At 67.4% G+C, this 55,192-nt stretch carries 57 protein-coding genes and 1 pseudogene (1 of these 58 cut by a window edge); 24 read left to right on the top strand and 34 right to left on the bottom strand.

All coding sequences use genetic code 11. From position 1 onward, the window contains the following. The 5 genes from NA3_RS37170 to NA3_RS28170 form a co-directional block, all read right to left on the bottom strand. A protein-coding gene (locus NA3_RS37170) for a hypothetical protein (RefSeq protein WP_157126602.1) crosses the window boundary here: on the bottom strand, positions 1-139 show its 5' portion. The gene continues 2 nt to the left of window position 1, outside the view; only the first 139 of its 141 coding nucleotides appear in the window; the start codon lies at positions 137-139; its stop codon straddles the left edge of the window (only 1 of its three bases is visible, at position 1). A gap of 147 nt (positions 140-286) precedes the next feature. Continuing rightward, positions 287-913 (bottom strand): nitroreductase family protein, encoded by a 627-nt coding sequence (locus NA3_RS28180; protein ID WP_062966687.1) that lies wholly within the window; start codon positions 911-913, stop codon positions 287-289. 162 nt (positions 914-1,075) lie between these two features. Further along, positions 1,076-1,231, bottom strand: coding sequence for a hypothetical protein (locus NA3_RS37810; RefSeq protein ID WP_086007330.1), 156 nt, complete (start codon positions 1,229-1,231; stop codon positions 1,076-1,078). A gap of 123 nt (positions 1,232-1,354) precedes the next feature. Next, complete coding sequence (locus tag NA3_RS28175) at positions 1,355-1,735, bottom strand: hypothetical protein (protein WP_174561115.1); 381 nt, start codon at positions 1,733-1,735, stop codon at positions 1,355-1,357. Positions 1,736-1,792: 57 nt separating this feature from the next. After that, positions 1,793-2,329, bottom strand: coding sequence for a helix-turn-helix domain-containing protein (locus NA3_RS28170; RefSeq protein WP_062966686.1), 537 nt, complete (start codon positions 2,327-2,329; stop codon positions 1,793-1,795). A 62-nt stretch (positions 2,330-2,391) separates the two neighbouring features. Here NA3_RS28170 and NA3_RS28165 point away from each other — a divergent pair, with 62 nt between their 5' ends. Further along, the gene (locus NA3_RS28165; protein WP_062966685.1) at positions 2,392-3,243 is read left to right on the top strand and encodes an alpha/beta fold hydrolase; all 852 of its coding nucleotides are present in this window, start codon (positions 2,392-2,394) and stop codon (positions 3,241-3,243) included. 10 nt (positions 3,244-3,253) lie between these two features. Here NA3_RS28165 and NA3_RS28160 read toward each other — a convergent pair whose 3' ends face one another. Then, on the bottom strand, positions 3,254-4,180 hold the full coding sequence (locus tag NA3_RS28160) for an HAD family hydrolase (RefSeq protein ID WP_227995270.1): 927 nt from the start codon (positions 4,178-4,180) through the stop codon (positions 3,254-3,256). Between the two features lie 267 nt (positions 4,181-4,447). Between NA3_RS28160 and NA3_RS28155 the strand changes: the two genes are divergently transcribed. After that, the gene (locus NA3_RS28155; RefSeq protein WP_062966684.1) at positions 4,448-5,575 is read left to right on the top strand and encodes an XdhC family protein; all 1,128 of its coding nucleotides are present in this window, start codon (positions 4,448-4,450) and stop codon (positions 5,573-5,575) included. 19 nt (positions 5,576-5,594) lie between these two features. Here NA3_RS28155 and NA3_RS28150 read toward each other — a convergent pair whose 3' ends face one another. From NA3_RS28150 to NA3_RS28130, 5 genes are read right to left on the bottom strand one after another with little or no spacing between them, the layout of a single operon-like run. Further along, complete coding sequence (locus NA3_RS28150; RefSeq protein WP_227995269.1) at positions 5,595-6,125, bottom strand: nucleoside deaminase; 531 nt, start codon at positions 6,123-6,125, stop codon at positions 5,595-5,597. Next, positions 6,095-7,174, bottom strand: a complete 1,080-nt coding sequence (locus tag NA3_RS28145; protein WP_062966683.1) for a hypothetical protein — start codon at positions 7,172-7,174, stop codon at positions 6,095-6,097. The genes NA3_RS28150 and NA3_RS28145 overlap by 31 nt, the downstream gene beginning before the upstream one ends. A gap of 35 nt (positions 7,175-7,209) precedes the next feature. Next, the gene (locus NA3_RS28140; protein ID WP_062966758.1) at positions 7,210-8,178 is read right to left on the bottom strand and encodes an antibiotic biosynthesis monooxygenase; all 969 of its coding nucleotides are present in this window, start codon (positions 8,176-8,178) and stop codon (positions 7,210-7,212) included. Between the two features lie 14 nt (positions 8,179-8,192). Then, positions 8,193-10,907, bottom strand: a complete 2,715-nt coding sequence (locus tag NA3_RS28135; protein WP_062966682.1) for a molybdopterin-dependent oxidoreductase — start codon at positions 10,905-10,907, stop codon at positions 8,193-8,195. Continuing rightward, complete coding sequence (locus tag NA3_RS28130) at positions 10,904-11,725, bottom strand: FAD binding domain-containing protein (RefSeq protein ID WP_062966681.1); 822 nt, start codon at positions 11,723-11,725, stop codon at positions 10,904-10,906. The genes NA3_RS28135 and NA3_RS28130 overlap by 4 nt, the downstream gene beginning before the upstream one ends. 362 nt (positions 11,726-12,087) lie before the next feature. Here NA3_RS28130 and NA3_RS28125 point away from each other — a divergent pair, with 362 nt between their 5' ends. Next, positions 12,088-12,516: a hypothetical protein gene (locus tag NA3_RS28125; protein ID WP_062966680.1), complete on the top strand. Its 429-nt coding sequence runs from the start codon at positions 12,088-12,090 to the stop codon at positions 12,514-12,516. 153 nt (positions 12,517-12,669) lie between these two features. Here NA3_RS28125 and NA3_RS28120 read toward each other — a convergent pair whose 3' ends face one another. Next, positions 12,670-13,335 carry a maleylpyruvate isomerase family mycothiol-dependent enzyme gene (locus NA3_RS28120; protein WP_062966679.1) on the bottom strand — a complete coding sequence of 222 codons (666 nt, stop codon included), beginning with the start codon at positions 13,333-13,335 and terminating at the stop codon, positions 12,670-12,672. A gap of 165 nt (positions 13,336-13,500) precedes the next feature. Then, positions 13,501-13,668 (bottom strand): hypothetical protein, encoded by a 168-nt coding sequence (locus NA3_RS37805; protein WP_167355055.1) that lies wholly within the window; start codon positions 13,666-13,668, stop codon positions 13,501-13,503. 527 nt (positions 13,669-14,195) lie between these two features. Between NA3_RS37805 and NA3_RS28115 the strand changes: the two genes are divergently transcribed. The 10 genes from NA3_RS28115 (at position 14,196) to NA3_RS28070 (ending at position 22,246) form a co-directional block, all read left to right on the top strand. After that, on the top strand, positions 14,196-14,921 hold the full coding sequence (locus NA3_RS28115; RefSeq protein WP_062966678.1) for a hypothetical protein: 726 nt from the start codon (positions 14,196-14,198) through the stop codon (positions 14,919-14,921). A 112-nt stretch (positions 14,922-15,033) separates the two neighbouring features. Next, the gene (locus tag NA3_RS28110; RefSeq protein WP_308189525.1) at positions 15,034-15,468 is read left to right on the top strand and encodes a zinc-binding dehydrogenase; all 435 of its coding nucleotides are present in this window, start codon (positions 15,034-15,036) and stop codon (positions 15,466-15,468) included. 54 nt (positions 15,469-15,522) lie between these two features. Continuing rightward, complete coding sequence (locus NA3_RS28105; protein ID WP_062966677.1) at positions 15,523-15,867, top strand: hypothetical protein; 345 nt, start codon at positions 15,523-15,525, stop codon at positions 15,865-15,867. Between the two features lie 37 nt (positions 15,868-15,904). After that, positions 15,905-16,531: a TetR/AcrR family transcriptional regulator gene (locus NA3_RS28100; RefSeq protein WP_062966676.1), complete on the top strand. Its 627-nt coding sequence runs from the start codon at positions 15,905-15,907 to the stop codon at positions 16,529-16,531. Beyond that, positions 16,528-16,794 carry a hypothetical protein gene (locus tag NA3_RS28095; RefSeq protein WP_062966675.1) on the top strand — a complete coding sequence of 89 codons (267 nt, stop codon included), beginning with the start codon at positions 16,528-16,530 and terminating at the stop codon, positions 16,792-16,794. The genes NA3_RS28100 and NA3_RS28095 overlap by 4 nt, the downstream gene beginning before the upstream one ends. Positions 16,795-16,986: 192 nt before the next feature. Further along, a complete protein-coding gene (locus NA3_RS28090; RefSeq protein WP_062966674.1) occupies positions 16,987-18,171 on the top strand; it encodes an acyl-CoA dehydrogenase family protein in 1,185 nt (394 codons plus the stop codon). Positions 18,172-18,215: 44 nt separating this feature from the next. Next, positions 18,216-19,121 carry a VOC family protein gene (locus NA3_RS28085; RefSeq protein ID WP_062966673.1) on the top strand — a complete coding sequence of 302 codons (906 nt, stop codon included), beginning with the start codon at positions 18,216-18,218 and terminating at the stop codon, positions 19,119-19,121. A gap of 14 nt (positions 19,122-19,135) precedes the next feature. Next, positions 19,136-20,863, top strand: coding sequence for a 3-ketosteroid-delta-1-dehydrogenase (locus tag NA3_RS28080; RefSeq protein WP_062966672.1), 1,728 nt, complete (start codon positions 19,136-19,138; stop codon positions 20,861-20,863). Continuing rightward, positions 20,847-21,983 (top strand): 3-ketosteroid-9-alpha-monooxygenase, oxygenase component, encoded by a 1,137-nt coding sequence (locus NA3_RS28075; RefSeq protein WP_062966756.1) that lies wholly within the window; start codon positions 20,847-20,849, stop codon positions 21,981-21,983. The genes NA3_RS28080 and NA3_RS28075 overlap by 17 nt, the downstream gene beginning before the upstream one ends. Before the next feature lie 32 nt (positions 21,984-22,015). Next, positions 22,016-22,246 carry a hypothetical protein gene (locus NA3_RS28070; RefSeq protein WP_062966754.1) on the top strand — a complete coding sequence of 77 codons (231 nt, stop codon included), beginning with the start codon at positions 22,016-22,018 and terminating at the stop codon, positions 22,244-22,246. A gap of 395 nt (positions 22,247-22,641) precedes the next feature. Here the strand turns inward: NA3_RS28070 and NA3_RS28065 are convergent, their stop codons facing one another. Continuing rightward, complete coding sequence (locus NA3_RS28065) at positions 22,642-23,424, bottom strand: IclR family transcriptional regulator (RefSeq protein ID WP_062966671.1); 783 nt, start codon at positions 23,422-23,424, stop codon at positions 22,642-22,644. A 194-nt stretch (positions 23,425-23,618) separates the two neighbouring features. Between NA3_RS28065 and NA3_RS28060 the strand changes: the two genes are divergently transcribed. Beyond that, on the top strand, positions 23,619-24,254 hold the full coding sequence (locus tag NA3_RS28060; RefSeq protein ID WP_084491934.1) for a TetR/AcrR family transcriptional regulator: 636 nt from the start codon (positions 23,619-23,621) through the stop codon (positions 24,252-24,254). A 40-nt stretch (positions 24,255-24,294) separates the two neighbouring features. Here the strand turns inward: NA3_RS28060 and NA3_RS28055 are convergent, their stop codons facing one another. Then, positions 24,295-25,161: an alpha/beta fold hydrolase gene (locus NA3_RS28055; RefSeq protein WP_062966670.1), complete on the bottom strand. Its 867-nt coding sequence runs from the start codon at positions 25,159-25,161 to the stop codon at positions 24,295-24,297. 177 nt (positions 25,162-25,338) lie between these two features. Here NA3_RS28055 and NA3_RS28050 point away from each other — a divergent pair, with 177 nt between their 5' ends. The 3 genes from NA3_RS28050 to mhpA (NA3_RS28040) are packed head-to-tail and all read left to right on the top strand — an operon-like array spanning position 25,339 to position 28,975. Further along, positions 25,339-26,199, top strand: a complete 861-nt coding sequence (locus NA3_RS28050) for an alpha/beta fold hydrolase (RefSeq protein ID WP_084491940.1) — start codon at positions 25,339-25,341, stop codon at positions 26,197-26,199. Continuing rightward, complete coding sequence (locus tag NA3_RS28045) at positions 26,196-27,224, top strand: VOC family protein (protein WP_062966668.1); 1,029 nt, start codon at positions 26,196-26,198, stop codon at positions 27,222-27,224. Before NA3_RS28050 ends, NA3_RS28045 begins: the two co-directional genes overlap by 4 nt. Continuing rightward, positions 27,221-28,975 carry a bifunctional 3-(3-hydroxy-phenyl)propionate/3-hydroxycinnamic acid hydroxylase MhpA gene (gene mhpA / locus NA3_RS28040; protein ID WP_062966667.1) on the top strand — a complete coding sequence of 585 codons (1,755 nt, stop codon included), beginning with the start codon at positions 27,221-27,223 and terminating at the stop codon, positions 28,973-28,975. Before NA3_RS28045 ends, mhpA (NA3_RS28040) begins: the two co-directional genes overlap by 4 nt. On the opposite strand, the gene NA3_RS28035 is transcribed toward mhpA (NA3_RS28040), so the two are convergent. Continuing rightward, positions 28,946-29,626 carry a TetR/AcrR family transcriptional regulator gene (locus tag NA3_RS28035; RefSeq protein ID WP_062966666.1) on the bottom strand — a complete coding sequence of 227 codons (681 nt, stop codon included), beginning with the start codon at positions 29,624-29,626 and terminating at the stop codon, positions 28,946-28,948. The two genes, mhpA (NA3_RS28040) and NA3_RS28035, sit on opposite strands and share 30 nt — an antisense overlap. Positions 29,627-29,761: 135 nt before the next feature. Here NA3_RS28035 and NA3_RS28030 point away from each other — a divergent pair, with 135 nt between their 5' ends. The 4 genes from NA3_RS28030 to mhpA (NA3_RS28015) all read left to right on the top strand — a co-directional run bounded on the left by NA3_RS28030 (position 29,762) and on the right by mhpA (NA3_RS28015) (position 35,340). Continuing rightward, complete coding sequence (locus NA3_RS28030) at positions 29,762-30,895, top strand: VOC family protein (protein WP_062966750.1); 1,134 nt, start codon at positions 29,762-29,764, stop codon at positions 30,893-30,895. Then, positions 30,892-31,830 (top strand): fumarylacetoacetate hydrolase family protein, encoded by a 939-nt coding sequence (locus tag NA3_RS28025; protein ID WP_062966665.1) that lies wholly within the window; start codon positions 30,892-30,894, stop codon positions 31,828-31,830. Before NA3_RS28030 ends, NA3_RS28025 begins: the two co-directional genes overlap by 4 nt. After that, positions 31,827-33,743, top strand: a complete 1,917-nt coding sequence (locus NA3_RS28020; protein WP_062966664.1) for an acyl-CoA synthetase — start codon at positions 31,827-31,829, stop codon at positions 33,741-33,743. Before NA3_RS28025 ends, NA3_RS28020 begins: the two co-directional genes overlap by 4 nt. A 73-nt stretch (positions 33,744-33,816) precedes the next feature. After that, positions 33,817-35,340, top strand: coding sequence for a bifunctional 3-(3-hydroxy-phenyl)propionate/3-hydroxycinnamic acid hydroxylase MhpA (gene mhpA / locus NA3_RS28015; RefSeq protein ID WP_062966663.1), 1,524 nt, complete (start codon positions 33,817-33,819; stop codon positions 35,338-35,340). A gap of 23 nt (positions 35,341-35,363) precedes the next feature. On the opposite strand, the gene NA3_RS28010 is transcribed toward mhpA (NA3_RS28015), so the two are convergent. The 13 genes and pseudogenes from NA3_RS28010 to NA3_RS27950 form a co-directional block, all read right to left on the bottom strand. Further along, on the bottom strand, positions 35,364-36,002 hold the full coding sequence (locus tag NA3_RS28010; RefSeq protein ID WP_062966662.1) for a TetR/AcrR family transcriptional regulator: 639 nt from the start codon (positions 36,000-36,002) through the stop codon (positions 35,364-35,366). Positions 36,003-36,119: 117 nt separating this feature from the next. Continuing rightward, a pseudogene (locus NA3_RS28005) lies at positions 36,120-36,449 on the bottom strand (PPOX class F420-dependent oxidoreductase); the annotation flags it as partial. A gap of 36 nt (positions 36,450-36,485) precedes the next feature. Beyond that, a complete protein-coding gene (locus tag NA3_RS28000; protein ID WP_062966748.1) occupies positions 36,486-38,234 on the bottom strand; it encodes a sensor histidine kinase in 1,749 nt (582 codons plus the stop codon). Between the two features lie 361 nt (positions 38,235-38,595). Continuing rightward, positions 38,596-39,363, bottom strand: a complete 768-nt coding sequence (locus NA3_RS27995) for an alpha/beta fold hydrolase (RefSeq protein ID WP_227995265.1) — start codon at positions 39,361-39,363, stop codon at positions 38,596-38,598. A 241-nt stretch (positions 39,364-39,604) separates the two neighbouring features. Then, on the bottom strand, positions 39,605-40,216 hold the full coding sequence (locus NA3_RS27990; protein ID WP_062966661.1) for a V-type ATP synthase subunit D: 612 nt from the start codon (positions 40,214-40,216) through the stop codon (positions 39,605-39,607). Next, the gene (locus tag NA3_RS27985) at positions 40,216-41,646 is read right to left on the bottom strand and encodes a V-type ATP synthase subunit B (RefSeq protein ID WP_084491931.1); all 1,431 of its coding nucleotides are present in this window, start codon (positions 41,644-41,646) and stop codon (positions 40,216-40,218) included. Before NA3_RS27985 ends, NA3_RS27990 begins: the two co-directional genes overlap by 1 nt. Next, positions 41,643-43,352, bottom strand: coding sequence for a V-type ATP synthase subunit A (locus tag NA3_RS27980; RefSeq protein WP_062966660.1), 1,710 nt, complete (start codon positions 43,350-43,352; stop codon positions 41,643-41,645). The genes NA3_RS27985 and NA3_RS27980 overlap by 4 nt, the downstream gene beginning before the upstream one ends. After that, complete coding sequence (locus tag NA3_RS27975; protein WP_062966659.1) at positions 43,349-43,873, bottom strand: hypothetical protein; 525 nt, start codon at positions 43,871-43,873, stop codon at positions 43,349-43,351. Before NA3_RS27975 ends, NA3_RS27980 begins: the two co-directional genes overlap by 4 nt. After that, a complete protein-coding gene (locus NA3_RS27970) occupies positions 43,870-44,088 on the bottom strand; it encodes a V-type proton ATPase subunit F family protein (protein ID WP_062966658.1) in 219 nt (72 codons plus the stop codon). The genes NA3_RS27975 and NA3_RS27970 overlap by 4 nt, the downstream gene beginning before the upstream one ends. A 1-nt stretch (position 44,089) precedes the next feature. After that, the gene (locus NA3_RS27965; RefSeq protein ID WP_062966657.1) at positions 44,090-44,509 is read right to left on the bottom strand and encodes an ATP synthase subunit C; all 420 of its coding nucleotides are present in this window, start codon (positions 44,507-44,509) and stop codon (positions 44,090-44,092) included. After that, entirely contained in the window at positions 44,503-45,873 is a 1,371-nt protein-coding gene (locus NA3_RS27960) for a V-type ATPase 116kDa subunit family protein (protein ID WP_062966656.1), read from the bottom strand. Before NA3_RS27960 ends, NA3_RS27965 begins: the two co-directional genes overlap by 7 nt. Beyond that, on the bottom strand, positions 45,860-46,780 hold the full coding sequence (locus NA3_RS27955; protein WP_062966655.1) for a hypothetical protein: 921 nt from the start codon (positions 46,778-46,780) through the stop codon (positions 45,860-45,862). Before NA3_RS27955 ends, NA3_RS27960 begins: the two co-directional genes overlap by 14 nt. Next, positions 46,777-47,226: a hypothetical protein gene (locus NA3_RS27950; RefSeq protein ID WP_062966654.1), complete on the bottom strand. Its 450-nt coding sequence runs from the start codon at positions 47,224-47,226 to the stop codon at positions 46,777-46,779. Before NA3_RS27950 ends, NA3_RS27955 begins: the two co-directional genes overlap by 4 nt. 243 nt (positions 47,227-47,469) lie before the next feature. Between NA3_RS27950 and NA3_RS27945 the strand changes: the two genes are divergently transcribed. From NA3_RS27945 to NA3_RS27935, 3 genes are all read left to right on the top strand, one after another. Continuing rightward, positions 47,470-48,030 (top strand): archease, encoded by a 561-nt coding sequence (locus tag NA3_RS27945; RefSeq protein WP_062966653.1) that lies wholly within the window; start codon positions 47,470-47,472, stop codon positions 48,028-48,030. Positions 48,031-48,208: 178 nt separating this feature from the next. Beyond that, positions 48,209-49,450, top strand: coding sequence for a cytochrome P450 (locus tag NA3_RS27940; protein ID WP_062966652.1), 1,242 nt, complete (start codon positions 48,209-48,211; stop codon positions 49,448-49,450). A 91-nt stretch (positions 49,451-49,541) separates the two neighbouring features. Then, positions 49,542-50,075 carry a dihydrofolate reductase family protein gene (locus NA3_RS27935; protein WP_062966744.1) on the top strand — a complete coding sequence of 178 codons (534 nt, stop codon included), beginning with the start codon at positions 49,542-49,544 and terminating at the stop codon, positions 50,073-50,075. A gap of 13 nt (positions 50,076-50,088) precedes the next feature. Here the strand turns inward: NA3_RS27935 and NA3_RS27930 are convergent, their stop codons facing one another. From NA3_RS27930 to NA3_RS27910, 5 genes are all read right to left on the bottom strand, one after another. Further along, positions 50,089-51,375 (bottom strand): sensor domain-containing diguanylate cyclase, encoded by a 1,287-nt coding sequence (locus tag NA3_RS27930; protein WP_062966651.1) that lies wholly within the window; start codon positions 51,373-51,375, stop codon positions 50,089-50,091. 135 nt (positions 51,376-51,510) lie between these two features. Next, positions 51,511-52,599 carry a terpene synthase family protein gene (locus NA3_RS27925; protein ID WP_157126603.1) on the bottom strand — a complete coding sequence of 363 codons (1,089 nt, stop codon included), beginning with the start codon at positions 52,597-52,599 and terminating at the stop codon, positions 51,511-51,513. Positions 52,600-52,812: 213 nt separating this feature from the next. Next, positions 52,813-54,054, bottom strand: coding sequence for a DUF6301 family protein (locus NA3_RS27920; RefSeq protein ID WP_128145199.1), 1,242 nt, complete (start codon positions 54,052-54,054; stop codon positions 52,813-52,815). A gap of 4 nt (positions 54,055-54,058) precedes the next feature. Continuing rightward, positions 54,059-54,508, bottom strand: a complete 450-nt coding sequence (locus NA3_RS27915; protein WP_062966649.1) for a TY-Chap domain-containing protein — start codon at positions 54,506-54,508, stop codon at positions 54,059-54,061. Next, a complete protein-coding gene (locus tag NA3_RS27910; protein WP_062966648.1) occupies positions 54,505-55,005 on the bottom strand; it encodes a DUF6301 family protein in 501 nt (166 codons plus the stop codon). Before NA3_RS27910 ends, NA3_RS27915 begins: the two co-directional genes overlap by 4 nt. Between the last annotated feature and the right edge of the window lie 187 nt (positions 55,006-55,192).

Here is a 55,192-nt window from a genome sequence, read left to right as displayed (position 1 = left end):
AGAGCGAGATGAGGAGTACGCCGGCCGCGACGATCAATGCGGCCCAGACCATCAGGACGAGGACGGCGGACCGGGGGTCCTCGGTGTCGTTCGGCGTGGCCCGGCGGCGACGGTGGGAAGCGGTGATCGAAACGTTCACGAGCTCTCTCCTTCCGCGATCGGTCGGTACTCCAGACCTACCCCGAACCCCAAGCGCCACAACATATCTCGCAGAAGCGGCGTATGGGTTGTGTCACAACATCCGCGAACCCGACGGCTACGAACGTCGTCCGGCCGGGCAGCCCTCTCACCAGCCGTTGATGTGCAGTACCGAGTCCAGATCCACACGCGGGCCGGGCCGGAAGTCGGTGCCCTTGGTGTAGGCGACCGGGAGTAGCACCCCCTGGCGGACGTCGTCGGGAATGCCGAGAATCTTCGCGACCTCGCGCTCGTACTGCAAATGCAGTGTGGTCCAGGTGGTTCCGAGGCCCCGCGCGCGCAATGCCAGCGCCAGGCTCCACGCCGCCGGAAGCAGCGAACCCCACAGTCCCGCCTGGTTGTCGGGCAGTGCCCCACTGGTGCCCGTGCTGATCGCACCGATCACCAGCACCGGGACCTCCGCCATCACCTCACGCAGATAATCCGAACTGGTGGCGATGCGTGCGGCGCTCTCGTCGGCGGGTTCGCCCCCGGCCTCCCGGTAGGCCAGATGGGAGCGCCGGTAATGCTCCGCGACCTGCGCCTTGACCGCCGGATCGGTGAGCACGATCCAGTGCCAATGCTGCCGATTACCTCCGGACGGCGCCTGCAGGGCCACCTCCAGCGCCTCGCGGATCACCTCCAGCGGCACGGGCCGCGTCAGATCCAGACGGCGGCGCACGGCACGCGTGGTGGTCAGCAGTTCATCCGGGGTGAGCGGAAGCAGTTCGGTCACTACGGGTCTCCTTCTGGGTCGGCGTATACCGTCCAAGGATGCCCGACCCGGGTTTTGTTCCCGGATGCGCCGAAGCGATGCGGTATGCACCCACGAATGGCGAAGCGCGCACTCCCGCCACTTGGTGGGAGTACGCGCTCCGGAGAAAGGAATTCGCCGTCGCTAGAAATAATGTGCGCGGCCGGCGACCGGACGTCCGAACGCTCCGAGCAGGGCCAGGATCGCGCCGATGACGACGGCGATGATGCCCAGGGTCCAGAGGATCGGGATGCTGAAAACGAACCCGAGAACGAGGAGGATGACTCCCAGAATAATCATGTGAAACTCTCCCTTTGCCTTTTGTTATCCAGGCGCTGCCGCGTTCGGCCGTACGTCGGTAACAAATCGCAGATACCCGGCCTCGACGGGCGTAAACAGAACGTCTCGGGAGAGAAAGCGGCGTCAGGGCGCGCGGGCCAGCCACCGCCAGCGCGGCAGTTCGGTACCGACGGTCGCGACCGCCAGCACGGTGACGAGCACGGCGACCCAGGCCGGCCAGGCGAACCAGGCGCCCAGCACCGCCGCGGCGATCAGCACCAGCATCATCGTGATGGTGGCCCAGCCGGGGACGGCGACGAGCACCTGCTTCTTGTCGCCGCGGGTGGCGAAGATCGCCGGTACACCGATCAGGACGACCACCGCGATCACCGCCGCCGGCACGGACCACGAGGCGAGCGCCCACGGCGCCGCGACCCAGGCGATCAGTTCGGTCGCGACTCGCGCGATGGCCGGGCCGCGGCCCTGTTCGGTGAGATTCGGTGAGACATCCGCACGTTCGGACATGTCGCCCAGCCTCGCACGTCCGTATCCCGCACGCACGACGAACGCGATGTGACTGCCTCAGCCGGGTGTGCGCGCACCGGGAAACATGACCGGACTGATCAGATAGGGGCGGCGATCCGGGCCGGGACCGTTCCCGCTGACGGAGGCGAGGACGCGGCGAAATCCGTCGAGCATGGCATTGCGTTCGTCGGGTGAAAGCCACAGTGTGCCTTGGCGATAGCCGACGGCGTCCGCGACCGGATCGGCGCCGGGCTCGTCGAGGTAGGCGTCGAATTCGGCGATCAGGACGGCCATGGCGGTGGCGAATCCACGACGGTGGTCGTCGAGTGTCATGGCCGCGGCCGCGTCGGCGTCGATCGCGGGGCGGTCGGCGCGCAGCCGATAGGACCGCTCGACCGCACCGCGAATCCGCCGCTCACCGGCGACCTCCAGGATGCCGCCCTCCACCAGCAGTCCCAGGTGCCGGTAGATCGTCGTCCGGGGCACATCGCGCAGGCGGTCGCACAACTCACCGGCGTTTCGCGGCGCGCCCCCGGACAGGGCGTGCACGATGCGCAGCCGCACCGGATGCAGAAGGAGATCGGCAGGATCCATATCTCAACTATCCCATTATTGGTATCATTTCCAAAGTTGGTATTGTTCGAGAGGGGATCCGGATGCGCAACGTGCCAGGCGAACGAATGACGGTGCGCGGCATCGAGTTATATGTGGAGCGGGCCGGTGCGGGGGAGACCTGTGTGCTCTTCGAATCCGGTGCCGGCGCCGGGCGCACGCTGTGGGATCCGGTGGTGTCCCGGCTCGGCGATGCCGTACGGACCGTCACCTACGACCGTGCCGGTCGCGGCCGCAGCGCTCGGGTGCAGCCGCCACAGAGCATCGAGGAGATGGCGGCCACGCTGGCCGCGTTGATCGAGGCACTGGCACCGCGCCGGCTGATTCTGGTGGGGCACAGCATGGGTGGGCTGATCGTGCGCCGCGCGGCGGAACATCTCGTGCCGCAGCCGATCGGTGTGGTGCTGGTCGATCCGACTCCGGAAGCGGCTCCGTTCTACGCGGACTGGGCGGCGACCGCGGCGAAGACGGATCGTATTCTCGCGGTGCAACAGTCGCTCGCGCGCTGGCGTCCGGTGATGCGGGTGCTGACGGGGTCCTACGGCCGGATGTTTCCCGCCGACACCTACGAGACCATGCTGCGGGAGGATTTCACCCCCGCCGGGATAGCCTGCACACGAAGCGAATTCGATGCCTTCGCCACGGGCATCGGCGCATTCCGCGACAATCCACCGCAGCCACCGCGCGGCGAGGTCGTGGTCATCTCCGCGCTGCGCGCCAACCGATTGCACGCCCGCCACCACGACACCATCCGCGAGTACCAACGCCGATTCGCCGATCGGGTGAACGGCCGGTTCGAGGACGCCGACTCCGAGCACATCGTGCCGGCCGAGTGCCCGGATCAAGTGGCCGCCGCGGTGCTCCGGATGGCCGGCGCACCCGAGCGCGCGGTGTGACGGGCAGTGCTCAGGAGTCGAACATTCGCGACAACACCGTCACGACGCCGTCCGCGTCGTTGGCGGGAGCGAGGTAGCGGGCGCGGGCCCGAACCTCGGGGTGGGCGTTGGCCATCGCGAACGACCACCGCGCGGCATCGAGCATCTCGAGATCGTTGAGGTAGTCGCCGAACACCGCGGTGCGGGTGGGCGGGATCCCGAGCGCCTCCTGCAGCGACCGCACCGCGCGACCCTTGTCCGCGTCACGGCTCATGATGTCGATCCAGTGTTTGCCGGACACCACGACCTGCTCGCGTGCGGCGATCGATCCGAACACCCGCTCGGCCGTCCGCTCGGCATCGGCGAAGTCGTAGATCGCCAGCTTCAGCACCTTGTCGGTCACCGCGGTGAGATCGTCGACGTGGTCGAGGCGGGCGTAGTACTTCGCCGCCTCGGCGACGAACGCCGTATCCGTGCGCTCGATATAGGCGCTGTCCAGGCCGCACACCACCAGTCCGAGTCCGGCCGCGCCGGGCGCTTCCCGAGTCGCCCGCACGACCTCTCGCACGGTATCGAACTCCAGGCAGGCCGTGGACACGACGACGCCGGAATGCACGACGAGACAACCGTTCTCGGCGATGTACGACACGCCCTCCGGCGCCCGCTCGAACAGTGCGGCCAGCGTCGCGTACTGCCGCCCGCTGGCCGGCACGAAGGTCACTCCCCGCGAACGCATCACCTCGAGCAGCGGCCAGAACGTGTCGGGCACGACACCGGAATCGGTGAGCAGGGTGCCGTCCATATCGCAGACGACCAGTCGCACATCGTGGTCGCCGGGCGGGATCGAGGACCAGGACGGCGGTGCCGGGACCGTCGAACGGCCCAGGGAGCCCCTGTTTTCCGGTATGTCGCCATCCACCGATCCGCTGCGCACCTGCCCACTTTCGTCGTCGCCCACACCGCCGCACGGGACGCGCCACAGCGGGGCGCACCGCCGGCACGGTCGGTCCTCGTGTCTGCTGTGTCGTGGCCAGTATGTACGGCAGCGGACGCGGCGATGCGATGCCCCCGGCTGAGCGGCGACGAGCGGGGACGAGCTGACCGGCTCCTGCGGAGATCATTCGCCACGACTGCCCATTGTTGCCGCGCGATTGCCCGGGGGCGCGCATCATTCAAAGATGCGGTTACAGCAGTCGGACACTGCGACCGAAGGGTGCGTACGGCAGTGCGCGACGTCCTGGCGGCACTGACGCCCATCTGGCGATCCGGTGGCACCGCCGGTGTCGCCACGGTCGTACGCACCAGGGGATCGTCACCGCGCCCGGCGGGTGCGGCGATGATCGTGGCTCCCGACGGCAGCGTCGCCGGATCGGTCTCCGGGGGCTGCGTGGACGCGGCCGTCTACGAACTGGCCACCGAGGTGGTGCGGATCGGCCGGCCTCGGCTACAGAGCTACGGGGTCGACACCGATGAGCTGTTCGGTATCGGGCTCACCTGCGGCGGCGAGATCGACGTCTTCGCCGAGCCGATATCGCGGCAGACGTTCCGGCACCTGCCGAGGGTGCGCGCCGACATCGCCGCCGACCGCCCGACCGCGATCGCCACGGTCGTCGCAGCCTCGGAAGGCGCGCGGCTGGGCCGGCGGCTGATCGTCACTCCGGATTCGATCCACGGATCGCTCGGCTCCGGACGAGCCGACGCCGCCGTGGCCGCGTGTGCGCGCGAGCTGCTCGCGGCCGACCGTGCCGGTGTGATCAACTGCGGGCCGGACGGCCATCCCTTCGAGGCGGGCATGGATGTCTTCGTGAACACCTTCGCGCCCCGGCCACGGATGCTGATCTTCGGCGCGATCGACTTCGCCGCAGCGCTGGCACAGCAGGGCGCTCTGCTCGGCTACCGGGTGACGGTCTGCGACGCCCGCCCGAGGTTCGCGACCGTGGACCGATTTCCGGCCGCCGACGAGGTCGTCGTGGACCGGCCGGATCGCTACCTCACCGCGCAGGCGCAGCGGAACACCCTCGACGGCCGGACCGTCGTGTGCGTGCTCACCCACGACCCGAAATTCGATGTTCCGCTCCTGCGGGTGGCGTTGCGGCTCCCCGCCTTCGGCTACGTCGGCGCGATGGGATCGCGGCGCACGCACGACGATCGGCTGCGCCGCCTGCGCGCGGCGGGACTCACCGACGCCGAACTGCGCCGCCTCGCCGGCCCCGTAGGCCTGGATCTGGGCGCTCGCACCCCGCAGGAAACGGCGGTGTCGATCGTCGCGGAGATCATCATGCGCACCCGGGGCGGCGCCGGTCACCCGTTGACCGAACTCGCCGGACCGATCCACCACGACCACACCCCGTGACGTGGCCGATACCGTTGTGTCACAACGATTCACCGTCGTGCCGCTGCGCGAACTGCTCGTACACCGCCACGGCATCGGCGCGCGGCAGATAGCGCATCGGCAACCGCCGCTCCTCCCAGGGTTTGGCGAACTCGGCGTAGAAGGTGCCGGGCTCGAAGTACTTGTCCTTCCCGCCCCTCAGGTACGGCGCGCAATCCTCGCGCGTGGCCAGGAAGACGACCTCGTCGGGCGCGCAGTGGTACAACGCCGCCAGGCACATCGGGCACGGGTGCGCGATGGCGTACACCGTGCAGCCGGTCAGATACTCGGTGCCCAACCTCCGGCATGCCGCGCGGATGGCGCGAATCTCCGCATGGTCGGTCGGGTCGTGAGTGGTGCCGACACAATTGCTGCCCTCGGCGAGGATCGCGCCGTCCTTGACGATCACGGTCCCGAACGGCAGTCCGCCCGCGGCGACGCTGGCGCGAGCGATGTCGACGGCGCGCTGCGTGAAATCCGCGGAACTCGGCTTCTCCGGCATCAGCCGACCGGTTCCGGCCGGATGGGGCATCCGACGTCCTCCAGTCGTGCCGGGCCGGTTCCCTTGGTGGGGTCGGTCTTCCACGGCCACTCGTAGGAACGGAACGGCGCCAGGGGCGGCAGCACCGCTTCCCGTCCGCGCGCGGCCATTTCGCGTTCGATGGCCGCGCGCCCGCCGCCACCGAGCAGTTCGGCGTCCATGAGGTAGTAGTCGCGGAAGAACACCATGCCCAGCGAGCGGTCGGCGACGATGCGGCCGAGTACGTCGAGCAACTTCTCCGGCGTGGTCTCGAATTCCGTCGTCTCGACCAGCAGCAACCGGTCGCCCATCGTCTCGGTGCCCATGAATTGGACGAGAACGCTGTAGAGGATGTTGTTCTGCCGCGCGACGTAGAGCGAGTTGCTCACCGCGTAGGTGCGCTCCCAGTCCTCGCCGAGGCTCGCCTTCCATTCGTCGAGAACCGCCATCCAGTGGCCGACCTGGGCCCCCGAGCCGATGCCGATCGACCGGGCCGAACAGGGCTCGGTGTCGCGGATGTATTTTTCGACGTCGTCGTAGCGGTAACCGCCCCGGGTGAGGCATTCGTCCATGAAGGTCAGATTGCGCCGCAGGATCTCATGGAACACCGCGCGGTCCTCGTCCGAGATGTCCAGCGCGCCGAGGCTGTCGAACGCCGTGCGGTGCTGGGCCCGGTACATCTCCAGCGGCGGACGCCACAGCTGATTGGCGTACGCGTTGGAAATGTACGGTGCGACGATCTCGTAGATCGCCATGGTGCTGTGGCCCACCGACTTCGCCAGCTGGTAGACGATCGGCACGGGCGGCGCTACTTCCGGTTCCCGCCCGGGCCGGTACAGGATCATCTGCCCGCCCGCGCCGGTGAACAGCGCCAGGATGATCGGCACCTGGTCGAGCATGTTCTGTTTGAATTTCTCCAGCGATGTGTCGTACAGCTGCAACATGGCGGCGTTCAGCGCCAGCACCGACTGTTCGGCGACGGTGCGGGCGCCGGCCGGCGGCTCGTCGGCGATCACCGGGCGCATGAAGGCCGGGACCGCGCTGCCGTTCGATTCGGTCATTGTCGTCACTTCTCCTTCTCGGTTGTGGGCCGGTGTCACGGCAGATGCCAGAACACGGTGGTCACCAGCCAGAACAGCACCGTCCAGAACGCCATCACCGCGGTGATGAGCACGGCGCCGCGAATCTCGATCGCCTTGCGCGCCGGACCGGGTGCCGGGTGCAGCCAGCGTTCGAGCAGCGGGTTCACATAGCGCGGCATCGTCACGAACGTCATGACGAAGCTGGACAACAGGTTTCCGATCAGCATGCCCAGCCACAGCGGCAGCCCTGCGGGCGCCATCGCCAGCGAGAGCAGCACGACCGTCGGGTACAAACCGACCCACACCGCGATCGACGTCTTCGTCTGCGACGGTGTGTGCGCGGGGCCGCCGTCCGCGAAGGCGAACCAGCTGCCGAACGAGTTGTCGATCGTGCGTAAGTGGAAGTCGCTGAAGCGTTTTCCCTCGTCGAGTAGTCGCTGCCGCTCGGTGGAGGTCAGCCAGCGGTCCAGGTCGGCGGCGCTGTCGTAGCGGTAGAGCATCGTCCACTCGTCCTGCACGCCCTCGATCGGCCGGAAGATCTCCGATCCGCGGAATCCGGGAAACCTGTTCTCCGCGCAGCGAAGCCGGTCCTGCCACTCCAGGAATTCGTCGATCTGCTCGGGAGGGACTCGATGGGTCACCACCGCGGTGACGAGGGTGTCCGGTGGTGCGGCCGCGCCGGTGACGATCTGCTGGGTGGGTGGACCGTCGAGATAGCGCCGCCCCTCGGCGAGGCTGTCCTGACGGGTGGCGCTGTTGATCCACGCGCGCAGATTCGGAATCGAGTCGAAGCGGTAGATCAGCGACCAGTGCGCCTGTGGGTGTGCGGGCGGATCGATTTCCGCGGCGATGAATCCCGGATACTGCGACGCCATGCTGTTGAGCCCGTGCTGCCAGGCCAGGAACGCCTCCTCGCAACCTGGACGGACCTTCTCACCGATGATGACGGTGGCGGCATGACCGGCGGGCGTCTCGCGGGGCATCATGGTCTCCCGGCTCAGCCGGTCGAGCTCAGCCGGGATTCCCGCAGCGCCGAAAAGATCCGGTCGGGCGTCAGCGGTAGCTCGCGGTAGCGGACACCGGTCGCGTCGTACACGGCATTCGCCAGGGCGGGCGCCACGGGATTGACGCAGGATTCGGCGATGCCCTTGGCCCGCAGCGGCCCCGCCGAATCGGTCGAGCCGACGAGGATCACCTCGGTGCGCGGAGCGTCGGCGTAGGCGGGGATGCGGTAGTTGCGCAGCGTCGGATTGGTCACCACGCCGTTGTTCATCTGATGGTGTTCGGTCAGGACGAAACCGACGCCCTGGACCACACCGCCTTCGATCTGTCCGCGGACCTGCTCCGGGTTGATCACCACCCCGGCGTCGATCGCCTGCACGCTGTAGAGGATCCGGATCTCGCCGGTGACGCGGTGTACCGCGATCCGGAATCCGTGGGCGTTGCAGGACAGGCTGCGCGGTGAGCCGTACGCCTTGCGCGATTCGGTCAGTCGCGCGCCCCGGCTCCGGGCGCTCACGGCGAGGTCGGCGAGCGGAACGCGGGTGTCACCGCAGCGCACGGCGTCGTCGTCCATGGCGCACGATCCCAGGTCGACACCGGTATAGGCGGAGGCGAAACGCAGGATCCGGTCGCGCAGCGCCGCCGCGGATCGCGCAACGGCGTTGCCGGCCACGAAGAGTCCCGCGCTGGCGAAGGCGCCGGTGTCGAAACCGGTTCTGTCGGTGTCGGATTGGACGAGCCGGATCCGTGCCGGGGTGGTTCCCAGCTCGGCGGCCGCGATCTGGACGTGGGCGGTCGAGGTTCCCTCACCGAATTCGACCGTGCCCACGGCGATCTCGTAGATGCCGTCGTCACCGAGGGTGGCCAGCCCGACCGAGATGTGTTCGGTCGGGGGCGCGGTTTCGTGGATCGAGCCGGCGGTGCCGGTGCCGATCGACCAGTCCGCGCCCAGTGCCTGGCCGTCCGGATGCGCGCGCAGTGCGGCGTCGACGCGGTCGATACACGCGCCCAGGCCGTCCTCGGTGAAGGCGACGTCGTCGGCCTCGTCGTGGATCGACAGCAGCGCGTCACCCGGGCGAACGATATTGCGGCGCCGCAATTCCAGGGGATCCATGCCGAGCGCGACGGCCAGTTCGTGCATCGCCGATTCCATCGCGAAGACCGGCTGGGTCATGCCGTAGCCGCGCAAGCCGCCACTGGGCAGGGTGTTGGTGTAGACCACGTAGCCGTCGAACTTCTTGTTGGGACAGCGGTAGGCGGCGACGGCCGAGCCCCCGGCGAACAGCGTCTCGCCGCCGTGGTTGCCGTACGCGCCGGTATTGGAGACGTTGCGGAAGTGGATCGCGGTCAGCGTGCCGTCGGCGCGCGCCCCGAGCTTCACCGTGATCTTCATCGGATGCCGGGTCGGGGCGCTGGTGAACTCCTCCTCACGGGTGTACTCCAGGCAGGTCGGGCGGCCGGTGTCCAAGGTTGCCAGGGCCACCAGATCTTCGCTGAGCACCTCCTGTTTGCCGCCGAAACCTCCGCCGACGCGTTCGCAGAAGACCCGGATCTGGTCGGGGCGCAGGTCGAACAGGTGGGCCAGTTTGCCCTTGGCGACCCACGGAGATTGCGAACTGGTCCGCACGTGCAGCCGGCCCGCGTCCATCCAGGCGATCGATCCGTGCGTCTCCAGATGTACGTGCTGCACCCGTGGTGAGAAGTACGTGCCTTCGTGCACGACGTCGGCCTCGGCGAAACCCGATGCGGTATCACCGATTTCGCCGTGCAGTTCGACGAGAATGTTGCGGGTCGGGTCGTGGACGAACGGATCGTCGGAGCCGTGCAGTTGCGGTGCGCCGAAGGCCATCGCCTGCTCGGGATCGAATACCGCGGGCAGTACCTCGTACTCGACGACGACTCGGCGGCAGCCCTCTTCCGCGGCGGCGATCGAGTCGGCGAGGACCGCGACGACCCGCTGTCCGACGAAACGCACGACGTTGTCCAGGATGTAGGTGTCGTCGGGGTCCACGAGGTGGTCGGTGTGGACGGCGGTGGTGAACAGCTTGCGCGGCACGTCTTCCCAGGTGTACACGCGTTGTACACCCGGTACGGCCAGCGCCGCGGACTTGTCGACGGAGACGATGCGCGCGTGGGCGTGGGGGGAGTGCAGCACCTTCAGATGGAGCATGCCCTCGGGTGCGGTATCCATCGTGTACTCGGCGCGGCCCGTCACCACGCCGGTGGCGGCCGGTGCGGCGACACTGGTGCCGATCACCGCCCCCGGTTCGGCCACCTCGATCGAGGACACGCCGTTGATCGCGTCCTCGACGGCCCGATAGCCGGTGCAGCGGCACAGGTTTCCCTTCAGCGCGTGCGGCAGGTCCTGCTTCTGTTCGTCGGTCAGCGCCGCCGCGGTCATGATCATGCCGGCGGTGCAGAAGCCGCACTGGAAGCCGGGGGCGTCGCGGAACTGCCGCTGCATCGGATGCGGGTTCTCGGGTGTCCCGAGCCCTTCGATCGTCGTCACCTCGTGTCCGTCGGCGCGGAATGCCGGTGTGACGCAACTGTGCACGGGACGACCGTCCAGCCACACGGTGCACGCGCCGCAATCGCCGGCATCGCAGCCCTTCTTCACCCCGAACCAGCCCAGATGCCGCAGGAAGGTCCGCAGGCACTGCCCGGACCGTGGCTGCTGGGAGAACGTCTTGCCGTTGACGACGAAGCTCATCTCGCGCCTCCGAGTTCGGCCCGGAGTTCCTCGGCGTAGTGCCGGGCGAGGTGTCTGCGGTGCTCCGGTGTGCCGTTGGGGTCGGCGAACCATACCTCCGCCGGGATCGCATCGATGTGGTCCCGCACTGTTTCGGCCTCGGGAGCGGAATCGAAATGCAGGACAATCGGATACGCGGTCGCCGCTGTGATGCACAGGAGCATGTCGTCGGCGCCCGGCGTGCGGGTGGCGACCATGAATATCGTGGACCGGCCCAGCTTGGTCAGGCTGAATCTCCGGTGCGCGTACGCTTTTCGTAACGCATAGGCGGGAATGTGGATACTTCGCAGTATTTCTCCCGGGCCCAGCGCGTTCAGATGATTGCCGCCCACGAAATTCTCGGCCGCGACCGTTCGCTCCGTCCCGTCCGTCGCCCACAACCGATAGCACGCCTCGAGTGCCACGCTCATGGTGATCATCGGACCGGCCGGCAGCGACATGCAGATGTTGCCGCCCACGGTCGCGGCGTTCCAGATCTTGAACGACGCCAGGAACGCCTCGCAGCTGGTGCGCAGCAGACCGCCGGCGGACCAGTCCTGGGGCGGCGCGAACTCGTGCAGCTCCCTGATCGTGCACGTCGCGCCGATTTCCAGGCCCTGGGCGGTGGGCACCAGGCTGGGCCAGTCGAGCGACGTGAGGTCGACGAGCCGGCGCAGGGTGGGCTGCGGTTCGGAGAACAACCACGTTCCCCCGGCCAGCCACGCGTCACCGGGGCGCCAATCCGGGCCCGGACGAGTCGAGGGCCGGCGAATGACGTCCTCGACGGTGTTCAGATCCATACGAGCCTCCAAGTCTGGCGACCGGCTCTGCAGGACATATCGACTGTAGGATTTTATGTCGATGTGCGAGGTGTTTCGCGATATTTCGTATTTACCGATGAATTGCTCGAGATTTTCTCGTGTAGTCGATCGGCGGGATATTTGTGGCGGAGTGCCGGAAAAGGTCGGGTCGGGCGTGGCGGCAGGGGCGCCGTGGCATGCACGGGTCGAGTCCTCGTTCGAAAGGGTTGGGCGGGACCGGTTCCGGAGGTGGGGGCGAAGTGTGTATCCGAAGAGCCTTGCCGAGAACCCTGTTTGACGATCCGGAAGCCGGTTATTTCCGTACTACACCAGTCCATCGATGTTGAGAATCGGTAGTAGCCATGATCGTATTCATCGGGTTGATCATTCTGTTCGCCGCGCTGGTCGTCGGAATCGCCGCAGCGTTGGCCAATTCCGGCGACACGCACGTGCTGGCGAGCGAATTCACCGTCTTCGGAGCCCATTTCACTCCTACGCAGAACGAACTGTTCGCCGCCGGTGCCGCGGTCGGCGCGGTCGGTATGCTCGGCCTGGGCATCGTCCTGAGCGGGGCGTTCTCCTCCGCGCGGCGGCATGCGGAGATCCGCCGCGAACTGCGGCACTCGCGCCGCGAAATGTCCGCCACCCGCAAGGATCTCGCGAAGACCCCGCCGGCGCAGCCGGTCGTCGCGGAGACCGCGCGGCCGGCGGCCACGCCGAAACCGCGCCTGCGCAATCCCTTCACCCGGCGCGGCACCGGAATGTCGGGCACCGCACAGCCGCAACCCTGATCGTCGTACCGCCGGTCGCTGAGACAGCCCGGATGTATTCGTGGTCCGGGTGGGCCTTGTCGGACGAGCGGTGCTGCGAGCATTGCCCGAGTATGCGTGGAGCCTGGAATATGCTGTGCTACAGCATATTCCAGGCTCCGTCCGTGTCCGGGATCAGGCGGTGGCCGTGCCGGTCGGTGTGCCCAGGCGATCGCGCAGGATGGTCGCCCCGGGGCCGGAGAGGTCGTCGCAGTAGGTGATTCGGCCGGCCATCGCCATGGTCAGCGCGATGGTGCTTCCGGCGACCAGCGGACCGGTCCCGGTCGCGAAGGGGCCGTCGGTCGCCTCCACTCGCAATCCCTCGATCCTGCTGCGGCTGGACACGGTGAAATTGCGCCCGGCGTAGAAGCGGGCGACCGTGGTGGCGGCTTCCACGGACGGCGTGCCGGACAGCCCGAGGGGCCGGCGGACGTCCTGCGCGTGGACGACCACCTCACCGAGCCAGGCCGCGGTATGTCCCGACGGCGCGACCGTGCTGGTGACGACGGCGCGAAACCGTTCCAGGGTTTCCGCGGGGCTCGCGCCACGATGCGCGGCGAGTTGCCGTTCGTTGTGCTCGTCGAAGTCGAACCGGGCGCCGAGCACGCTCCGGAGCCAGCGAAACCGGCCGGTCGTGGCCGCCGCGGTGAGGTGGGCGACAACATCCGACACCGTCCACTCCCCGCACAACGTCGGCCGGTCCCATTGCCGCTCGGTCAAGCCGGCGAGATCGTCGGCCAACGCCGCCCGTTCGGCATGCACCATCGCCCACATGTCCTCGCGAGCAACAGTATTCGTCATTGATGCCTCCAGTTGTCGGGTGTCCGGACGCGCCACTGATCGCCCGACACCGTGCGGGGCCGGGCAGGCGACGTCCGCGGACGGCGGATGTTCCACAATGCCGACGAGATGACCGGCGTGAATTCATCGGTGCGGCGGTCCTCGTCTCCGATGCCGCCCGGTGCGTCACGAACGCTGCGCGAACCTGAGATAGAACGCGGCGAACACCAGCACGATCCCGACGTTCACCAGTAGCCGCGCCCAGACATGGTGCCTGAAGAACAGCACATCGACACAGACCGCGACGGCCACCAGCGCGAGCACGTAGACAACGACGGTCGCCGGCCTTCCCATGGTCTCTTTCTACGCCGCGAAGCCGCCGCGGAAGGTGAATTCGAGTAAGGCGGCCCCCGAACCGACCCTGTCTGCTCGGTGGCCGGCCTTCTGCTCGGGTTGTGGTCGTGGCCCGTCGTGGTGACATCTGCCGGCGGTCGTCGGCAGCCGGACAGCAAACCAGCGGCCTGCCAGGCGAAGCTGGTCTCGGACCGCGCGGAAGCATCGCGGTTGGTTCTCCGATCGGCCCCTGCTGTGAATTTGCCAGAAATTCGTAGTCGACTCCGACATAAGCGGGGATTCCCCGAGTCGGGGGACGAAATCGTCACTCGATCGACGCACGTGAATTCGCCGTTTCTTCCCTGTCCGGTCCCAGTTGGAGCTTAAACTACCTCAGCCGCAACGTGCACCACCATGCGAGAGGGTCGGGACAAACTCGAAGATATACACCCGGGAGGTGTGAAATGCCGGAGACTGATCATCGGCGCATGTCACGTCCACTGTTGATTGCGAGCATGTTGCCGCTTGCGGTCTTTTTAGGCACGGGAGTGGCCACAGCGTCTCCCGGCGATCTCGTTCTCACCCCGGCCGACGCCGCGCAGGCACCCGCCGTGCCGCCGCTGGCAGTGGACTGGCAAACGGTGGCGCACGACGTGCAGGGGTTACTTCCCTTCCCGCTGCCGTTGCCGCCCGCCGAGGGGCCTGTCGTTCAGGACAATTCGGCTGTCGCCCCGCAGAACGCGCTCGTGGAGGCCGGTTCGGCCCCGGCGGTGACGGCGGACGCCCCGTCTGTCGTCACCACGGCCGCCGCCACCTCGGACCCGGTGCCCGTCGACCCGGCGGCCGCCTCGCCTGCCCCGATCGCGGACGTACTGCCCGTCGAGGATCGGCATCCGGTCGAGACGTTCTGTGACCAGGTTCCCGCCGATCCCGATCGATGCGCCGCCACGGTCGTCGACGCCGGGGTCGGTGCGGCCATCGGCGCCGGCATCGGTGCGGCGGCGTCCGCGCCGCTCGCGATCCCCGCCGCTGCGCTCGGCGCGGCGGCCGGATTTGTCGTCGGTATCCCGTTCCTGCCGACCGGTCTGGTGGCCGGCCCGCTGATCGGCGCGGCCGTCGGTGCGGCGATCGTCGCCGCACCCGCTGCCGCGCTCGGTGCGGCGCTCGGCGCGGCGGTCGGCACGATCGTCGGGATCACCGCACCCGTCCCGCCGAAAGCCGCGCCCACCGATGCGCCCGACCCCGCCGCCGCATCCGGTCCCGCGGAGACATAGCGCACGGTCACCACGTCGTCCGCCACCGCCCCGAAAACCACCGGCGGCACAGTCAATTCCGACGTGCTCGCGCATTTCGTCCCGGGGTTCCGGCCCCGACGACGATCTCGCCGTGCAACTCGCGCGCGAGGTGGGCGCGCACGTGATCGGCACCGGCCGCGCCGGCGACCGTGACCTCGTCCTCGGACTCGGCGCACGGGCCTTTCTCGACCTGGACAGCGACGACGTACGGGACGCCGGTGGGGTGGACGTGGTATTCGACGTCATCGGCGGCGCAATCCTCGAGCGCTCGATCGAATTGGTCCGTCCCGGTGGCACTCTCGTCACCATCTCCATGCCGCCCACCACGCAGCCCAAGGGCGGGCGAGCCGTCTTCTTCGTCGTCGAACCCGACCGCGCGCGGTTGGCCGATCTCGCCCAGCGGGTTCGCTCGGGGCGGCTCGCGCCCGTCGTCGGCTCCGTGCGACCGCTCGCCGAAACAGCGGCCGCCTTCGCGCGTCGCCACCGCACACCGGGCCGGACGATCATTCAGGTCGCCGACGAGTAGCGCGGCCAAGGGTGGTATTGACGTATTGACTGGCCGGTCATTAATGTTGACTGCATGGTCAATAAGTCGTCCACCGCGTCGATCGAGCTGGAGCGTCTCGGCGTGCTGGTGCGGGTCTATCTCGGGATAGCTCTCGCAACCGTTGTCGCCCTGGCGGTTCTGTCCGCGGCCGCCCCGCACGAGGCGCCGCGCGAAGCATGGGGTCACGCGGTGATCGTGGCGGTGTTCGCGGTGCTGCTACCGCTGCGTTTGCGGTCGGCGCGTCGCGGCAGTGTCGCCGCGCTGCGCGCCGTGGGCCTGATCGCGGCCGCGCTGTTCCTGGTGAACGTCGTCGAAGCGCTGCTGCCGCATTCCTCCCCGGGTGGATGCGGGTGGAGATGCTGGGCATCGCGGTGCTGATGGCGCTGATGATCCTGCTGGTCGTCCGCGAGCGGATATGACAGCCCCGAATCAGCGCGCCCGGCAACGGCTCAGCGCCGAGGCCCGCCGCCTGCAATTGGAGACCGCGGCCATCGAGATCGTCGGGCGCGACGGGCTGGCCGCTGCGACCGCCGACGAGATCGCACGCGCCGCCGGGGTGTCGAAGGGCTTGCTCTGGCACTACTTCACCGACTTCGACGATTTGATGGCACACGCCGCCCGGCGCGCGTTCACCTCACTCGAAGCGGTCGTCGCGGCCGACATCGACCTCGAGGCCGACGTCGATGATCTACTGCGCGCGGCGATCCGGCGCGCGGCGCAGCTGCCCGCGACGCACGGCGCCGAGCTGCGGACGATCCGTCAGATCGTGCTGAATCTGGGCGCATTCGGCGGCGGTGCCGCCCTTCGCGACCGGGAATACAACGCCTTGTACGCCCGGCAAGCCGCACTGCTGCGGCGCGGTCAGGACCAGGGACAGCTGCGGCCGGACCTCGATCCGCACCTGCTGGCGGTGACCTATCAGGGGATGGTGGACAGCATGCTCGAGTATCTCGACACGAATCCGGACGTCGACCCCCTGACCTACGCCGACCACGTCGCCGATGTCCTCCTCGCCGGAATCACGCCGCCGGGGAAACGATGAGTCGTGACGGCGCGGACAGCTGCGGATTTCACATCGCGGATGTACTGCCGATCACGACCACGTTCCGGGATGTCACCACCGCCGACCGGGTGCTCGGCTTCGAAAGAGTCACCGACCGCGCCGTCGACGCCGGATATCTGACCCGAGACGCGGCCGAAAGGTGGCTGACACACCTCGCCACCGAACCGTTCTTCGCGGCGGCGACACAGTTCATCATCGTCGCTGTGCCGAGTGCGGGCACGCATCGGACCCAGGGCGGATAAGGCCGCCGGGCGGCTCGCCTCGACGTGAAGGCAATGCGCTCAGCGTGGGCCCGCCCGCGGGTGCTCCGCACGAGTAGTCCGCTACCGCAATCGATGGCGCGGCTCAGGGACCGGTCCCGGACGGTGATCCGGTGTTCCGATGAGTAGGAGACTCAGGTCACAGACGCGGGTCGAGCCGCCAAGCTGAGCCGTATGTCCAACACAGTGATCGGCGCCATCGACAGCATCGCCGAGGAGATTCGCAACGGAGCCGACGAGGGTGACTCGCTCGGCCGGCTGCCCGACGACATGGCCAAGGGGCTGAAGGACGCGGGCGTCATCCGGATGTTGCAGCGCAAGAAGTACAACGGCTACGAGGCGCATCCGCGCGAGTTCGCCGAGACGGTGATGAAGACCGCGAGCCTCTACGGTTCGGCGGGGTGGGTGGCCGGCATCGTCGGCGTGCACCCGTGGCAGCTGGCTTTCGCCGATCCCAAGGTGCAGGAGGAGGTTCTCGGCGAGGACACCGACACCTGGATGGCCTCGCCGTATATGCCCGGCGGTGTGGCGGTGCCGGCCGACGGCGGATACGTCATGAGCGGGCGCTGGCAGTTCTCCTCCGGCACCGATCACTGTGACTGGATCTTCCTGGGCGCCTTGGTCGGTCACGCGGACGGCACACCGGTCATGCCGCCGCAGCCGCTGCATGTGATCCTGCCCCGTTCGGACTACGAGATCGTGGCGGACTCCTGGGATGTGGTCGGGCTGCGCGGCACCGGCAGCAAGGACATCGTGGTGAAGAACGCGTTCATCCCCGAGTACCGGGTGATGGACCAGGGCAAGGTCATCGACGGGAGTGCGGCCGCGGAATACGGCGTCACCGAGACCCTGTACAAGATGCCGTGGTCGACCATGTTCCCGTTGGGCATCACCTCGGCGACGATCGGCATCTGTGAGGGTGTGCTGGCCGCGGGTATCGACTATCAGCGAAACCGGGTGGGGGCCACCGGAACTCTCGTCAAGGACGACCCCTACGTCCTGCATGCGCTCGGCGAATCCGCGTCGGAGATCGATGCCGCGCGCCAGCAGCTGCTCGCCAACGTCGACCGCATCTGGGACCTGGTCGACGCGGGTAAGGACATCGATTTCGAGATGCGCGCCACAGTTCGCCGGGATCAGATCCGGTCGGCATGGCGGGCGGTCCGGGCCGCCGACGACATCTTCGATCGCGCCGGCGGCAATGCGCTGCGGATGGACAATGCGCTGCAACGGTTCTGGCGCGATGCCCACGCGGGGCTGCACCACGCCATTCATGTCTCCAGCACCACCTATCACGCCGCGGCCATGGCCTCGCTGGGCGTGGAAGTACCGCAGGGCCCCCTGCGCGTGATGATCTGACCGGCCTCGAAGCGAATTTTCTTCACGAGTGAAAGCGATTATCCATGAGTGAAATCAAAGGGCTCGGCTATGTTCGGGTTCTCGCCACCGATATGGATCGCTGGCGCGAATTGGGCTTCGATGTGCTGGGATTCGCGCCGGGATTCGGGGACGAGAAGGACGCGCTGCATTTCCGCATGGACGAGCGCCCGTCACGGATCACCGTCGAACGTGCCGATGTCGACCGGGTGAGCGCGGTCGGCTGGGAATTGCGGGACGGACCGGCGCTGCGCCGGCTGGAAGCGATTCTGCGCGACGCCGGATACGAATACACGCCCATGTCACAGGAATTGGCCGACCGCCGCAAGGTCGAAGCCGGTATCTGCATGACCGATCCCGGTGGCACGCCGCTGGAGTTCTTCCACGGGCCGGTACTCGAGCACAGTCCGGTAATCACCAAATACGCGCAGCGATTCGTCACCGGCGCACAGGGACTCGGTCACGTGGTGATGCCGACCGCCAACTTCGAGGCGTCCTACACCTTCTACACCGAGACGCTGGGCTTCCTGTCACGGGGCGCGTTCCGGATGCCCTCACCTCCCGGCGCGGGACCGGTGCGGATCAGGTTCCTCGGGGTGAATCAGCGCCATCACAGCCTCGCGATCATGCCGGCGCTGGAAGGGCGCGATCCCGGGTTGATTCACGTGATGGTCGAGGTCGATTCGCTCGATGCCGTCGGGCAGGCGCTCGACCAGGTGATGGCACGGAATTTCCCGGTGTCGTCGACGCTGGGCCGCCACACCAACGACAAGATGGTGTCCTTCTACGTCGGCGTGCCCGGCGGCTGGGATATCGAATACGGGACCGCGGGCGAACTGGTCGACGAGTCCTATTACACCGCCGAGGAGATCACCGCCGACAGCTATTGGGGTCATGAATGGCTGTGGGCCAAGCAGGCGAAACAAGCGTGAAGGGCCGGTCGGCGATGACATCCAGCGACACCATCACAGCAAAGCACGAGGTCGATCTGCTGGTCGTGGGATCGGGCACCGGTCTGGCGGCCGCGCTCACCGCCGCCGAGGCGGGATTGTCGGTTCTGGTCGTGGAGAAGTCGGAATATGTCGGCGGTTCTACGGCCCGCTCCGGCGGGGCGTTCTGGGTGCCTGGCAATTTCCTGCTGTGCGAACAGCAGCCCGCCGACGATGCCGACGCCGCCTCGGCGTATGTCGAAGCGGTGGTGGGAGATTCGGCTCCGCACGATCGCGGCGCGGCATTTATCGAACACGGGCCCGCCGCCGTCGAGATGCTCGCGCGAACCACACCGATGAGGTTCATGTGGGCCGAGGGCTATTCCGACTATCACCCCGAATTGCCGGGCGGATCGGCGGCGGGACGCACCTGCGAGTGCAAGCCGTTCGACGCTTCCCAGCTCGGTGCGCATCGGTCGCGGCTGCGTCCCGGGGTGATGGAGGCCTCCGGGCTGCCGATGCCGGTGACCGGTGCGGATTACAAATGGCTCAACCTGATCGCGCGGACTCCGCGCAAGGCGCTGTGGCGCGGGATGAAGGCCATGGCGATCGGGGTGGGCGGGCTCGCCCGGGGACGCGAGTACATCGCGGGCGGGCAGGCGCTGGCGGCAGGACTGTTCGCGGGCGCGATCCGCGCCGGAATTCCGATCTGGACCGACACCTCGCTGACGCGACTGCTGGTGGGGGAGGACGGCGCGGTCACCGGAGCGGTCGTCGACCGCGACGGTGCGCGCACCGAGGTCACCGCCCGGCGCGGAGTGGTGCTCGCCGCCGGCGGGTTCGACCACAACCCCCGGATGCGGCGAAAGTTCCAGTCGGACAGGCTGGTCGAGCATGCGAGCCTCGGCTGCGAAACCAACACCGGCGATGCCATCACGGTGGCGCAGGAGGCCGGTGCGGCGATCGGACTGATGGATCAGGCGTGGTGGTTTCCGGCCGTGGCCGCGCCGCCCGGCGGGCAGCCGGCGGTGCTACTGGCCGAGCGCGCGCTGCCCGGCTCGTTCATCGTCGACCAGAGTGGGCGGCGCTTCGTCAACGAGGCGACCGACTACATGTCCTTCGGTCAGCGGGTGCTCGAGCGTGAGCGCGCCGGTGATCCGGTGGAGGAGATGTGGCTCGTCTTCGATCAGCGCTACCGCAACAGCTACATCTTCGCCGCGGGCCTGTTCCCGCGGCAGCCGTTGCCACAGTCCTGGTACGACGACGGCATCGCGGTGACGGCCACCGATCCGGCGGGCCTCGCGCGGGCGATGGATGTTCCCGCGGACGCGTTCGCCGCGACCTTCGACACCTTCAACGCCTCCGCGGAGCTGGGTGTCGATCATCAATTCGCCAGGGGCGCAAGCGCATACGACCGCTACTACGGCGACCCCACGATCGGCCCGAACCCGAATCTGCGGCCGCTCGGCAGGAAGGGGTCCTTGTACGCGGTGAAGCTGGTGCTGTCCGACCTCGGAACGTGCGGTGGGGTGCGCGCGGACGGTTCGGCTCGCGTACTGCGCGAGGACGGCAGCGTCATCGAGGGCCTGTACGCGATCGGCAATACGGCGGCCAATGCCTTCGGGACCACGTACCCGGGTGCGGGCGCGACGATCGGGCAAGGACTGGTTTTCGGCTATATCGCAGCGAAAACGGCTGCGGGACATTCTGTTTCCAAGGACGGTGGACATGACAACGACGCATGACGAGGTTCGCCAGATCGAGGCCGGGACGGTGCCGACGCGATTCGCACGCGGCTGGCATTGTCTCGGGCTGATCCGAGACTTCGCCGACGGACGGCCGCATTCGGTCCGGGCCTTCGGCACCAAGCTGGTGGTCTTCCGCGGTGAGGACGGCCGGATCAACGTGCTCGACGCGTTCTGCCGGCATATGGGCGGCGACCTGTCCGACGGCGAGGTCAAGGGCAACGAGATCGCCTGCCCCTTCCACGACTGGCGCTGGGGCGGCAACGGGCGCTGCAAGCAGATTCCGTACGCCCGTCGGGTACCGCCACTGGCGCGCACCAGGGCATGGACCACGCTCGAGCAGGACGGCATGCTGTTCGTCTGGAACGATCCGGAGGGCAATCCGCCGCCGGAGGACGTCACCATCCCGCGGATCGCTGGTGCGGGCGCCGACAACTGGACCGATTGGCACTGGTACACCACGGTCGTCGACACCAATTGCCGGGAGATCATCGACAACGTCGTGGATATGGCGCACTTCTTCTACATCCACGGCTCCCTGCCGACCTTCTTCAAGAACGTTTTCGAGGGACCGGTGGCGACCCAGTACTTCGAAAGCGGTGCCCGCGCGGACCTGCCCGGGCCGGTGGGCCAGCCGCAACTGCTGGGCACCTCGTCGGTCGCCTCGTACTATGGGCCGTCGTTCATGATCGACGACCTCGTCTATCACTACGAACACGGTGATTACAAAACCGTGTTGCTCAACTGCCACTATCCGATCGACGAGAATTCGTTCGTCCTCCAGTACGGCATCATCGTCGAGAAATCCGACACGCTGCCCGAGGATCAGGCGATGGCCACCGCCGTCGCGCTCGGCGACTGGGTCAAGCTCGGGTTCGAGCAGGACGTCGCGATCTGGAAGCGCAAGGCGCGCATCGACAATCCGCTGCTCTGCGAGGAGGACGGCCCGGTCTATCAGCTGCGCCGCTGGTATCAGCAGTTCTACGTCGACGTCGCCGACATCGCCCCCGAAATGGTCGACCGGTTCGAATTCGAACTCGACACCACGCGACCGCTGGCCGCCTGGCAGGAGGAGGTCCGCGAGAACGTCGCCCGCAAAGCCGCGGAGGCGAGCTCGTGACGTCGATCGACGAACGCATCCGGGAGGTGCCGATGGCGCCGGTCGAGTGCCGGCAGTGCGGTGCGCGCGTGCTCGCTCGCAAGAGCAGTTGGGCGCAGACGAGCATTCAATGGGACGCGCAGTCGAGTGCGGCGTGCGTGGAACGTCATGCCGCCGAAGTACTCTCGGATGCGGCGATGCAACACTGCTCGCAGCTACGTGAATCGATATGGGCCGCTGCGGAATCCGGAGAACTGCGGGTACTCGGCAGCGCGGCGCGCTGAGCGGTATCGAGACAACGGGCCCCTGTCGTCATTCGACGGCAGGGGCCCGTGCGATATCTCCTCGATCCGTTCATCGGACCGATTCGGTGTGCATCGCCTGTGGTCGGCTTTGCCGAGAACCTCCGCTTGCACGCCACGACCCGCGGCATCGGGGTCACGGTCGTGAACCCCGGCATGATCGACACCGCGTTCTGGCACGGACAGGTTCCGCTCATCGCGATGAGCCCGGATTCGGTGGCCGAGGCGATCGGTTTTGCGCTCGACCAGCCGGCGGGCGTCGGACCTCAACATGGTGACGATCCGTCCGATCGGCCAGCCTGCCTGACTCCAGGAGAGCAAGTGAGCATCGGTGCTCTCGCCTGCGAAAGTTCCTGTGCTGCAACCTTACTCGTGACTCATACGTGGACGGGCTGCGGACCTCTCCGCGGCGCCGCCAGCGCCACGCGCCGAATCTCGTTCGCCGCCAGCCGCACCTCCGAGACGACTGCGCTGATTTTGATCGAGCGCGTCGGACCGCACAGGGAGACCGCCACCCGACCGCGGTCGACGTCGATGTCGAGCGCGGCCGCCACTACCGTGACTCCCAGCGCGCAGCCCTGCGCGTCGACCGCGACCCCGCTGCGGTCGCGGACTTTCTCGAGTTCGCGTTCCAGTTGCCGGCGAGTCCGCACGCTGTAGCAGGTGGGTGCGCTGGCGAACGGCAGGTCGGGCCACTGCTCCGGTTCCATCGCCGCGAGCAACGCGTGTCCGGCCGCGGTGAGCTCGACCGGCTGCCGAGCGCCGACGGCCCATTGGCGGCCCGGCGTGGGCCAGGCGCCCACCCGGTTCAGATGCAGGATCTCCGCGCCGGACAGCAGGCTCAGATGCGCGGTCAGCCCCGTGCGCCGGTGCAGTGCGGTCATGACGGCCATCGCCACGTCGTTGAGGCTGCGCTGACGCACCACCTGCGATCCGAGCTCGAACATCCTTATGCCCAAGGCGTATTCGAAGCCGTGGCGTTCCACCCAGCCGAGTTCCACGAGCCGCTGCAGGATTCGATGTGCCGACGAGCGAGGCAGATGTGACCGCCGCGCGATATCGGCCAGCGTCATGGGCCGCTGCCCGACGAAGGCCTCCAGCAGGGACGCGACGCGATCGATCATCGCGTTGGGGGTTTGTTCGAGCTGCACCGTTGCCACTTGTTGCCTCCAACCGCCAGACATGTGCAGAATGTGACTACATGTCAGATTCTGACAGGTTTGAGTTTAAGGAGGGCGCAGATGGATGTAAAGCAGATCACACCGATCCGCTCGAACAGCTCGCCGGACGCGAACTCCGCGAAGCGTTTTCCCGGCCGCGTTACTGTGGACTGCGATCGAGGAGGACACGGGTCGTGAGCAAGTCGTCCAGGCCGACGCTGACCGAACGCCGCGCGGAGGAACTGCGCCTGGCCATCGCGAATACCGCGCGCGATATGTTCGTCGCCGACGGTGACACCTCCGCGACCGTCGAGCGCATCTGTGAGACGGTCGGGATCGCGCCGAGGACCTTCCATCGCCACTTCCCGGTGAAGGAAGACGTCATGGGGCCGTTGTTCCGGCGCAGCCAGGCGATCATCATCGACTTCCTGAAGAACGCGCCGGCCGACGCCGACGTCGCCGAAACCCTGGCGCGCGCGTTCACCACCGAGGTGTACAAGCGCCGGACCCCCGAGTCCGACCGCAAGTTCATGACATTGATGATCCACACGCCGCAGTACCGTCTGCGCTGGCTGGAATGGGGCGAGCAACTCTGCGAGCCGATCACCGAATTCCTTTCGGCGAGAGTCGAACTCGGTGACGATCCGTTCCTGCGCAGACTCCCGGCGGAACTGATCGTGCACACCAGCCGCCAGGCCTACATCCAGTGGGTGGACCAGGAGGTCGGCGGTGATTTCTCCGAGGTGGAGGCGCTGCAACTGCGCGGCATGAGGATGCTGCTCGTCGGTCTGCGTGCGGTGATGGCCCAGCCGTCGGTGCCGGTCCCGTAGTCGCGCAGCGCATGTGGCGGAACCGGCGCCGCCGCCGTGGCTAGCGGGCGAGGAACGCCGAGACGGTCGCCTCCCACGCCTGCTTCTGCTCGATCATCACCCAGTGCCCGCAGTTCGGGAAGATGTGCACCTCGCCGTGCGGCAGCGTCCGCATCGCGATCAACGACATGTCGACCGGGCTCACCCGGTCGTCCCGCCCCCAGGTGATCAGCGTCGGAACGGAGATGCGGCGCAGATTCGCCCAGCCCGGTGTGACATCGGCGGCGCGCGCCGCCTCCGCCATCCGCGCCAGCGCCGCACGCCCGTACATCCGCCGCGAATTCTCCAGGACGCCGGGTTCGGTGGCCTGCTCCCAGCGCTGCTCGATCAACTCCTCGGTGAGCAGCGCCTGGTCGTAGACCATCGAGCGAAGCCAGGCGACCAAGCTGTCGCGAGTCGGATTCTCGACGAATTCGCTGAGCCGGATGATCCCCTCGCCCGGCTGTGGGCTGAAGATGGTGGTGCCGATGCCGCCGATGGTCACCAGGCGATCGACGCGCTGCGGCGCGGCGAGAGCGAATTCCGTTGCCACGAAACCGCCCATCGAGTTTCCGATGATCCGGACGGTCTCGAGTCCGAGCCCGTCCAGGAACGCGGTGACCGCCAGTTGCGCCGACATCATCGGATGTGCCGCACCGAAGTCGTCGCTGACCCCGAATCCGGGAAACTCGAGCACGAGCGTGCGGTAATGCTGTGCGAACGTCGGCACGTTGCCGCTGAAGTTACGCCAGCCGGTGACGCCGGGCCCGGATCCGTGCAGCATCAGCAGCGGCGGGCCCTCGCCGCAGTCGCGGTAGCGCAGCACGCCGTGTTCGGTGGGCAGTTCCAGTAATTCGGGTACGGCGTGGGCATCGACGGAGGTACTCATGCTCCGAGCCTGCCATCCTCGCGGCGCGGCACCGCCGACATTTCCCGGTCAGCGGTCGACCGGCAGCCGGTTCGGAGCAACAGTTTGTGATGATTTCATCATCTGCCCTTGACAGCGAATACCATCGGAACTGATGATTTGATCAATAACTGCTGTGTGGAGGTAGCTGTGACGAGCATCGACGATGGTGTCGGGATCGAACGGACGGTTCGGGTCGGCGAGCGCGAGATCTTCTTCGTGGAGGCGGGTTCGGGTCCCGTGGTGGTCCTGCTGCACGGTGGTGGCCCCGGGGCGTCGGGGGTGTCGAACTATTCGCGCAATATCGAGGTGCTGGCACAGCGGTTCCGGGTGATCGTGCCGGATATGCCCGGCTACGGTCGTTCATCGAAGTGGGTGGACGGGTCGGATCCGTTCGGTGACTTGGCGGCGGCCGTCGTCGGGTTGCTGGACGTGTTGGATATCCCGAAGGCGCACGTGGTCGGCAACTCGTACGGCGGTGCGGCGGCCCTGCGCCTGGCAATGGACCGGCCGGAGAAGGTCGACCGAATGGTCCTCATGGGCCCTGGCGGGGTCGGGACCACTCGGGCCTTGCCGACCGCGGGTTTGCAGCGGCTGCTCGACTACTACACCGGGACCGGGCCGAGCCGGGAGAAACTGACAGAGTTCGTTCGCGAATACCTGGTGTTCGACGGCAGTGCGGTGCCCGAGGAGCTCATCGAAACCCGCTATCAGGCCAGCCTCGACCCGGAAGTGGTGGCGAATCCGCCGTTGCGCCGGCCCTCGGGTCCGCTCGCGTTGCGCACGCTGTGGCGGATGGATTTCACTCGTGACTCGCGCCTGCGCAAGGTGGCCCATCCGACGCTGGTCGTGTGGGGGACCGACGACAAGGTCAACAGGCCCGACGGCGGGCGCATGCTGGCCGACGCCATGCCCGACTGTGATCTGTATCTGGCGGCGAATGTCGGTCATTGGGTGCAGTGGGAACGCGCGGAGCTGTTCAACAGTGTGGCCACCGCGTTTCTCGAGGCCGACCGATGAGTGACTTCCTCCGCCCGGACACCGACGATTCGGTGTTCGGTGCCGTGCACCTGGGATACGTTGTCGTGCAAACGAATCGGCTGACCGATTGGCGGCGCTTCGGTGCCGACGCGATCGGGCTGCACGTCGATCATCTCGACAGCAATACGGTGCGTTTTCGTCTGGACGATCGCTGCTGCCGGTTTCTGATCCGGCGGGGCTCGGCCGAGGACGTCATCGCGCTGGGCTGGCAGGTCGATGATCACGAGACCTTCGACCGCATCCTCGCCCGCGTCACCGGGCGCGGGGTCCCGATCATCGAGGCGACACCGGAGGACGCGGCGCTGCGGGGTGTGGAGCGGTTGTGGCGCTTCGCCGGCCCGAAAGGCATCGCGCAGGAGATCTTCACGGCACCGATCACGACTGCGGAGCCGTTGCGGATGATCAGCTCCGGCTGGGTGACGGGCGAGGCCGGTCTCGGGCACGTGGCGATGATCTCCCGCGAACCGGAGGCGATCCGCGGCTACTACGAGACCGTCTTCGACTCCCGCTTGTCCGACTATATCGATGAGAACGTGTCGGGCCTGATGATGAAGATCCGGTTCCTGCGGGTCAACGAGCGGCACCATTCGATCGCCATCGCCAATGTTCGCGGTGTGAAGATCGATCCGGTTCGAACCTCGATGCAGCACATCAATATTCAGTCCGCATCGCTGGACGATATGCTCGCCGCTTTCGAGCGGGTCACCGCGCTGGGGTTCCGGATGCAATGGTCGGTCGGCCAGCACACCAACGACAGGGAGTTGTCGTTCTACTGCGTGACCCCGTCCGGTTTCGAGCTCGAGGTCGGCTGGAACCCGATCGTGGTCGGTCCGGAGCTCGAATCCACCTGGGAACCGGCCACCTATCGAGGCATCAGCATCTGGGGTCACACCCCGGTCGGAGAGACCGTTCTCAGCAAATTCGCTCGATTCCGGCAGGCGCTGCGGTCGATCGGAACGCCGGAGATCACCGTTCCCGCGCTCGCAGAAGGGTTTTCACGATGAGCACCACCGACTACGACGTCGTGGTCGTCGGCCTGGGCCCGACCGGCCTGACCCTGGCCAACCTGCTCGGTCGACGGGGCGTGAGTGTGCTGGTGCTCGAACGCGAACCCGAGTACTACGGGCTGGCGCGAGCGGTCTACACCGACGACGAATGTATGCGGATCTTCCAAACCGCCGGTACCGCAGACGAACTCGCCGCCGACATGAACACCGACTCCGCTGTGCAGTGGGTGCGCCGCGACGGACGTGTGCTGGTGCAGTTCAAACAGGTCGAACGGCCGTTGAGCTGGCCGGTGGTCAACTTCTTGTACCAGCCCTATCTGGAGAACAGCCTCGAACGCGCCCTCGGCAAGTATCCGCATGTGACGGTGCGTAGGGGCCGTGAGGTTGTGGGATTCGACCAGGACACCGACGGTGTCGAGGTCGAGCACGTCGGATCCAGCGGCACGGGTTACGGTCAGCGAGAATCGGAGATCGATCCGAGTTCCGCCGAGCGCGTGCGCGCGAAGTTCCTGGTCGGTTGCGACGGCGGACGCAGTGTTGTGCGCACGAAGCTGGGAATCGACATGACCGGCACCAGCTTTCCGGAACGGTGGCTGGTGGTGGATCTGAAGGCGAAAGACGGAGTGGACGCCTTCCGGCATCTGCCGTACTTCGACTTCGTGTGTGACCCGGATCTGCCGATCGTGTCGTGTCCGCAGCCGGACGGGCATCACCGGTTCGAGTTCATGCTCACCGAATCACAGACCAAAGAGCAGATGGAGGACCCGGACACGGTCCGCCGGCATATCGCCCGGTTCGTGAACCCGGACGAGGTGCAGGTGCTGCGCAAGCTCGTCTACACCTTCAACGCCGTGGTGGCCGATCGCTGGCGCGCCGGGCGCATCCTGCTCGCCGGCGACGCCGCGCACATGACACCGCAGTTCGTCGGGCAGGGCATGGGCTCGGGCGTGCGTGATGCGGACAACTTGGCCTGGAAGCTCACCGCGATCCTGAAACACGGTGCCGGCCACAGCATTCTGGACAGCTACGAAACCGAACGCCGGCCGCACGCCAAGGCGATGATCGACTTCTCGGTCTTCAACAAATCCCTGGTGTCGGTCGACAACACACTGGTCGCCGCAGCCCGCGACCTCGTGATGACGGCCTCGCTGCACACGCCCGGCCTCGGTGGCTGGATCCGCGCCGCCAAGATGAAGCCACGTCCGCGGTTCCGCCGGCACGCCTACCTCGGCCTGCCCCGCCGGCAGTTCGGGTTGCGCGGTGTGGAGGGCACCTTGTCCCCGCAACCGGAGGTCCGCACCTACGACGGCCGCCACCAGCGACTGGACGACGTCCTGGGCCTGGGATTCTCGGTGCTTGGCTACGGCGTCGACCCTCGGGCCGCGCTCGACGGCGACGAGGTGGCCGCGTTGCAGGCGCTGGGCACACGCTTCGTGACCGTCTACCCCTTCGGCGGGCGGCCCCGGGGTTCACCCGGCGACGGACGCACAACGGGTGACGACTACGCCGACGTCGAAGACCACACCGGCGCGTTGGTCCGATGGTTCGCCAAGGCCGGCGTCGGTTCCGGCGGGATGGTGCTGCTGCGCCCGGACTGGTTCGTCTTCGGCACCGCGCCGGCCGGGCGCGGTGGCGAAGTGGTCGCCGAACTCACCAGGCAGCTCGGCGTCGACACCGTGCGGACACCCGGTTCCGCTGTCTCCCTTGCACATTCGACGTCATCCATGAGTGGGCGGGGCGGCGACTGACGTATCGCCCGGGGAAGCGTCGAGAGAGGGCAGCGGGCGCTGGACTATCTCGTGAGCATCCTCGCGCGAGAGGCCGAGCATGTGCAGCAGGTCTTCGGTCACCGAATCGGTGGCCTCGGCGTCATCGCGCTCGGGTCGGTCGTGCAGCAGTCGCCCGAGGCAGATCGTGGCTCCCGCGACGATCGTCATGGCCAGTTCCGGATCCCGGACGTCGAATCGACCTGCCCGGACGGCGGTTTCGATATCGCGGCGCGCGCGTGGCGCCAACCCCTTCGTCGAGCCGGCCAGGTCGAGGCCGTTGTTGATCAGGACCTTGCTCAGGGTGGGATTGCGGCGGTGCATCCGGCCCGTCAGCCGGAAGCTCTGAGCGAACACTTGCGCCGGGTCGTCGAGGTCTTCGCAGAGCACGTCGAGTAATGCGCCGTGCCGATCGAGCGCCTCCTCGACCGCGGCCTGGAACAACTCCTCCCGGCTGTCGAAATGGTTGTAGAACGATCCCATTCCGACGTCGGCGGCTTGGGTGATCTCGATGATCGGAACGTTCGATTTTCCGTCCGCGATCAGCGTCTGCGCCGCCGTCACGAGTGCGGCGCGGGTGCGTGCCTTGCGGCGCTCGAGCCGGTTCGGCTGGGCCCCGGTCTGTGCGGTCATCGCTGCATCACCTCTTCTGGCATACGTGATCGTCATCGTAGCCGCTCTTGTCAATTCTGACGAAATTCTCAGTACCTCTTGACTGTGGATATCTTCGTGAGTGACGATATCGTCAGTTATTGGAAGGAGCGGCCGATGAGCGGCCATCACGATGTGCACAGTGGCCTGCACAGCGAGCGCGGCGCGTTGCCGGGAGAGCACCCCGGGCGGGCGCCTAATCCGGTCGTCAAGGTGCTCGACCTCGCATGGCTGGAGTTGGAGAAGCCCGACCTCGACAGGGCGGAGACCTTCGCTCACGCCTTCGGCTTCGCGACCGCGATGCGTACACCCGATCGGCTGCAGTTGCGGGGCACGGACCCGGGCGCGCCGTGCGTGCTGATCCGGCGCGGTCCCCGATCGCGGTTCGTCGGACCGGCCTTTCGCGCCGCCGATTCCGCCGACCTCCCGCGCCTGTCCGGGGCGTCCGGCGGCCGGGTTGTGCCCCTGGACGAATCGCTCGGGGGAGTAGCCGTCGATCTCGCCGATCCGAGTGGGCTGCGGGTGCGGGTCGTCGCAGACACCCATGAGCTCGCGCCCCTCACCCCGCAGCAACCCCACACGCTGAATACGGGCCATGAGGTGGTGCGGGTCAACGCCACACAGCGGCCGGCCAGGGCCCCGGCGCGGGTGCAACGACTGGGCCACGTCGTCGTGCAGACCACGACATACCGGCAGACCCTCGACTGGTACCTGGACAATCTCGGGCTGATCGTCAGCGACTTCCTCTATTACCCCGGCCAGCGGGAGCGCGGTCCGGTCATGAGTTTCATTCGCTGCGACCGGGCGGGAACTCCGGCCGATCATCACACGCTCGCGCTGACATTGGGCCCGTCGAACCGGTACGTGCATTCGGCGTATCAGGTAGCCGACCTCGATGCCCTGGCCGCGGGTGGTGAGTATCTGCGCGAGCAGGGTTATCGCCGATCGTGGGGAATCGGCCGGCATATCCAGGGCAGTCAGATCTTCGACTACTGGCGTGATCCCGACGGGTTCATGGTCGAACACTTCAGCGACGGCGACATGTTCGACTCCACTGTCGAGCCGGGCTGGGCTCCGATGAGCGCTTCCGGTTTGGCGCAGTGGGGCCCGCCGGTCACCAAGGACTTCCTCGGTGTCAAGCCCGGAGCCGAGTCGTTGCGTGAGGCACGCGCGATCGTCGCCGCGCTGCGCGAGGACAACGAATTCGATTTCCGCCGCCTGCGCGGCCTGTTGAAAGTAGCCAATTCATGACCATCTCCGTACTCCGCACCGCCGACGGCTGGTGGGTGCGCACACCAGCGGGCGCCGCCCGGATCGACACCACCGCGACCACCACCCGAGAGCTACTGGCGGATCGAGACGCTGTCCTCGCGGCATCCGCAAACTCCGATACCGTTGCGGTGGAGAGCCTTTCGTTGGTGTCTCCGGTGACCGCGCCGTGCCGCGTGGTCGCGCAGATGACGAACTTCGCCTCCCACGTCAAGGATTCGGGTGGCGATCCCGAGACCGTACCGCTGACGTTCTTCCGCAAAGCGTCGGGATCGATCAGTGGCCCCTACGACGATGTGATCCGGCCGGCCCACGTGTCGCTCCTGGATTACGAGGTGGAGATCGGGCTGGTCTTCGGCCGGGAGATGCCGGTCGGCTCGGAGGTCACCGCCGCGAACCTCGCCGACTACATCGCGGGCCTGGTCGTGACCAACGATGTCTCCGCCCGCGATGTCCAGTTGCCGAAAACGCAGTTCTACGAAGCGAAGTCGTACCCGACCTTCACCCCGGTCGGGCCGGCGCTGGTGTTGCTCGACGCCGACGAGCTGAAGCGGTTCACCGACCTGCGACTGCGGCTGTGGGTCAACGGCGAACCGCGTCAGGACATGACGGTCGCCGACATGATCTACCGGCCGGTCCAGGCGCTGCGGGAACTGACCCGTTTCCAGCGGATGGACGCCGGTGATCTGCTGCTGACCGGGACGCCGGTCGGCACCGCGATCAGTGCACCGCCCAAGCCGGTGGAGATCATCGGCTCATTGCTGCCGCCGAAGGTGAAGTGGAAGCTGTTCTTCTCCGGACAGGCCAAGAACCCGAAGTATCTGAAGGACGGTGACGTGGTGGAGGCCGCGATCGGCACCGACGACGGCGTGCTCGATCTGGGCCGCCAGCGCACGGTCGTGAGGTATGCCCGATGACCGACACCGCGTCCCTTGTCGGCGCGTCCGAAGACCTGCTGTGGCCGCGCTACGAAAGCCCAGCAGACCTCGAGGTGATCGAGTCGATTCCGCTCGAGGCACGTGGCCTGCCGGAATCCACGTACGCGCTGCTCGTCCGTGCCGCGTCACGATGGCCGCAGCGGCGGGCACTCACTGTACTGCCCGATGCGTCCCGCTGGCGAGAACCATTGCAGCGCAATTACTCCGAGCTGCTCGCGGACGTGCATCGATATGCGAATCTGCTGCACGAGTTGGGTGTGGGCCGCTCCGATGCGGTCGCGCTCATCGCGCCGAACTGCGCGGAGCTGATCCCGGCGACCTTGGCCGCCCAGCTGGCGGGCATCGCCGCGCCGATCAACGGTGGCCTGTCCGGCGACCATATCGCGGAACTGTTGCGCCGTTCGGGCGCCAGGACTGTGATCGCCGCAGGTCCGGAGCTTGCTCCCGAGACCTGGACCACCGCGTGCGCGCTGGCCGAGCGGGGTCTACTGGACGCGCTGCTCGTCGTGCGTCCGACGGCCGCCGCGCAGCCTCGGCCGACGCTGCCGGTCATCGACGGAGTCCTGGTCGGTTATCTCGACCTCCTTGCCGCAGAACAGGTTTCGATTGGTTTCGCAGGGCGGCCACCTACCGGATCGGATCTGGCGGCGCTGTTCCATACCGGGGGAACGACCGGCGTGCCGAAGCTGGCCGCTCACCGTCATTCCGGCGAGGTCGCCAACGCGTGGATGATCGCGGCCAACTCGCTGCTCGACGACGACGCGGTTGCCTTCGCCGCGCTGCCGCTGTTTCACGTCAACGCTCTCGTGGTCACCGTGCTCGCTCCGCTGTTCCGCGGCCAATCGGTGGTGTGGGCGGGGCCGCTGGGATACCGGGATCTCACCCTGTACGCGGAATTCTGGAACATCGTGGCGCACTACCGGATTGCGGCGATGAGCGCGGTGCCGACCGTCTACGCGGTGCTGGCCCAGTGCCCGGTCCAGGCGGACATCTCCAGCCTGCGTTACGCGATGGTCGGGGCCTCGCCGTTGCCGGCGGCGGTGCGTGCGGATTTCCAGAAACACACCGGGGTGACCCTCGTCGAAGGGTACGGCCTCACCGAGGCCACGTGTGCGACCGCGCGCAGCTTTCCCGACGTTCCCCGGCCCGGCGCGGTCGGCCAGCGCATGCCTTATCAGCGCGTCGCGGTTGTCCGCCCGGCCGACAACGGGGCGTGGGAAGACGTGCCTGCCGGGGAAACCGGCGTGCTGGTCGTCAGTGGACCGACTGTTTTCGCAGGCTATGTGACCGGCCACACCGACGCCGGCCACCGCCTCGACGGGCTCGGCACGGTGATCGACGGCTGGCTGAACACCGGAGATCTGGCGCATATCGACGCCGAGGAGTTCATCCATTTACACGGCCGCGCAAAGGATCTCATCATTCGCGGCGGTCACAATATCGATCCCGCGACCATCGAGGACGTCCTGCTCTCTCACCCGCAGGTCGCCGCGGCAGCGGCCGTCGGTCGCCCGGACGTGCACTCCGGTGAGGTACCGGTCGCCTACGTCGCGCTCACCGGCGATGCGACCGTCACCGAGGCCGAGCTGCTGAGCTGGGCGGCCCAGCGTATGCACGAACGCGCGGCCGTACCGAAGACCGTGACGATCCTCGACGCACTGCCGGTCACCGACGTCGGCAAACCGTACAAATTGGGCCTGCGCGCCGATGCGACGCGACGCGAACTGATCGACGCGCTGGGGAATACGGACGGAGTTGCCGACATCGCGGCGGCGGTCGAAGACGGCGCCATCGTCGCGACGGTGGTGCTGGACTCCGCAGCCGACCGTGCCGCGATCGACGCGGTTCTGGCGCGCTACGCCGTTACCTGGCGAGTGGAGAGTCGGCGATGACGATCGTGTCCACCGCCGTCGGCAGCGGCCCGGCTGCCGTCGCGGCTGTCGCCTGGGTGAGGGGCGTGCCCTCGTGAACTCGCCGGCGTTCCAGGTGGTGATCGTCGGTGCGGGCCCGACCGGGCTGACCGCGGCGACGTTGCTCGCCCAATACGGGATCGAATCGCTGGTTCTCGAGCGGTGGGAGGGTGTGTACCCGCAGCCGCGCGCTGTTCACCTCGACGGCGAAATCCGCCGAATCCTCCAACGGCTGGGCGTCGGAGACGAATTCGACGCCGTGTCCCGACCGGCGTCGGGGTTGCGTTTGGTGGATTCGGATCATCGCGTGCTGGCGCAATTCGATCGGGATCCGGCGGGCGGTCGCAACGGTCATTCGGAGGCGAACCTCTTCGACCAACCGGAGTTGGAAGCGATTCTTCGTCGCAATCTGTCCCGGTATCCGGAGGCGAGGTTGCGCGGCAATGTGGAGGTCACCGACGTAGTCCGAGAAGAGGACTGCGTGCGAGTGGAGTTCACCGATCGATCGGACGGGGAGACCGAATCCGTCCGGGCGGAGTATGTCCTGGGCTGCGACGGAGCGAACAGCCTGGTGCGCAGCCGAATCGGGGCACATATGCGGGACCTGCGATTTCAACAGCGATGGCTTGTGGTCGATATCGCCTCGACGGCCGAGCTGCCCCATTGGGACGGCGTCCACCAAATCTGCGATCCCGTTCGCGCGGCGACCTACATGCGCATCGGAAAGACCCGCTACCGATGGGAATTTCGGCTGCATGCGGGTGAAAGCGCCGACGACTACCGGGATGTGGCCACTCTTCGCCCACTGCTGGACCCGTGGCTGGGCGAGACGGGCTATGAGCAGATGGAATTGGTGCGTGTCGCCGAGTACACCTTCCGTGCGCAACTCGCGAATCGGTGGCGGCAGGGAAGGGTGTTCCTGCTCGGAGATGCGGCCCATCTGACTCCGCCGTTCATCGGACAGGGGATGGGCGCGGGTATCCGCGATGCCGCGAATCTCAGCTGGAAGCTGGCCGGAGTGCTGCGCGACGAGCTTCCCGCCGCAGTGCTCGATACCTACGAAAGGGAACGAAAACCACACGCGCGCAAAATGATTCGGCTGGCCGAGCTCACCGGCCTGACGATGACCGCAGGCGGTGAGGTGGGCAACCGGGTGCGTGGCCTGATCGCGCCACACCTGCATCACATCCCGGGCTTCGCCCGGATGGTCACCAGTGGTGAATCGCCACCGCTGCGTAACTCCTCGGTGGTGACGCCGAGGGTGACACGCGATCGTCTCGCCGGTCGTCTGATTCCGAACGATCGACTGGACGACGGGCAGCGCATCGACGACATCGTCGGAGGCCGGTACGCCGTCATCACCCTCGAACTTCCGACGACGAGCGATCGCGCCGCGATCCGCCGACGAGGTGGTGTGATCGTCTGTCCGGCACCGGATTCGGAGTTGTCTCGCTGGATGCGCCGCGGTCGTGCGTCCACGCTCGTCGTCCGGCCCGACGCGACCGTGCGGGACGGTCGCGGGAGCTTGTCCGCGCTGTGTGCCTCACTTCCGGACTTCGCGCCGAGCGTTCGGCGGTGATGCGGCGACGCCGGTCGCGGTGTTCAGAGCTGGGGTTGCGGTGGCAGCGGGTTGGTGCTGAGCTTGTGTGCCGATCGCTTGTTCATTCCGAACATGCGCAAGACGTGGAACGCCATGTCGTCCGTTCTGGCCTCGACGTCGGCGTCGGGTTGCGCGTCGAGCAATTGCAGGAGCCCGAGTAGTGCTCCGCCCGCGGCCATCACCGCCATATCGGGGTCCATGGGCTCGAAGCGGCCCGCCTCCTGGGCGGCGATGATGTCGTGGCGGGCGCGCGGGGCCAGACCTTCCTCGCGCAGCAACACCGACATCCCGGAGTTCAAGATCACCCGGACCATCTCCGGGACCTGGCGCTGCAAACGTCCGGTCATGCGGAAACTCACCGCGAACACTTCGGCCGGATCGTCGTAGAGCGCGACGACGGCGTCGCGCATTTCGCTGTAGACCTGCAACGCCGAGCGCACCGCCGCGTCGAAGAGCTGATCCTTCGACTCGAAATGGTTGTAGAAGGAGCCGAATCCGACGTCGGCGGCGTCGGTGATCTCCTGAATGCTCACCGCGGTTCGCCCTTCGGACAGGAACTTCCGGGCGGCGCCGAGCAACGCGTTCCGGGTGCGCTCGCGGCGCCGATCGACACGGTTGCGCGCGACGGGTTCGGTGGTCATCAGGCCCTCCTGCGTCGATATCGTCACCGAAATCGTATCTGAGGAAAACATCAGACCTGGTGTCCGGTCACGCGGATTCATGCGCAGCGACGACGAGCGATGACCTCGGCACGACTTCTACACGTCGGAAGTCGGTGGTACCGCCTGGATTTCGATGGCGGCGTGCACTGTGTCGATGCCGCCCCGCAGAACGGCCTGCGGGACGAAGTAGAAGGCATGGTTCCAATACCGTTTGACGATCTTGTCGAAAACGCGCCGTGTTTCGGACTTGGGCAGCATGCGTGCGACGGCCTCGACCGGTTCTCCCATCACCTTGTCCAGCGCTCCGCATTTCTGGATGGTGACTCGCGGGGTGTTTCTGATCCGTTTGGTTCTCCAGGATCCGTCGTCGGTGATGACCAGCAGCTTGTCGCCCTCCGGCACACCCCAGACCGGCGTGGGCTTGGGTGTCCGGCCGCCCGTAGGACGCCGACCGCAGGGCGCTCAGGGTAGTGGGGCCGTCCAGGTGAGGCGGGTGCCGGGCCCGTGGGGCCCGGGAGATTCGGCGGGTCCCCGATCGAAGCTGCCCCCGGCGTCGCAGGCGCGGTGCGCGAGGTTCGACAGGCCGCTGACGGTGAGGTCGGCGTCGGTCGGGATGCCGATTCCGTTGTCCTCGACGGTGATGGTGAGGACGTCGTCGACGGTGATGTCGAGGGCGACTGTGTCGGCCTCCGCGTGGCGGACGGCGTTGCTGACCGCTTCGGCGACGACGGCTTCGGCGTGGTCGGCCAGTTCCGCCGGTACCGCGTCGAGTGGGCCGGTGAAGTGGGTGGCGACGTGCAGGCCGGCGGGCTCGGCGTGGCGGCGGATGATGTCGGCGATGCGTTGGCGCAGCCGGGTGAGTCCGGTATCGGCGTGTAACTCGTAGATGCTGCCGCGGATGTCGGTGATGACCTGTTGCAGTTCGTCGACGGCGTCGGACAGGCGCCGGCGCACGTCGGCGCGGTGGCTGTAGCCGATGGCGCCCTGGAGCGAGAGTCCGATGGCGAACACCCGCTGGATGACGTGGTCGTGCAGGTCGCGGGCGATGCGGTCGCGGTCGGCGAACACGTCGAGTTCGCGGACGCGCTGCTGCATCCGGGCCTGGTCCAGCGCGAGGGCGGCGTGTTCGGTGAACCCTTCGCACAGCGCGGCGACCTCGCCCGGATAGGGCGGGTCCCCGGGCGGGCGGCCGCATACCAGCACACCGAGCGCGGTAGCGCCGGTGTGCAGCGGCAGCAGCAGCACCGGTCCCTCTCCGAACAAGGAGCTGTCGTCGGTGTCGATGCGTGGATAGGCGGCCGATGTGCTGCCGCGGAAAACCCGCGCGATGGCGCCGGCGACCGGAATTCGCCGGTCGAGGCGCGCGTTCGGCCCGGACGATTGGGCGATGTGCAATTCGGTGACTTCATCGATGGGAACGTCGGGGTCGGGGTTGACGGCGACCCATGCTCGTTCGGATTCGGTCAGTTCCCGTGCCCGGTCGACCACGTGGCACAGGACCGTTTCGGGGTCGGCCGCGCCGAGGAATTCGGTGGTCAGATCGGAGGTCGCCGCGATCCACCGTTGGCGGCGCTCGGCGGACCCGAACAGTCGCGCGTTGTCGACGGCGATGCCGGCCGCGGAAGCGAGGGCACTGACGAGGACTTCGTCGTCGGCGGTGAACGAGTGCCCGCCGGTCTTCTCGGTCAGATACAGGCTGCCGAAATTCTCGCCACGGATGCGTAGCGGCACCCCGAGAAAGCTGTGCATCGGTGGATGCTGGGGAGGCACCCCCACCGATTCCGGGTGCCGGCCGAGGTCGTTCAGGCGCAGCGGTTTCGGATCGTCGAGTGTCACTCGCAGCACGCCCCGTCCGCGCGGGAGGTGCCCGATCCGCGTGACGGTCTCGGCGTCGATACCTTCGTGGATGAACCGGGCCAGGTCGCCGTCGGGTCCCACGACGCCGACGGCGCCGTAACGCGCTCCGACCAAGCTCATGGCAGCGTGCACGATCGTGCGCAGGGTGTCGTCGAGATTCAGGGTGGCCGTGACCGCCAGCATCGCCTCGACCAGCCCGTCCATCTGGTCGCGGGCATCGATGACGTCCTCGACACGATCACGGAGCTCGGAAAGAACCGTGTGCAGTCGCAGCTGCGAGACCGCATGACGCACCGCTTCCTGGCCGGCAGTGGCGCGGTCGGCTGCGTTGCTGCCAGACGGTTCGCCGCCCATGGCGGCCACCTCCCTCACCGGCAACCAGGTGCCGCAGGATCGAGAGTTGTGACGTCTTCTTGTCGAATCGGCGCTGTTTGTAGCGTAAAACGCCGCGCCGCCCGACGCCAGCGAGAACGCCCGACGGCCGTGGATACGCGTCGTTCCCGCCGCGACGAGCCCGCAGACGCAGGCTCTCGTGGCCGTCCTATTGCGCAACTGCAGCGCCGGCGGGTGCGCGACCATGGTGTCGGACGCCTGCCGAGTGAGGCGGCGGCCAGCGATTCGCCCTCGGCGGCAATGATTTTCCTCGACGCGCCACTCCACCGTGGTCGCGTGGAGGATCCGGCGGATGTCGGCGCGTTGATCGTGCCGATGCGCGCTACTGTGCCGTCGGGCGGGTGTCGGGCTCGAGGCCGGAGCCGGGTTCGAGGACGACGTTGGTGATGAGCTCTCCGAAGGCGTGCGGGTCGTCGATGAGCCAGCCGTGCCCGCCCGGCACCGTGATCGTTCGGGGGTCGCCCAGGGCGGTCCGCAGCGACATCGACGTGGATTCGGGGATCACCGTGTCTCGCTTGCTCCACACCACGAAGACCGGCAGCCGGCGCTCGGAGAGCGCGGTCAGTTCGGAGGCGAGGTTGGCGGTCCGGGCCACATGGGCGACTTCCCACACCGCTGTCGGGTTCCGCAGGACGTTGGGCACCGCATCACGCATGATCACCGGCAGCACCCGGGTCAGTTGGCGACCGGGCAGCAGGTCCGCCGGCAAGTGCAGGCCCCAATCCCACAGCGGACGTTCACGAAGGGCGCGCGCCACCCCGCGACCGTCGGTCCATGCCGAGCCGCCGATGGAGTTCACGAGCACGAGCCGCTCGGCGAGCCCGGGCACATCGTGAGCGGCCTGAATCGCGACGCCGCCGCCGAACGAATGCCCGACCACGGTGACCGGCAGGGGAAGGTCGATCGCCTCGATGAGGGCTCCCACCCACCGGGCGTAGCCGGCGAGCGACCGATGCTCGATCGGCAACCCGGCGGTGCCTCCGAAACCGGGCAGCGCCGGGGCGAAGACGTGCACTCCCATGCGAACGAGTTCCTCGAGCGGCCCGGTATAGGCGTATCTCCCCAATCCCCAGCCGTGCAGAAAGAGCACGCGGGGCCCGTTCGTGCCTGCGCAAACGGTCACACATCGTCGCGGTGATGCGGCAGACCTGGGACGGGAAAGAGCCGCGTCGGATCCAGCCTCGTCGAGAGCGCTGTTCGAGTGGAAGGGTGCAACGTCCGGCTCGTTCGGGACGCTGGTCCACGACGTGAAGGACTTTCGGCGGGCGAGGGTCGTCCGTGATCGCGGTTCGGCTACCGGACGGTGTCTGCGCACGGCGTAGCGGCGGAGTTCAGCGTCCGCGTAGGTCCGGCCGCAGCAGAAACGGTATCTGCTCCGCGCGCTCTCGCTCCTCGAGCGAAAGCTCCAGTTCGGCCAATGCGGACCGCACTTGCGGAATTCGCCGGTGCCGCAACGCTCGCAATCGCACCTGGGCGCCGGCGAGTTCGTGCTCGACGATGCGAGCGGCCGCCACTGCCGTGGCGTGTGAGGCTGCCGCCCGAATGGCGTCGCGTGCGGCTTCGGAGGCCGTCGGCACTGCCGCACCGATGACGACCGTATCGGCGTCGGGCGGCGGAAAGGCGCAGTCCGCCGACACCGGATAGCGCACACCGACGACTGTCTTCGCGGTAACGGTCACATCGCACGGCTGGGCCGGTGTGGCCAAGGTGAGCGCACGCCGCCCGCCGGACAGCGCCGCGCGCTGGTACCACACGCGAGCCGTTTCACTCGCCGCGATCCAGTCCGCACGCGTGGCCTCACACCGGGCGAACAGCGTCCGGTGCTCCCTTTCCAGCAGCGCCTGTTTCTGCTCCAGCAGTGTCACCGCGGTAAGGGCAGCCTCGAGGCGTCCGCGGAGCCACACGCGCCCGGCCCGGCCCGGGGGAACCGGCAATGCCGCCATCAGCCACCTCCGTGTGACTCGAGAAGCGCTTCGGGCAGCATGGTCAATTCCGCGGTAGGCAACGCGAGCAGCACCCGCCACGCGCGATCGATGGTGTCGTCGAGACTTCGGCTCTCGGTGGCGCCTTGATCTACGAACTCGGTCCGGAACGCGTCGTCGAAATCCAGATAGGCGCGATCGGCGGCGGTCAGCCCGGCGGTGCCGATCATTTCGGTGAGTTCGCGCACCTGCCGTGCCCGGGCGAGGGCGGCGAGCGACTGTGCGGCCACCGGCAGATGATCGTCGCGGGTGCGCCCGGCCCCGGCGCCGTGGCGCATCAGTCGTGACAGCGAACCCAGTGCGTCGACGGGCGGATAGATGCCGCGGGCCTGTTCGCTTGCCGACAGCACTATCTGGCCTTCGGTGATGTAGCCCGTCAGGTCCGGCACCGGATGGGTGATGTCGGCTCCGGGCATGGTCACCACCGGTACGAGCGTCACCGACCCCGGCCGGCCGCGGATACGGCCGCACCGTTCGTATATCGAGGCGAGATCGCTGTACAGGTAGCCCGGATAGGCTCGGCGGCCGGGAATTTCACCGCGGGCGGCCGAGACTTCCCGCAATGCTCCGGAGTAGTTGGTCATGTCGGTGAGCACGACCAGCACGTGCCGCCCGCCCGATTCGCCGAATGCCAGCTGTTCGGCGATCGTCAACGCGATCCTCGGCGTGAGAATGCGTTCGACCACCGGATCGTCCGCGAGATTCAGCAGCAGCACCAATTGCTGTGCTGCGCCGCGCTCGGCAAGCGCCTCACGGACGAAGCGGGCATCCGCATGGGTCACACCCATCGTCGCGACCACCACACAGAACGACTCCCCGCCCGTTCCGCTCTGTGCGGCGATCTGACATGCCAGGCGCAGGTGCGGCAGGCCGGGCGGTGAGAATATCGGCAGCTTCTGTCCCCGTACGAGTGTGGTGAGTGCGTCGATCACCGACACCCCCGTGAGAACCGCCTCCACGGGTGCCTCCCGCCGGACCGGATTGAGCGGAGTGCCGCCTACGGGCAGCCGCGTACCGGTGACCGGTGGACCGCCGTCCAGTGGGACGCCGCGGCCATTGCACACCCGGCCCAGCCAGCCTTCCCCGACGGGAATTTCGTAAGGGGCGCCGGTGAATTCGGCGCGGACGGCGCCGGGGTCCATACCCGCGGTTCCTTCCAGCATCTCCACCACGGCGACGTCGTGCGCGACATCCAGCACCACCCCGTGGCGGCTCCCGCCGTCACCGGTACTCACCCGCACGAATTCGTCCCACCCCACCCCCTCCACGCCGGAGACGACCAGCAGCGGGCCTCGCAGTTCGCGCACCCGCGTGTACTCGACCCAGTTGCGAGTGACTCTGCGCCCGGACGATAGCGGCGTCACGGTCGGCTGAGGTTCCGCGGCTGTCATCTCAGTCTCCCTATCCGGGCCAGCGTTTCGTCTCGCAACCGCACCACCGCCGACACGTCGTCCGGTCCGGCCGTCTCGCGAGCTCGCACCAAAGGTCCGAAATCCAACTCCTCGACGCGTTCCGGCGCGACGTCTTTCGCGACCGCCTCCCGGCACCGATCGATCACCGTCGTCAAGGCGTCGGTCAATGCCACGGTTTTGGCCATCGTGCAATGAGAATCATTGGCCGACAGCGCATTCTGCGTCAGCAGCCCTTCTCTGAGCAGGCGGCCGGCCAGCACCGTCACCCTCTGGTCGGCGGGAAGCGCTTCCAGCCCGATCAGTTCGGTCAACGTCGCGAGCCGATCCGCTTCCGCGAGCAGCGCGACGACACGACCGCGGCGCTCGCCCCACATCCGGTCTCCGGCTCGGTCGTATCCGGCGGCCACGGCGTCGACGTCGTAGGAGAAGGATCCCGACCAGGAAACCGCGGGATAGTGCCGGGCGTAGGCCAGCTCCCGGTCGAGACTCCATCGGCAACGCACGAATCGCTCGGTCTGCGCGGTCACCGGCTCCGACAGATCTCCGCCCGGCGGTGACACGGCTCCGATGATCGTCACCGAGCCGGAACCGCCGCCCGAGGTCCGCACCGCGCCCGCGCGCTCGTAGAAGGCGGCCAGCGCCGACCCGAGGTCGGCCGGGTATCCCTCTTCCGCGGGCAGCGCCCCCAGGCGAGATGCGAACTCCCGCAGGGCTTCGGCCCATCGCGAGGTCGAATCCGCGACGATGACGGTGTCGTAGCCCATGTCGCGGAAGTACTCGGCCACCGTGACGCCGGTGTACACACTGGCCTCACGGGCCATCATCGGCATATTGGAGGTGTTGGCGATGATGACCGTGCGCTGAATCAGCTTTCCGCCGCTGCGCGGGTCGCTGAGCGCGAACAGCTCGTCGATGATGTCCGCCAGCTCGTTTCCCCGTTCACCACAGCCCACGTAGACGATCACGTCGGCGGTGCACCACTTGGCGATCTGCTGGAGCAGCATCGTCTTCCCGGTGCCGAAACCTCCTGGCACACCGACCGTTCCACCCTCGAGGACCGGAAACAGCAGATCGACAACCCGTTGGCCGGTGAGCAACGGCTTCGCGGTGCCCGCCGGGCCGCGGTGCGGACGCGCGTTCCGGACCGGCCAGCGCTGCGCGATCCGCACCGGCCGGCCGCCGACACCGGCCACCGCCTCCTCGCTCGAATAATCCCCTTCCGCGACAACCGTTTCCACCTCGCCGCTCACACCGGGAGGAACGAGGACCCGGTATTCCACCGGACCGCAATCGGTCAACACACCGACGACGGTCCCCGGGCCGACCGTGGTCCCCACCTCGACGGACGGACGGAAATGGTGGCGGCGCGCCACCGGCCGATCAGCGCCCCTGGGCAGCAGCCACGTCGGCGCGTCCGCCAGCGGCCGCAGCATGCCGTCGAAGACGCCGCCGAGCAGCTCCGGTGACAGCGAAACCGACAGCGGCGCGTGCAAGGGGGCAACCGCCGAACCGGGCCGCAATCCGCCCGTGTATTCGAATGCCTGGACCGTCGCCCGCTCCTCGTCGATGCGAACGATTTCCGCCGGCAGAGCTTCCTCACCCAGGGCGACCAGGTGGTTCATCGCCATTCCGGGAAAGGCGCTGACCTCCACCAGCGGTCCCGATACTCGCAACACGACGCTCATGACCAGAGCCCGCCGATATCGGGTTCGACCTGTTCGATCGCGCGGGCCGCGAGAGTGACCAAGCGCAGATCGAGTACCCGGTCCCGCGACCGGGCGACGATGCCTCCGGCCGGATCCGCTTCGATGCCGACGTCCGGGCCGAGTGATCGGCGGGCCGCCGTCCGCAACGTTTCCTCGAGCCGCCCATACCCTGGTTCCTCGCGCCAGGCCAGTACTGCCGTGGTGGCTGCGGCTCGCCACCTGCTGTAGGCGTTGCGCTGGGCGGCCAGGATCAGGTTCCGCTGTCGCTCGGCGGTGCGGTTGCGTCGTGCGGTCAGTTCCGCGGCCGCTCGTCGCCGTCCCGTCTCCACCGCGCGAACGGTGATGGCTTCGCATTCGGCTGCGGCAGCGGCCTTCCGGGCGTCGGCGTATGCGCGGGCTTCTCGAAGGGTGTGTGCGGCATCATCGTTGGCGCGCCGGAGGATGTCGGTGCGGACCGGTGTCAGGGCGTCGAGGGCGTCGGTGACGGCCGATGTGTTCATTCCGGCATCACCACCGCCAGTGGACCTTCGTCGAGCTGTTGCGCCGTCAGGCATTCGGCGGCCGCCGCGGTGAGCACGGCCAGCGTTGTCTGTGGTCGCAACGCCGACCATGCCCGCACAACCGCCTCCGCGTCGGTGGCCGGGAAGATGGTGGCGCCGGCCAGCGCGTAGCCCTGGATTCGGGCCGGGTCCCCGATGACCGCGACGGTGCCCATCTCACCCCTTCGCGATCAGCATGACCGCGACGATCAGCCCGTAGATCGCGATACCTTCGGCCAGCCCCACGATCACCATGGCGCGCCCGAACAACTCGGGCCGTTCGCTCAACGCGGCCAGCGCGGCGGCACCGGTGTAGGCGACCGCGAGCCCGGCCGCCACCGAGGAGCCGGCCACCGCGATCGCAGCGGCGATGAGCGCGGCTCCGTTCGTACTCGATGACGAACCGGCCGCCGCGGTCGCCGCCGTCGCCGGGCCGGCCGAGAGGGCGACGACGGCGGCCGCCGTGCCGGCGATCAGCAGGCCACCCGCCATGCCGGCCGCGAGGGCCGATGCGCGTCGGCTCGGCCGACGCAGTAACAGCACCCCGGCCACGGACGCGACGACCAGTAGCGGCAACGAGACTATCCATGTCAGCACGACGCACTCCTCGTTTCGATCACCGGGATGTGCCAGGGGGTGAACGGCCGTCCGGCTTCCACGAAGACCCTGGAGAACAATTCGTAGAATTCGAGCCGCAGGGCCTGCACACCCGCGATCAATGTCTCGAGAGCGAACGCGACGGCATTGCCGAGTACGAAAATCACTGCGGCGAAGGCGATTCCGATACCACTCCGGCCGGCGACGGCAGTGGTGGCCTGCCAGACCAGCCAGCCCAGCGCGGCGTGAGTCATACCGAAGGCGGCCAGCCGGGCGAACGAGATCGAATTCGCCCCTATGTGCATGACCAGGTCGATCACGCCGACACCGGAACGGACGACTCCCGCACTCCCACCGCCGGCCTCGGCGAACATCCCCATCGTCGACAGGACGAGCCCTGCGCCGGTCGCGGCGATACCGGCGATCAGAACCGGCACCTCGTGTGCGAGCACTCCGGCGGTGATCACACCGAGACCCAGAAACGTTGTCGCTCCGGCGATTCCGGACGACGAGTACAGTGCGAGCCGAAGGCCGCCTTCCCGCCACCGGTTGGCAGTGCCCATGGCGTACGAGATCGCCAACAGGACGGCGCCGACCGCGACCGCCGTGACCATCAGTCGCACCGGTTCGTCGAGGGGATCGAGCCACAGCACGGGCAGAACCCCGGTGGGGCCGAAGAATTCCCCGTACAGCACGCCGAATCCGGTCGCCGCGATTCCGGCCCCTGCCACGAACAACCAGAGCTGACGCCACCGGGCGAGTCGTTTCGGGTGACCGCTGCGCAGCACCAGCGCGCCGGCGACCAGCAGCAGCCCATGCCCCGCATCGCCGAACATCATGCCGAACATCACGATGTAGGCGAGACCCGCGGGAATCGTGGGATCGATATCCGCGTAGGGGATGGTCGTATAGATGCGGAGCAAGGGCGCGAAGGCACGGCGCGCCGGGGTCCGGTTCGTCAGCCGAGTAGGAGGATCCACGCCGGCGGGTGGCCGGAGGTCGACCACCGCGGCGCCCAACGCCGCCAATCCCGTTCTGAGCGTAGCTGTTTCGGATTTCGGGCACCACCCTGCCAGGGCGGCCACGTCGCCGCGGCGGACGGCTGCGTCGGACAGGGAGCGCAACTGCTCCTCCCCGGCGATCAGGTCTGCGCGGCCGGACTGTCGGAGTGTGGTCGCATCCTGCTCATCGACCGACAACGCCGCTGCCCCCGTGGTTCGGACATCGCTCCCGGCGCCCGTATCGCCGAAGTCCACCACCCCGGTCTCGGCCACCCGGACCAGCATTCCTCGAAGGGTGCCGGCCGAGGCCACCAGTGCCACCCGCTGCATACGCACGGGGACGAGCGAGTCACGCCAGCGCATCGAGGGCCTCCATCGCAGCTGCGCCCGCGCAAACCTCGAGCGCCGACCGCACCCGCCACGCCTCCGCGATCGAAACGGCATACGCGCCGATGGGTGTGTCGCTTCCGAACCGGCCGCTGCCGAGCAGACGTGTGCCGTCCGTTTCGACCCGGCGCCACCAGCGTATTTCGCACCGCCACAGTTCCATCGGGGTATCGACACCGTCGAGCACCCACTGTGCGCGGCGGGGCAGCGCGGCGACGAGCGCCTGCCATTCCTGCGCCTCGACGGCAGCGGCGCCGAGCAGGCGCACGGCCGGACGTCTCGCCTGGTCCGGTAGCGGCGACCGCTGGAGCACCTGACGCCGGGCGATGACCAGTGCGGCCGCGCCCGCGGCCCACTCGACTGCCCTGCCGACGTCCGAACCGATCCGAGCCGCCCACGCGAGGAGCGCGGCATCGGCGATGTCCTGCGGCCGCGGGCTGCCGGGGTCGCCCCACATCGAATGGGCCATCGCCTCGCGCAGCTCCGCGCATGTTGTCGCCTCGCGCAGCCGCGACCAGGCCCACCCGAGGGCGCCGAGCTCATACTCCGGGGCCGGCGATCCGCCGGCCAACGCCCGCGCCGACGCCTGGATATTGGCCGCTTCGAAGCCACCGGCCAATGCGCGCAACATGCGGACACCCGCGGGCGGCTGCCAGCCCGCCAGGACGCGCATCTGCCACAGCGCGGCCGCGGATACGGCATGCTCCGTCTCCGCCAGGCCGGCGCCGATGCTGATCCGGTGGCGATAGCCGCTGTCGGCCAGCAGCTGCTGTGCGGCCACCAACGATCCCGCGTCCGCGAGCCGGCGGGCACCCGCGGCGCCCGATCGCCGCCGAGCCAGTCCCATGGCTCGCACGTTGCCCGCCACCCAGCCGGGGCTCATCGCGACGTCGCCTTCGTGTCGGGTCCGCCCAATTCCGCGACGATGGTGTGCGCGGCCCGTACGGCTCGATCGACGTACTCGGGTAGGCGCTGCGCCACATCGGCCTCCAGCTGTCGCACCACCCGGTCGGCGTCACCGACCTCCTCGGCGGTCTCGGCGAGGGCGCGCGACATCGCTTGCTCCGCAATGCTCTCCATACTCGCGCGAGCATCCGCGACGGCCTGCTCGCCCCGGCGGTCACCATCCCGGCGCAGTTGCGCGGCCTGCGCCTGCGCGAGCCGGCGGATCCGGCGCGCCTCGTCCTCGACCGGGTCGAGGAGCATCAGCAGCGGCTGTAGCTCTTCGGCAGCGCCTCGGGCGCGATCCGCGGGCACCCCGCGCGGGGCGGCGGCGCCCGGCGCCGCGGCCGCTCGGAACCGCTCCAGGAAATCGCTCCAGCGAGGCATCTCGATGCCCTTCCGTTCACGATCGAAGTGACCTGCTGATTCTCATCCGCGCCGCTGCCGCTTCCGTAGGGGCGCGGGTCGACGGAACACAGGGACCTTCTTCTCTTCTCACCATGACGGCGATGGTCGGATGACGCGGCCGAATCTGTCCGGTGACCGATGACCGCCGAACACGGGTCCGTCAGCCCTGGCGCATCCGCCCGTGGTGGTGGACCATCGGCAGGACAGGTCCCAGCACGCTGAATGGGCCGCGTCTCGCCGGCGCACCCCGCGCGAGCCGGCCGCAATCCGTGGGAGGTCATGGCCGTGAAACCAGCTGGTCACAGCTCGTCTACACGCGAGGCCGAGATCGAACTCGAGGCATGGGCGCCGACATGCGAAGGGTGTCTGTGCGAAGCGGTCGACGCGTTGGTGGACTGTTTCGTGACCCCACCCAGACCGGCCGCTTCCGAAGCGATCGAATGGACACACATCTCCAACGATCCCGAAGACCTGCTGGGATACCTCTTGGACTGGGTCGTCTACCACCGGCGCGTCTTCGGCAGGATCCCGGTGACCACCAGCATCGAACGGTCGAACGGCTGGGACATCCGGTTCGAGACCGCCGATCTGAACGGCGGCGAAAACGCACTGGAGTCCGTATACGTACGGACCATCGGTCTGCGATCCGAGCCCGGTGGCTGGCACTGCGATGTGTCGCTGGACAGGAGTGTGGAGTCGGACGAACTGGCGTGCACACCCGCTCCGGAGGCCATTCCGCGGATTCAGCACGTCATCTCGAGCGCACCCGCGCAGCTCGGCTGACAGCGGGGTGACACGCAGGCTGTCGCCTCCGCTGTCGGCATAGATCGGCGTGGATCCCACCGTCGCGGCCGGCTGCGGCGACCAGTGAGGTCGCTCGAGACGCGTATCGGGCGACGCTGATTGTGCTTGAATATCTCTAGAACCTGTTTCAGTCAGCGATGACGGCCCGGTGGTTGATATGCGTGCGACACGTCCCGATATCCCGCGAGATTTCGACGTCACGGATCCGGATATGTGGGCCCGGCGCGTGCCGGTCGACGAGCTGGCGGAACTGCGCCGTGCGGCCCCGATCTGGTGGAATGCGAAGGCGCCGGGTGTCGACGGTTTTCCGGACGACGGATTCTGGGTCGTGACCAAACACGCCGACGTCAAGGAGGTGTCCCGGCGCAGCGATGTGTTCTCCAACGCGGAGAACACCGCACTGCCGCGATACGGCGTCGAACTCACCCCCGAGCGAATGGAGATGCAGCGGCTGGTACTGCTCAATCAGGATGCGCCGCAACACACCCGGATGCGCAAGCTGATCTCGAAAGGGTTCACGCCGCGGGCGGTCAACGGGTTGCGCGCGGAGTTGTCAGCCCGCGCCGAGGCCATCGTTACCGCCGCCGCCGAGGCGGGCGCGGGCGACTTCGTCACGCAGGTGGCCTGCGAACTGCCGTTGCAGGCGATCGCGGAACTGATCGGCGTGCCGCAGGAGGACCGGATGAAGATCTTCCGGTGGTCCAACGAAATGATCGGCTACGACGACCCGGAGTACGCCGGCGTCGACCCGCTGGCCGCCTCCGCCGAACTCCTGGCCTACGCCTGGCAGATGGCCGAGGCGCGCAAGTCGCGCCCGGCCGACGACATCGTGACCGAACTGGTCCACGCCGATGTCGACGGGGAAGCGCTGACCTCGGAGGAGTTCGGCTTCTTCGTCATCCTCCTGGCCGTGGCGGGCAACGAGACCACCCGTAACGCGATTACGCACGGAATGATCGCTTTTCTCGAAAACCCGGACCAATGGGAGCTTTTCAAGTCGCAGCGACCCAAGACCGCCGTCGACGAGATCGTCCGATGGGCGACGCCGGTGAGTACGTTCCAGCGAACCGCGCTGGAGGACACCGAACTCGGTGGCGTGCGCATCCGCAAGGGCCAGCGGGTACTGATCGTCTACCGATCCGCGAATTTCGACGAAGAGGTCTTCGACGCTCCGTTCACCTTCGACATCACGCGTGATCCCAACCCGCACTTGGCATTCGGCGGTACGGGTGCCCATTTCTGCATCGGCGCCAACCTGGCCAGACTGGAGATCGACCTGATCTTCAACGCCGTCGCCGACCATCTCCCCGATATCACCAAACTGGGCGACCCGCGGCGGTTGCGGTCGGGCTGGTTGAACGGCATCAAGGAATTCCAGGTGAGCTACCGGGGTCGGTGAAGGCCCGTCTCCGGGGGGCCGGAGCGAACCGCCGATGATTTCTCGCTGCGTGCGTCGTCTCTTCTGCGAACTCGACAGAACGGATGAATTGATGCAGATCCTGGCCCGCCTGTGCATGACCGCCGATGGCTATGTGACGACTCCGGACGGCTGGCCGCCTCAGGTCATCGATCCGGTGCACGGTCCCGGCAGTCACGGCATCGCCGAATTCCTGCGCACCTGCGAGGCCGCGTTGATGGGCCGCACGACCTTCGAACCGGCGCTGTCCGCCGATCGCTGGCCGTGGCCGGATCTGGAGGTCTTCGTGCTGGGTTCGCACCGGCCCGAGGGCACGCCCGACGAGGTGACCGTCGACGACGACCCGGTGCGGTTGCTGGAGAAGGTGCGCGCGGCCAATCGCGGCGGCGATGTCCATCTGATCGGTGGACCCGGCACGATCGAGACCTATCGCGCGCTCGGCGTTCTCGACAAGCTCGAACTCGTCGTCCTGCCTTTCTTCGTCGGCAGCGGCATGCGCCTGACCGATTCGCTGGATCCGCGGACCGATCTGGAATTCGAGAGCTCGCGGCCGTTGGACGGCGGTGGCGTGGAGATCGTCTATCGAGTGCTGCCGGCCGGCGAATAACCGTCGAGCCTCATCAGGCGTTTCCGCATCGGGCGGAGCCCTCGTCGGCGGGCTCGGGCGCGTGGACGGTGTGCAGGATCCAGTTGCCTCGGGCGCCGGATTTCGCGTCGTACAGTGAGGTGTCGGCCGCGTCGAGCAGCCACTCCGCCTCCTTGCCGGCGACCGGTGTGACCACGGCTCCGATGCTGGCGGAGATGTGGAGCCGGTGCCCGCCGACGATGAGGGGATGCGAGAGGGCGCCGCGCAGGCGGTCTGCGACGGCCGCGACTCTGCGGGTGTCGGCCGGGGGCGGGATGAGGATGACGAATTCGTCGCCGCCGATTCGCGCGACCAGGCATCCGTCGTCTTGCAGGCTGTCGTGCAGGCGACGGGCGACGGTGGCCAGCACTTGGTCGCCGACACCGTGACCGTATCGGTCGTTGACCTCTTTGAAGTGGTCCAGGTCGGTGAAGCACAGCCCCATCAGATCGTTCTCGCCGGCCTGAGCGATCACCGATTTGAGTGTGTCGAGGAGGTGGCGGCGGTTGGGCAGCTCGGTGAGCGCGTCGTGGCGCGCCTGATAGTGGAGCTGCTCCTGCAGTTGGTGGCGTTCGGTGACGTCCTCACCGATGGCCAGCAGATAATCCGGCCCGAAGGCGCTCCGGACATAGGTGATCGCGAATGTGGCCCATCCGGTGCTGCCGTCCGCGCGTTGCAGGCGCCGTTCGATCTTCGCGGTGCCCGCCCGAGCCGGTACGAGGTCGTCGTAGACCATCTGGCGGATCGCGGCCTGATCGTCGGGGTGGGCGAAGTCGTAGACGCTGATTCCGCGCAGCGACTCGACCGGTACCCCGATCATGTCGGCCAGATGCGGATTGGCTTCCAGCAGAACACCATTGGTGTCGCCGATCGCGATGGCGATGGACGCGTGGTCGAAGACGAGCCGGAACCGGCGCCGATCCTCCTCGACGTCGTCGGCCCGTACCGCTTCGGCGAGGAAGTGGTGACCGTGGCCGAACGCGACGAGCAGGGCGGCCATGCGCGAGCCGGTGTCGGGGTGATCGCTGAACTCGGTGAGCCCGTGCAGTACCGGGGCGGAAACGACCGGAACCGCGGGATCGGTGAGCCGGGCACCCGCCAGCGCCGCTCCCACTCGGGATCCGGCGGCCGCGTCGAAGGTCTCCGCGGTCAGACTGGCATGCAGTTCTTCCACGAGTCCGCGCAGAAACGAGATTTCTACGCCGGCGTAGGAAGGGTGAGTGGTAATCGTCGCCAGCGCGCGCTCCCATTGCTGGGCGAGTGCCGTGCTCAGATCGTCCACTCCAACTCCCCATGTCCGACGCGCTTCTGCTGCTACTTCGGGTGCCCGGCGATGCTTCCCCCGGCTGGTACTGCTGATCGTGACGCTGCATCAAAGGTACTGCATGCCCGATTCGTCACGTCACCGGTGGACTACTCACGAGTGGTGAGCCTCGGCGAAGATCGACCGGCCCTTGTAGCGCGAGGTGACGCATTGCCACACCCAGCTCGCCTGGACGCATTGATCGAGGTCGTCGATGTAGGCGGTGACGGAGGTGGCCAGCCGTGGGCTGAGTACGGTGCAGCGGTCGAGCAGCTCTCGGCGCAACCGGCGGAAGTGGGTGAATCTCTCGCGCACGATCTGCGCGGCGCCGAGCACGGCGTCGGCCAGCGTCGCGCCGGGCGTATTGAGCAGCAGAATCGAGATGAGGTTGAAATCCGAGCGGTCCACGATGACCTCCTTCTCGAAGGAGAAGACATCGTTCATGAGGGCGCCGACCTCGGCGGTCAGGCGTTCCAGTGTGCGCAGATCCTCGGCGAGGCCGGCGGCGGTGAGCTGGTCCCAGGGCAGGGTGGTGTCGCGCGCGAACTCGCACAGCTGGATCGCGGGGTACATCCCCGAAACCTCGTTACGCAGGGCGATGTAGTCGTCGACGCTGAGCAGGTCACCGCGCGCGACGACGTTCTGATCGCGGATCGCCGAGCGCAGGTGGTCGATCGTCGATGCGCGGAATCTCCGCAGCCATACCGGCTCGGCTTGATCGGTGAGGGTCGTCAGGAATTCGACGGTCGCCTCGACAATGGGCGTGGAGTTGTCCGGCCTGATCGGGCCGGACTCGAATAATCGACACAGATGGTCGACCTCGAGCTGTGCCTGTGCTCGCTCGGCCTCGGACAGGTGGCTGAACTTCTCGCGGCCCACCGTGTCGTTGAGCGCGAACAGGATCGCGTTGTAGATACCGATCGTCGTCATCCGCGCGAGGCTGATCGCCCGCGGATGCAGGTAGGGCGTCATCGAATTGTAGGCGGCACCACCGCGTTCCAGCCAGATCCGGTGTCTGCGGCAGAAGGCTTCCACCTGCGCGCACGCTTCCGCGCCGAACCGGTTCGGTCTGAAATCGCGGCAATACTCCGCGATATCGCAGTCGTCGGTGCTGAACAGAGCGCGTAGTGACCACCGATCCCCTTGAAGAAGTCGCTGGTACTCGGCGTGCATTGCGGCGATATCCGATTCGATCCGGGGCATGTACTGCACAAGCGTCTCCCAATCCGTGAGCGGCCTCCGCCGACCCGAAAGTGTCGCCGTCAGTTGGCGATACCGGGTACCAGTATTTCATCGGGACCCCCTGCGGGAGTGGGAAAGCGAAGCGAACCCATTTCGAAACCGCCGCGAACTGCGGGTAGCGGTGTTCGATGATGGCCGTCGCACCGACGACTGCTGCGGGGATCGACCAGTTGGTTATTCCTCGGTGGGGTGCCGATGTTCGGTACTCGGTCGCCGGTGCTCGTGCTTGTCTTCGCCGCGGATTATTTTGACTCCGTCGTTGAGTGTGAAGACCGCTCGAACCGAAAGAGGGGTACGGACCAGCGATACCGTGTTCTCGATCCCTACCCACGTGCTACGTGAGCCGTCGTTCGCCGTCGCGCTCGGATCACCGTAGGTATTCGTCAGCGCGCGGACCATCCGGGTGTACGCCCGTTCCACACGGGCAGCGGAGTCGTCGCTGTCGTCTGTCGTGAAGCTTGCGACCGGCAGATCGATGTCGGTGACCGTGTCGCCGACGAGGTTGATGTGAGACGAAGCGACGTTGTAGCGGCTGTCGAAAGTTAGCCGCTGCGCGTCCCATTTGACGATCTCGGTCGAGCCGGCCTCGGCGAGTAGCGAAATAAGGTCGTGAATGTTCCACGACCACACCAGATTTCGGATCCGCCGGACGAATTCCACCAGTTCCTGGTCGTTCATCACCGACCGATCGACGGGTGGGCGCGGCGGGGTGAACAGAGGCGCTTCCAGGCGCTCGCTCGCTGTGGCGCGTTCTCCGCATTCGGAAGTGTCGCGTGGTTTGCCCCATGGCTCCGGCAGCGGAGGTGGCTGCCACACCGGGGCGGGTGGTTCCTCATCGACGTCTTCCTCGGTGTGCGCCTGCTGGGCGTCGCGCCACGGTTGTGGACCGACTTTGTACAGCGATGGGTCAGGCGCGGGCTCCCTGTTTGCCTCGTCGAGGGTTGCTTGCAGCGGCACCGCGCCGAGGTCGATCGTCGGGTCGTAACCGATCTCGGCGAATTTCCGGCGGCGCCTGGCCTCGATCCGAGCCACTTCCTCGGGGGCCGGCTCGGCAACCGGAGGCAGTGGGGTCTGTGTCGTATCCGTAACGGTCAGACCGGCTGCGCGGGCGCCTGTTTCGATCAAGCACTGCAATGTGGTCACCGTTGTGCGACTGGGCACGGTGTCGAGCGTGAAGGTCACCTGTCGTGGGCCGGAGCGAACGAGTGCGATTCGAGAATTGAGGAAGTACGGGCCGCTGGGCGACGGGATCTCTCGATAGCCGAGTTCGGTTCCGGGCGGGTCGTCGACGGTGCCCGTCATGGTCAGGCTGAGATTGGCACCGAGTTGGTCGAGGCAGCTCTGGTCGAGTTCGCCCTCGGCGGTCACTGTGTCGTGACGGCGCAACAGAGCGGTGCGCGGTCGAATAGGGGTCACCAACTCACTCCTGTTTGCGGGCCAGTCCGAGCTGCGGCATCTCCAACGGCCGATTTCCGTCGTTCGCGTTCCAGGCGTCGTAGTTCATCAGCGTCGGCGACGGCATACCCAGAGCATCACGCAGTCCGACGACCACCATGGAGGCGAGCTGCCGGTAGATCGCCGACGGGACCGGCCACGGCAGTTCGACCCACCAGTTGTCGCCACCTTCGGGGCTGGTTTCGGGACGTTGCCATCCGCAGTCGGTGATCAGCCGCCGGCCTTCAGGCGTGGGCCGATTGTCCTCCGCCAGGAAGGTGTCTCCGATCAGCTCTGCGTACAGCGAGTCCTCGGATTGGACGAACTGAACGTAGCGACCGGCGCCATCTATTTCCGCGATCAGCACCATGGCGCCGGCAGGCAACGCCATCAACTCGTGGGCCAGTCCCACACTGAACTCTTCCCAACTGGTCACAGCAAGCCCTGCCGCTCCATCTCGACAGCCGCATCATGCTCGGCGAGATAGGCATTGGTGACCAGAAACAACTCGACAGAAAAGTCCAACTCGACCAAACGCAGAGTCGTTGAGGTTGCGGCCCAGCGGATCTCGGGATATTCCCCGGGAATTTTCTGTGTCGGCTGGCCGATCCGCGCTGACACAGCTACAGACATCCGCACGAAACAGTCATGGACCCAGGCTTTACCGTCGGCCTCATCGAGCACGGCCTCGGTGACAGCCACCTGAATCGAGTGCGCACGACGGTCGCGGCACCTGATATGTCCGGAGTGCATCCCGAATCCGACGTCGAAGGCGGCCCACTGCGGACCAGCAGCACACACCTCCCACCCGAAACTCGTCGCGACGCTGCGCGCATCCGCCATCTCCCAGGACCAGTCCAATTCGATCAAACCGACTGCTAGATCGGCGATCTCGGCATTCGACAACGCCCGCCGATCCGACATGAAAACCATCCCGCCCCTTCCCGTTCAAGACTCACCCATTATCGCCGTGTCCGCCGCTCCCGTTTGCGGCGTAGGTGCCGTTGTCGCTCCTGTGAGGACCAGCTTTGGTGACTTCATGGACGGGCCCCGCTCGGCGTTCATGGAGCGCGGGTAGGGGCGAGTGCCGCATCGGTCACGTGCGTGCTTCCTGCGATGC

The organism is Nocardia africana NBRC 100379, from assembly GCF_001612635.1.
Classification (GTDB): Bacteria; Actinomycetota; Actinomycetes; order Mycobacteriales; family Mycobacteriaceae; genus Nocardia; species Nocardia africana.
This window is presented reverse-complemented; position numbering and strand designations above follow the sequence as displayed.

Excerpts from the sequence above, each read along its gene's own strand:
- NA3_RS28140 (WP_062966758.1), bottom strand. The coding sequence starts at position 8,178 with ATGCCCCGCGAGACGCCCGCCGGTCATGCCGCCACCGTCATCATCGGT.
- NA3_RS28090 (WP_062966674.1), top strand. The coding sequence starts at position 16,987 with ATGTCCAACACAGTGATCGGCGCCATCGACAGCATCGCCGAGGAGATT.
- NA3_RS28075 (WP_062966756.1), top strand. The coding sequence starts at position 20,847 with ATGACAACGACGCATGACGAGGTTCGCCAGATCGAGGCCGGGACGGTG.
- NA3_RS28145 (WP_062966683.1), bottom strand. The coding sequence starts at position 7,174 with ATGACCGAATCGAACGGCAGCGCGGTCCCGGCCTTCATGCGCCCGGTG.
- NA3_RS27950 (WP_062966654.1), bottom strand. The coding sequence starts at position 47,226 with ATGCCTCGCTGGAGCGATTTCCTGGAGCGGTTCCGAGCGGCCGCGGCG.
- NA3_RS28170 (WP_062966686.1), bottom strand. The coding sequence starts at position 2,329 with ATGGATCCTGCCGATCTCCTTCTGCATCCGGTGCGGCTGCGCATCGTG.
- NA3_RS28070 (WP_062966754.1), top strand. The coding sequence starts at position 22,016 with ATGGCGCCGGTCGAGTGCCGGCAGTGCGGTGCGCGCGTGCTCGCTCGC.
- NA3_RS28175 (WP_174561115.1), bottom strand. The coding sequence starts at position 1,735 with ATGTCCGAACGTGCGGATGTCTCACCGAATCTCACCGAACAGGGCCGC.
- NA3_RS37805 (WP_167355055.1), bottom strand. The coding sequence starts at position 13,668 with ATGGGAAGGCCGGCGACCGTCGTTGTCTACGTGCTCGCGCTGGTGGCC.
- NA3_RS28165 (WP_062966685.1), top strand. The coding sequence starts at position 2,392 with ATGCGCAACGTGCCAGGCGAACGAATGACGGTGCGCGGCATCGAGTTA.
- NA3_RS27975 (WP_062966659.1), bottom strand. The coding sequence starts at position 43,873 with ATGAACACATCGGCCGTCACCGACGCCCTCGACGCCCTGACACCGGTC.
- NA3_RS28100 (WP_062966676.1), top strand. The coding sequence starts at position 15,905 with ATGACAGCCCCGAATCAGCGCGCCCGGCAACGGCTCAGCGCCGAGGCC.
- NA3_RS27945 (WP_062966653.1), top strand. The coding sequence starts at position 47,470 with ATGGGCCGCGTCTCGCCGGCGCACCCCGCGCGAGCCGGCCGCAATCCG.
- NA3_RS28105 (WP_062966677.1), top strand. The coding sequence starts at position 15,523 with ATGGTCAATAAGTCGTCCACCGCGTCGATCGAGCTGGAGCGTCTCGGC.
- NA3_RS27910 (WP_062966648.1), bottom strand. The coding sequence starts at position 55,005 with ATGGTTTTCATGTCGGATCGGCGGGCGTTGTCGAATGCCGAGATCGCC.
- NA3_RS28135 (WP_062966682.1), bottom strand. The coding sequence starts at position 10,907 with ATGAGCTTCGTCGTCAACGGCAAGACGTTCTCCCAGCAGCCACGGTCC.
- NA3_RS28010 (WP_062966662.1), bottom strand. The coding sequence starts at position 36,002 with ATGACCACCGAACCCGTCGCGCGCAACCGTGTCGATCGGCGCCGCGAG.
- NA3_RS28035 (WP_062966666.1), bottom strand. The coding sequence starts at position 29,626 with ATGACCGCACAGACCGGGGCCCAGCCGAACCGGCTCGAGCGCCGCAAG.
- NA3_RS28080 (WP_062966672.1), top strand. The coding sequence starts at position 19,136 with ATGACATCCAGCGACACCATCACAGCAAAGCACGAGGTCGATCTGCTG.
- NA3_RS28055 (WP_062966670.1), bottom strand. The coding sequence starts at position 25,161 with ATGAGTACCTCCGTCGATGCCCACGCCGTACCCGAATTACTGGAACTG.
- NA3_RS27960 (WP_062966656.1), bottom strand. The coding sequence starts at position 45,873 with ATGCGCTGGCGTGACTCGCTCGTCCCCGTGCGTATGCAGCGGGTGGCA.
- NA3_RS27925 (WP_157126603.1), bottom strand. The coding sequence starts at position 52,599 with ATGCCCCGGATCGAATCGGATATCGCCGCAATGCACGCCGAGTACCAG.
- NA3_RS28150 (WP_227995269.1), bottom strand. The coding sequence starts at position 6,125 with ATGCCCCATCCGGCCGGAACCGGTCGGCTGATGCCGGAGAAGCCGAGT.
- NA3_RS27940 (WP_062966652.1), top strand. The coding sequence starts at position 48,209 with ATGCGTGCGACACGTCCCGATATCCCGCGAGATTTCGACGTCACGGAT.
- NA3_RS28025 (WP_062966665.1), top strand. The coding sequence starts at position 30,892 with ATGACCATCTCCGTACTCCGCACCGCCGACGGCTGGTGGGTGCGCACA.
- NA3_RS28125 (WP_062966680.1), top strand. The coding sequence starts at position 12,088 with ATGATCGTATTCATCGGGTTGATCATTCTGTTCGCCGCGCTGGTCGTC.
- NA3_RS28085 (WP_062966673.1), top strand. The coding sequence starts at position 18,216 with ATGAGTGAAATCAAAGGGCTCGGCTATGTTCGGGTTCTCGCCACCGAT.
- NA3_RS28020 (WP_062966664.1), top strand. The coding sequence starts at position 31,827 with ATGACCGACACCGCGTCCCTTGTCGGCGCGTCCGAAGACCTGCTGTGG.
- NA3_RS27980 (WP_062966660.1), bottom strand. The coding sequence starts at position 43,352 with ATGAGCGTCGTGTTGCGAGTATCGGGACCGCTGGTGGAGGTCAGCGCC.
- NA3_RS28030 (WP_062966750.1), top strand. The coding sequence starts at position 29,762 with ATGAGCGGCCATCACGATGTGCACAGTGGCCTGCACAGCGAGCGCGGC.
- NA3_RS27990 (WP_062966661.1), bottom strand. The coding sequence starts at position 40,216 with ATGGCGGCATTGCCGGTTCCCCCGGGCCGGGCCGGGCGCGTGTGGCTC.
- NA3_RS28045 (WP_062966668.1), top strand. The coding sequence starts at position 26,196 with ATGAGTGACTTCCTCCGCCCGGACACCGACGATTCGGTGTTCGGTGCC.
- NA3_RS27955 (WP_062966655.1), bottom strand. The coding sequence starts at position 46,780 with ATGAGCCCCGGCTGGGTGGCGGGCAACGTGCGAGCCATGGGACTGGCT.
- NA3_RS28000 (WP_062966748.1), bottom strand. The coding sequence starts at position 38,234 with ATGGGCGGCGAACCGTCTGGCAGCAACGCAGCCGACCGCGCCACTGCC.
- NA3_RS27985 (WP_084491931.1), bottom strand. The coding sequence starts at position 41,646 with ATGACAGCCGCGGAACCTCAGCCGACCGTGACGCCGCTATCGTCCGGG.
- NA3_RS28120 (WP_062966679.1), bottom strand. The coding sequence starts at position 13,335 with ATGACGAATACTGTTGCTCGCGAGGACATGTGGGCGATGGTGCATGCC.
- NA3_RS28095 (WP_062966675.1), top strand. The coding sequence starts at position 16,528 with ATGAGTCGTGACGGCGCGGACAGCTGCGGATTTCACATCGCGGATGTA.
- NA3_RS37810 (WP_086007330.1), bottom strand. The coding sequence starts at position 1,231 with ATGATTATTCTGGGAGTCATCCTCCTCGTTCTCGGGTTCGTTTTCAGC.
- NA3_RS27935 (WP_062966744.1), top strand. The coding sequence starts at position 49,542 with ATGCAGATCCTGGCCCGCCTGTGCATGACCGCCGATGGCTATGTGACG.
- NA3_RS27970 (WP_062966658.1), bottom strand. The coding sequence starts at position 44,088 with ATGGGCACCGTCGCGGTCATCGGGGACCCGGCCCGAATCCAGGGCTAC.
- NA3_RS28130 (WP_062966681.1), bottom strand. The coding sequence starts at position 11,725 with ATGGATCTGAACACCGTCGAGGACGTCATTCGCCGGCCCTCGACTCGT.
- mhpA (WP_062966667.1), top strand. The coding sequence starts at position 27,221 with ATGAGCACCACCGACTACGACGTCGTGGTCGTCGGCCTGGGCCCGACC.